At 45.0% G+C, this 44,308-nt stretch carries 42 protein-coding genes and 3 tRNA genes; 26 read left to right on the top strand and 19 right to left on the bottom strand.

Features of this window, described 5'->3' with window-relative positions; translation table 11 throughout:
• Positions 1-93 precede the first annotated feature (93 nt).
• Positions 94-351, bottom strand: coding sequence for a peptidoglycan-binding protein (locus ACH10T_RS05555; RefSeq protein WP_394808325.1), 258 nt, complete (start codon positions 349-351; stop codon positions 94-96).
• 534 nt (positions 352-885) lie between these two features.
• Between ACH10T_RS05555 and ACH10T_RS05550 the strand changes: the two genes are divergently transcribed.
• Positions 886-1,992: a lytic transglycosylase domain-containing protein gene (locus tag ACH10T_RS05550; RefSeq protein WP_394808324.1), complete on the top strand. Its 1,107-nt coding sequence runs from the start codon at positions 886-888 to the stop codon at positions 1,990-1,992.
• 21 nt (positions 1,993-2,013) lie between these two features.
• On the opposite strand, the gene ACH10T_RS05545 is transcribed toward ACH10T_RS05550, so the two are convergent.
• The gene (locus ACH10T_RS05545) at positions 2,014-2,448 is read right to left on the bottom strand and encodes a hypothetical protein (protein WP_394808323.1); all 435 of its coding nucleotides are present in this window, start codon (positions 2,446-2,448) and stop codon (positions 2,014-2,016) included.
• Between the two features lie 290 nt (positions 2,449-2,738).
• On the opposite strand from ACH10T_RS05545, the gene ACH10T_RS05540 reads away from it, so the two are divergent.
• The 13 genes from ACH10T_RS05540 (at position 2,739) to ACH10T_RS05480 (ending at position 12,025) form a co-directional block, all read left to right on the top strand.
• A complete protein-coding gene (locus tag ACH10T_RS05540) occupies positions 2,739-2,960 on the top strand; it encodes a YezD family protein (RefSeq protein ID WP_394808322.1) in 222 nt (73 codons plus the stop codon).
• Positions 2,961-3,104: 144 nt separating this feature from the next.
• Complete coding sequence (locus ACH10T_RS05535) at positions 3,105-4,787, top strand: alginate export family protein (RefSeq protein WP_394808321.1); 1,683 nt, start codon at positions 3,105-3,107, stop codon at positions 4,785-4,787.
• A gap of 31 nt (positions 4,788-4,818) precedes the next feature.
• A complete protein-coding gene (locus ACH10T_RS05530; RefSeq protein ID WP_394808320.1) occupies positions 4,819-5,817 on the top strand; it encodes a sulfate ABC transporter substrate-binding protein in 999 nt (332 codons plus the stop codon).
• 50 nt (positions 5,818-5,867) lie between these two features.
• A complete protein-coding gene (gene cysT / locus ACH10T_RS05525) occupies positions 5,868-6,701 on the top strand; it encodes a sulfate ABC transporter permease subunit CysT (RefSeq protein ID WP_394808319.1) in 834 nt (277 codons plus the stop codon).
• An 8-nt stretch (positions 6,702-6,709) separates the two neighbouring features.
• On the top strand, positions 6,710-7,588 hold the full coding sequence (gene cysW / locus ACH10T_RS05520; protein ID WP_394808318.1) for a sulfate ABC transporter permease subunit CysW: 879 nt from the start codon (positions 6,710-6,712) through the stop codon (positions 7,586-7,588).
• Positions 7,585-8,685: a sulfate/molybdate ABC transporter ATP-binding protein gene (locus tag ACH10T_RS05515; protein WP_394808317.1), complete on the top strand. Its 1,101-nt coding sequence runs from the start codon at positions 7,585-7,587 to the stop codon at positions 8,683-8,685. The genes cysW and ACH10T_RS05515 overlap by 4 nt, the downstream gene beginning before the upstream one ends.
• Before the next feature lie 222 nt (positions 8,686-8,907).
• Entirely contained in the window at positions 8,908-9,162 is a 255-nt protein-coding gene (locus ACH10T_RS05510) for a hypothetical protein (protein WP_394808316.1), read from the top strand.
• A 441-nt stretch (positions 9,163-9,603) separates the two neighbouring features.
• Positions 9,604-9,678, top strand: a tRNA-Gly gene (locus tag ACH10T_RS05505).
• Between the two features lie 113 nt (positions 9,679-9,791).
• A tRNA-Cys gene (locus ACH10T_RS05500) sits at positions 9,792-9,865 on the top strand.
• A gap of 19 nt (positions 9,866-9,884) precedes the next feature.
• A tRNA-Leu gene (locus ACH10T_RS05495) sits at positions 9,885-9,974 on the top strand.
• Positions 9,975-10,168: 194 nt separating this feature from the next.
• On the top strand, positions 10,169-10,762 hold the full coding sequence (locus tag ACH10T_RS05490; RefSeq protein ID WP_394808315.1) for a tyrosine-type recombinase/integrase: 594 nt from the start codon (positions 10,169-10,171) through the stop codon (positions 10,760-10,762).
• Between the two features lie 39 nt (positions 10,763-10,801).
• Entirely contained in the window at positions 10,802-11,389 is a 588-nt protein-coding gene (locus ACH10T_RS05485; protein WP_394808314.1) for a tyrosine-type recombinase/integrase, read from the top strand.
• 99 nt (positions 11,390-11,488) lie between these two features.
• Positions 11,489-12,025: a hypothetical protein gene (locus tag ACH10T_RS05480; protein WP_394808313.1), complete on the top strand. Its 537-nt coding sequence runs from the start codon at positions 11,489-11,491 to the stop codon at positions 12,023-12,025.
• Positions 12,026-12,045: 20 nt separating this feature from the next.
• On the opposite strand, the gene ACH10T_RS05475 is transcribed toward ACH10T_RS05480, so the two are convergent.
• From ACH10T_RS05475 to smbP, 3 genes are all read right to left on the bottom strand, one after another.
• Entirely contained in the window at positions 12,046-12,309 is a 264-nt protein-coding gene (locus tag ACH10T_RS05475; RefSeq protein ID WP_394808312.1) for a hypothetical protein, read from the bottom strand.
• A gap of 91 nt (positions 12,310-12,400) precedes the next feature.
• Positions 12,401-12,856, bottom strand: a complete 456-nt coding sequence (locus tag ACH10T_RS05470; RefSeq protein ID WP_394808311.1) for a hypothetical protein — start codon at positions 12,854-12,856, stop codon at positions 12,401-12,403.
• Positions 12,857-13,195: 339 nt separating this feature from the next.
• Entirely contained in the window at positions 13,196-13,531 is a 336-nt protein-coding gene (gene smbP, locus ACH10T_RS05465) for a small metal-binding protein SmbP (protein ID WP_394808310.1), read from the bottom strand.
• Between the two features lie 742 nt (positions 13,532-14,273).
• Here smbP and ACH10T_RS05460 point away from each other — a divergent pair.
• From ACH10T_RS05460 to ACH10T_RS05450, 3 genes are all read left to right on the top strand, one after another.
• Positions 14,274-14,621, top strand: coding sequence for a hypothetical protein (locus ACH10T_RS05460; RefSeq protein WP_292995345.1), 348 nt, complete (start codon positions 14,274-14,276; stop codon positions 14,619-14,621).
• A gap of 485 nt (positions 14,622-15,106) precedes the next feature.
• Complete coding sequence (locus ACH10T_RS05455) at positions 15,107-15,850, top strand: hypothetical protein (protein ID WP_394808309.1); 744 nt, start codon at positions 15,107-15,109, stop codon at positions 15,848-15,850.
• Positions 15,850-16,005 carry a hypothetical protein gene (locus tag ACH10T_RS05450; RefSeq protein WP_394808308.1) on the top strand — a complete coding sequence of 52 codons (156 nt, stop codon included), beginning with the start codon at positions 15,850-15,852 and terminating at the stop codon, positions 16,003-16,005. The genes ACH10T_RS05455 and ACH10T_RS05450 overlap by 1 nt, the downstream gene beginning before the upstream one ends.
• Before the next feature lie 70 nt (positions 16,006-16,075).
• Here ACH10T_RS05450 and ACH10T_RS05445 read toward each other — a convergent pair whose 3' ends face one another.
• Positions 16,076-17,368 (bottom strand): DUF2130 domain-containing protein, encoded by a 1,293-nt coding sequence (locus ACH10T_RS05445; protein WP_394808307.1) that lies wholly within the window; start codon positions 17,366-17,368, stop codon positions 16,076-16,078.
• A 345-nt stretch (positions 17,369-17,713) separates the two neighbouring features.
• Here ACH10T_RS05445 and ACH10T_RS05440 point away from each other — a divergent pair, with 345 nt between their 5' ends.
• The gene (locus tag ACH10T_RS05440; RefSeq protein WP_394808306.1) at positions 17,714-18,676 is read left to right on the top strand and encodes a methyltransferase domain-containing protein; all 963 of its coding nucleotides are present in this window, start codon (positions 17,714-17,716) and stop codon (positions 18,674-18,676) included.
• A 149-nt stretch (positions 18,677-18,825) separates the two neighbouring features.
• Here ACH10T_RS05440 and ACH10T_RS05435 read toward each other — a convergent pair whose 3' ends face one another.
• Positions 18,826-19,287, bottom strand: a complete 462-nt coding sequence (locus ACH10T_RS05435) for a PEP-CTERM sorting domain-containing protein (RefSeq protein ID WP_394808305.1) — start codon at positions 19,285-19,287, stop codon at positions 18,826-18,828.
• 829 nt (positions 19,288-20,116) lie between these two features.
• On the opposite strand from ACH10T_RS05435, the gene ACH10T_RS05430 reads away from it, so the two are divergent.
• The 8 genes from ACH10T_RS05430 to ACH10T_RS05395 all read left to right on the top strand — a co-directional run bounded on the left by ACH10T_RS05430 (position 20,117) and on the right by ACH10T_RS05395 (position 30,902).
• The gene (locus ACH10T_RS05430; protein ID WP_394808326.1) at positions 20,117-22,186 is read left to right on the top strand and encodes a hypothetical protein; all 2,070 of its coding nucleotides are present in this window, start codon (positions 20,117-20,119) and stop codon (positions 22,184-22,186) included.
• A gap of 273 nt (positions 22,187-22,459) precedes the next feature.
• Positions 22,460-23,719 (top strand): OFA family MFS transporter, encoded by a 1,260-nt coding sequence (locus ACH10T_RS05425; protein ID WP_394808304.1) that lies wholly within the window; start codon positions 22,460-22,462, stop codon positions 23,717-23,719.
• Between the two features lie 132 nt (positions 23,720-23,851).
• Positions 23,852-24,451 (top strand): glutathione S-transferase family protein, encoded by a 600-nt coding sequence (locus ACH10T_RS05420; RefSeq protein ID WP_394808303.1) that lies wholly within the window; start codon positions 23,852-23,854, stop codon positions 24,449-24,451.
• A gap of 175 nt (positions 24,452-24,626) precedes the next feature.
• Complete coding sequence (locus ACH10T_RS05415; protein ID WP_394808302.1) at positions 24,627-26,519, top strand: diguanylate cyclase domain-containing protein; 1,893 nt, start codon at positions 24,627-24,629, stop codon at positions 26,517-26,519.
• 2 nt (positions 26,520-26,521) lie between these two features.
• Positions 26,522-26,935, top strand: a complete 414-nt coding sequence (locus tag ACH10T_RS05410; protein WP_394808301.1) for an EAL domain-containing protein — start codon at positions 26,522-26,524, stop codon at positions 26,933-26,935.
• Between the two features lie 170 nt (positions 26,936-27,105).
• Positions 27,106-27,852 (top strand): hypothetical protein, encoded by a 747-nt coding sequence (locus ACH10T_RS05405; protein WP_394808300.1) that lies wholly within the window; start codon positions 27,106-27,108, stop codon positions 27,850-27,852.
• 671 nt (positions 27,853-28,523) lie between these two features.
• Positions 28,524-28,913 (top strand): hypothetical protein, encoded by a 390-nt coding sequence (locus ACH10T_RS05400; protein ID WP_394808299.1) that lies wholly within the window; start codon positions 28,524-28,526, stop codon positions 28,911-28,913.
• 384 nt (positions 28,914-29,297) lie between these two features.
• Positions 29,298-30,902, top strand: coding sequence for an ABC-F family ATPase (locus ACH10T_RS05395; RefSeq protein ID WP_394808298.1), 1,605 nt, complete (start codon positions 29,298-29,300; stop codon positions 30,900-30,902).
• Positions 30,903-31,052: 150 nt separating this feature from the next.
• Here ACH10T_RS05395 and ACH10T_RS05390 read toward each other — a convergent pair whose 3' ends face one another.
• The 12 genes from ACH10T_RS05390 to ACH10T_RS05335 form a co-directional block, all read right to left on the bottom strand.
• A complete protein-coding gene (locus tag ACH10T_RS05390) occupies positions 31,053-31,706 on the bottom strand; it encodes an RES family NAD+ phosphorylase (RefSeq protein WP_394808297.1) in 654 nt (217 codons plus the stop codon).
• Complete coding sequence (locus ACH10T_RS05385; RefSeq protein WP_394808296.1) at positions 31,700-32,305, bottom strand: hypothetical protein; 606 nt, start codon at positions 32,303-32,305, stop codon at positions 31,700-31,702. Before ACH10T_RS05385 ends, ACH10T_RS05390 begins: the two co-directional genes overlap by 7 nt.
• 155 nt (positions 32,306-32,460) lie before the next feature.
• Positions 32,461-33,813 (bottom strand): type II toxin-antitoxin system HipA family toxin, encoded by a 1,353-nt coding sequence (locus ACH10T_RS05380; RefSeq protein ID WP_394808295.1) that lies wholly within the window; start codon positions 33,811-33,813, stop codon positions 32,461-32,463.
• Positions 33,797-34,162 carry a helix-turn-helix domain-containing protein gene (locus tag ACH10T_RS05375; RefSeq protein ID WP_394808294.1) on the bottom strand — a complete coding sequence of 122 codons (366 nt, stop codon included), beginning with the start codon at positions 34,160-34,162 and terminating at the stop codon, positions 33,797-33,799. The genes ACH10T_RS05380 and ACH10T_RS05375 overlap by 17 nt, the downstream gene beginning before the upstream one ends.
• A gap of 529 nt (positions 34,163-34,691) precedes the next feature.
• On the bottom strand, positions 34,692-36,269 hold the full coding sequence (locus tag ACH10T_RS05370; protein ID WP_394808293.1) for an alkaline phosphatase D family protein: 1,578 nt from the start codon (positions 36,267-36,269) through the stop codon (positions 34,692-34,694).
• Between the two features lie 518 nt (positions 36,270-36,787).
• Positions 36,788-37,108 carry a hypothetical protein gene (locus ACH10T_RS05365; RefSeq protein WP_394808292.1) on the bottom strand — a complete coding sequence of 107 codons (321 nt, stop codon included), beginning with the start codon at positions 37,106-37,108 and terminating at the stop codon, positions 36,788-36,790.
• Between the two features lie 979 nt (positions 37,109-38,087).
• On the bottom strand, positions 38,088-38,612 hold the full coding sequence (locus ACH10T_RS05360; RefSeq protein WP_394808291.1) for a hypothetical protein: 525 nt from the start codon (positions 38,610-38,612) through the stop codon (positions 38,088-38,090).
• A 239-nt stretch (positions 38,613-38,851) separates the two neighbouring features.
• Positions 38,852-41,725: a type I restriction endonuclease subunit R gene (locus ACH10T_RS05355; RefSeq protein WP_394808290.1), complete on the bottom strand. Its 2,874-nt coding sequence runs from the start codon at positions 41,723-41,725 to the stop codon at positions 38,852-38,854.
• A complete protein-coding gene (locus ACH10T_RS05350; protein ID WP_394808289.1) occupies positions 41,725-42,105 on the bottom strand; it encodes a type II toxin-antitoxin system PemK/MazF family toxin in 381 nt (126 codons plus the stop codon). The genes ACH10T_RS05355 and ACH10T_RS05350 overlap by 1 nt, the downstream gene beginning before the upstream one ends.
• 7 nt (positions 42,106-42,112) lie before the next feature.
• The gene (locus ACH10T_RS05345) at positions 42,113-42,367 is read right to left on the bottom strand and encodes an AbrB/MazE/SpoVT family DNA-binding domain-containing protein (RefSeq protein WP_394808288.1); all 255 of its coding nucleotides are present in this window, start codon (positions 42,365-42,367) and stop codon (positions 42,113-42,115) included.
• Between the two features lie 66 nt (positions 42,368-42,433).
• Complete coding sequence (locus ACH10T_RS05340; RefSeq protein ID WP_394808287.1) at positions 42,434-43,690, bottom strand: restriction endonuclease subunit S; 1,257 nt, start codon at positions 43,688-43,690, stop codon at positions 42,434-42,436.
• Positions 43,691-43,692: 2 nt separating this feature from the next.
• Positions 43,693-44,308: N-6 DNA methylase (locus ACH10T_RS05335; RefSeq protein ID WP_394808286.1), on the bottom strand; the 616-nt coding region annotated here is incomplete at its 5' end.

Genomic DNA, 44,308 nt, shown 5'->3' with positions numbered 1-44,308 from the left:
TAAAAACAAAAAATCGGGGCAGCGCCGTTCCGCTGCATGAATAGGGTGCCCTCTTAAATTCAATCTATTATTGTCTTGACTGCGGGGTCCACTTTAGTCTTTATCAAGCAGTTGCTTATGCTTCAGGACCTCATTCAGAGTTTTTGCGGTGTTCTCATCAACGCTATCTGTTGCGGGAATTTGAAAAGACTCCTGAAAACGCCTCAGTGCGTTGGAAGTTGTATCACCAAAAAAAGACGCAATCCGCTCATCATTCGAAATGAGAAAACCTAAGGAAGTGAGTGCCTGCTGCAAATTGGAAACTGCATTGCCTTGATCAAACTGGCGGATGGAAGAAGCAATAGCTTTCATTTTTTATCTCCTCGGTTGATACCACAGGAACCTGATCGATCAGTTTTCATTAACCGCACAAATCATGTTTTCTTGCGAAAACCTCCTCTTTTATCGGTCTGATAAAAGACATCACTACTTGTATGAGCCTATTGAACCAGGCTTTCATTATTACGATAAAATAAAATTGGATACTTTGCGAAGTCTTTTTTTAGATGCCATCAATGTCGTTTAACCGATTATTTCTGTGCTAAAAATAAGGGTCGTACCCAATAATTTGATTGGTATGAGCATATGTGAAATTTGTAGTTGTGTATATATCCCTTATCCTGGTTACTCGCTTTGGGTTGAGATTACTCTAAGCTGTCCTTCCACTTCAGTCCGTGTCACATTATGAGAAAATCTTAGCTTTAGCAGGTATTATCCTAGGAAGCGACGTAGATCGTTTTACACCCAAGAGGGAGGATATCCAGAAAATACTTTGAACTTCGCTACAGATGTTTGTTAATCTGTCACGATTCTATTGACTTATTAAACGTATCGATTCTTATGCCAATGGATAAGACGGCCCAACTCAGCAATCCAGAATCCAATAATATCAGGCCTAAACCTAAGCGCAGGCGTAGCCCAACAGTTCGCGCCGAAAAAGATAAAACGCAGAAACGGTTGAGAAAAAAACAAACCAGTGAATTCAAGTGGAATTTATTGCTGATCAGCTTAGAGATCCTCGGTTTGAGCATTATCGCGGTTTCGGCCATCATCGTGCTTTTAGGCTATTCCGCAAGCCGGTTCTCAGGCACCAGTTTTTTCAGCAGCCTGCTTCCGTTCGCTATCGGTGTATTAGCGCTGGTGTTGGTTGCTTGCGTGTTACTCATCGGCTGGTGGAAGCTGAGAAAATGGCTACAATCCCATTCTGAGTTATTGACCCCGATCCTATCCCTTTCATTTGCTTTGCTAATCGCTTTTTTGGTTACCCATGACCAATTCACTCTGGCATATGGAAATTTCCGCACACTGGTGGGCGGCAAGGAAGAAGCAAGCCGGGTGACAATCTCACATCAAGTCTATGCAGCTTATCGCAGGCACAGTTCAACACAACTGCAAAAAATGATTAGCCGATCACAAGAATATCAACAAGCTATCGAAGATGCTGCCAGATCGTTCGATGTCGATATCAATCTATTACAGGGTATTGCAGCAACAGAATCGTCATTCATACCCAGAGACAGTAGTGACGGCGGACGCGGTTTATTCCAAATCACCCAAGTTCCAAAAACCGTCTTGGTTCAGGCGCATAAGCGGCTAGGCACTGAAAAAATCTCGCTGGAGAATCCCCGGCACAACGCCTTCGTCGGTGCGGCCACATTCAAACACTACCTAGCCGAAATGAAAGGCGATCTCTTTTTAGGCTTATTAGCCTATAACATCGGCCCGGCTAACGGCGGTTTGCGCTTCATCATGCAGCAATACGGTGCCACCAATTTCACTACGATTCAGCCCTATCTACAAACGCTGCCGCGCGACTACCCAATTCGGGTATTATCCTACTCCTTGGCATTCCGTCTCTGGCAAAAAGAAGGGAAATTGCTCGCTTACGAAGAAGGGAACAATGCTATCCATATACAGCGGATCGGTATACCAGGACTGCAAAATGGCTTGTAATTATTCAGCGCAATACGCAATTTATTCTTTTGTTATTAACTTTACTTCATCAACCAGATCATTTTCATCATAACTGACTTGAAAAGCCATCTCATCGCCATTAAACGTTATTTCAGCCGGCGTACCAACAAGCTCCCACAATCCCAACGTAGCAACACTTGCTGCGCCATGAAAGAAAGCCCTGCCTGCCTTGGCGCCTGTACTATACCCTTGCACAAATTTAAAGATTTCAAACCTTTTATCATTTTTATATTCACTGACAACTGGGGCACCAAACTCAGAGATCAGCACTGCTCTTGATACGCCTTCTTTTAATAAGCTGATATCTTTCTTTTCCGGTTGTTTTGCCGCCATGAAAACAGAGCATCCGGAAACTTGCATAGTCAATATCACCAGCAATGCAGCCGATAATATAAACTTTATTAAATTAATCATAATTATCCTAATGTTATTCATCTACATCTCCGTCAATAAGTTTAAGTGAGCATTATTGTTAATCCGAAGACTTCAGAAGTAAATCCTGATCGGGTAGCTGAAAAAATAAAATGATTATGAATATCCTCATAACCTCACGCGTTAATTCTACTGGAATCATTTCATTATTGCGTTGTTCTAGTACATATTCAGAATCCAATTTCTATATAACTTATAGTTATAAACTAATTAATAAATAGTATTTCTATTTATATCGCAAAGTTGTTATCTTACGTTTCCGTTAACCTCCATTACTTCATTAGGAAGTGTAAATGACTATTAACCTCGGTTGGGATCCAGAAATTATGACAACTAAGAATACTGACAAAAAGATACCCGTTGATGTTGCTCAGGAAATTCTACGCGTTGTGGCCAGCATCGAATATGGATCGGTTGAAGTCGTTATACACGAAAATAAAGTTGTGCAAATAGAATGCCGTGAAAAGATCCGCGTGAACCAAAATGGATCTGGACGTAAAACATCGAGATCATAATTGAATAAGTTTTGGGTTTAAAGCATCAAGATCAAACTGATCTGACAAATGACAATAACACCGACCAACAAAATTGGAAGTTAAAGAGCAAAAAAATATCAATAACTCAACCGGATTGCCGGAGGGTTTACTTAGGAGAATAAATTGAAGTTTATTTGGTTTTTTTTACACATTGTGGCGCTGAGCACATTCACGGTCAGCCCAACCAAGGCGTCTTCAGATAGTAAATCATCTGTAGATTCTCAAGCAATGCAACCGAGTGTTGTCCGAGTAGCACAGCAGATCGCTGTTGATACCGGCAAGCCATTAACCGATAAATCATCGGGGCAGGCCAAACCATCTGATCTGGAAAAATCATTACCTGCCATTGTGCCGGCAGCCAAAGTATCGGATGCAAAAAAACCGACCAGTTTTCACCAGCGTTCCAACAGCTATGCAACCAACCCTGAATCTGATCCGCCACGTTATGTGCGTCAATTAAGCGATATTGGTGTTGAGCGGTTTAAAGATATTACCTGGCTGGAAGTCGGCCTTGAGCACCGTACGCGTTATGAATGGCGTAATAACGACATACGCCGTATTGAGGGTGGAGAGGATAATCCCTTCTTTTTACGAAATCGCGCATGGATTGGGATCAAGGATATTTTGGATCCATTCCGTTTCGCAGTCGAGTTTCAGGATTCCCGCGTCTATAACAATAAGCATGCCATCACGGATCAAGAAAGGAATGAGTACGACCTACTCAATGCCTACGGTGAATTACATTTCAAAAAAGCACTTGGAGCCGATGACCGAGGCAATGATCGTCCAATCCGATTCCGTGTGGGCCGCATGGCCTATGAAACAACGGACCGGCGTTTTATCGCACGAAATGAATGGCGCAATACCACTAATACTTTTGAAGGCTTTCGCCTGAATCTGGGACGCGAAGCCAATGATTGGGAGATTGACCTGTTTGGCTTGCAACCCGTTTTGCGTCTGCAAACTCAATTTGATAAGGCCAATGATAATCTATGGTTTTTTGGAGGGATCGGCACTTGGCGCAAGTGGTCTGAAATCGCCACCTTTCAAGCGTATTACATGGGCCAAAAGCAAACAGCTAATCCGAATGGCTTTACAGCGACCAATCAATTAGATCGGCAAATTCATATGCCTGGGTTCCGCATATACGGCAAAGCAGGCAGCATTCTTGATTTCGATGTCAGCTACAACCACCAGTTAGGGTTTTCCGGCCCCAATCGTGTGGATGCGCACGGATATACCATCGAGGTGGGTCGCGGCTTTGAGCATGCTTGGAAACCCCGACTCAGTGCTTTTTACGGCTACGCCAGCGGCGACAAGGATCCCAATGACAATGTTGACAACCGGTTTGATCGCTTTTTTGGATTCGCACGGCCTTGGTCAGCCGATCACTATGTGGTTTATGAGAACTTGAAGGCGCCCAAACTCAGGTTTGAAATTAGTCCGACGCAGAAACTAGGATTTGAGGTGGGTTATGGCGCCTATTGGCTGGCCAGCAAAACCGACCGCATGTTCGATATTCTCGACGGCAACATCAGTAATACCATCAAGGATCCTGGATTCAATCGAGATCGCACTGGACAAAGCGGTAATTTCGGTGGCCATGCATTCGAAGGGCGCATACGCTATCAACCCACACCACGCATTAATACCACCCTCGGCTATACCCATTTTACATCGGGTGAATTCGTACAAAACCGTATCGCAGCACACTCCTGCGCGACTGCCCATTCGCACCCTTGCGTCGACCAGCGCTCAGGCAACACTGATTTCTTGTACTTTGAAGTGTTAATCAGTCTCTTGTAAACAATCTTAAATTTCTATTGGAGAAAAAATCATGACAATTAAAACATGGCTAACAACGAGTCTCTTGACGGCAAGTTTGATAATTAGTAATAACGTATTGGCGGAAAAAACACTGCTCAATGTTTCTTATGATCCAACGCGCGAGCTTTATAAGGAATTTAATACTGCTTTTGCCAAGCATTGGCAGGAGAAAACCAAGGAAACCGTCACAATCAAGCAATCTCACGGTGGTTCTGGAAAGCAAGCGCGATCAGTCATTGACGGCTTGGAAGCAGATGTTGTCACGCTCGCATTGGCCAATGATATCAATGCCATCGCAGAGAAATCCAAATTACTTCCCGAGGATTGGCAAAAACGATTATCACTGAATAGTACGCCATATACCTCGACAATCATTTTCCTGGTGCGCAAAGGCAATCCCAAGGGGATTAAAGATTGGAATGATCTGGCTCGACCTGGCGTAGCTGTGATCACACCCAATCCGAAAACTTCCGGGGGCGCGCAGTGGAATTTCCTGGCGGCATGGGAATTTGGCAGACGGCATTATGGTGAGAACGAAGCGCAAGGATTCGTCAGTAAAATATACAAAAATGTACCTGTTCTCGATTCCGGCGCGCGCGGTTCAACCACGACATTTGTGGAACGCGCCGTTGGTGATGTGCTCATCACTTGGGAGAACGAAGCTTTTCTGGCACTCAAAGAATATGGCACGGATAAATTTGAAATTGTAATACCGTCATTGAGTATTATTGCAGAACCGCCCGTAGCGATAGTCGATAAAGTGGTTGATAAGCGAGGCACACGCCAAGTCGCTAAAGCCTATCTCCAATATCTCTATTCCGAAGCAGGCCAGGAGATAGTTGCCAAGCATTTCTATCGCCCTACTAATCCGAAGGTTGCTGAAAAACATGCCGGTAAGTTTCCAAAGATTGATCTATTCAAAATCGACGATGCCTTTGGCGGCTGGAAGAATGCACACAAAACCCACTTTGCCGATGGCGGAACATTCGATCAGATTTACTTGAAGTAAGAATAGATTGACCCAGATTGACAAACCGTCTGATTCATAAGGATTGATCGATGAGTACTTTTAAACAACACAGCATTCTGCCGGGCTTTAATCTGGCGCTTGGATTTACCCTGCTGTATCTGAGCTTAATCGTACTGATTCCGCTTTCGGCAGCGTTTATCCGTACCGCCGAGCTAACCTGGCCGGAATTTTGGTCCATTGTCACCACACCGCGCGTCGTCGCTTCGTACCAGTTGACATTTGGCGCGTCATTCGCCGCTGCATGCGTCAATGTGGTATTTGGACTGTTAGTGGCATGGGTGTTAGTACGTTATCATTTTCCCGGAAAGAAATTAGTCGATGCATTAGTAGATCTTCCTTTTGCCCTACCAACTGCGGTGGCCGGTATCGCGTTGACCGCGCTGTACGCAGGCAATGGCTGGATCGGTCAGTTTCTTGAACCACTCGGCATCAAGGTGGCTTTCACACCCATCGGAATTTTTGTGGCACTGACTTTTATCGGACTGCCGTTCGTAGTGCGTACCGTGCAACCCGTACTCGAGGATATTGAGTCCGAGCTGGAGGAAGCAGCAGCGACACTCGGCGCCAATCGCTGGCAAACGTTTACCCGGGTGATTTTTCCGGTAATTTTTCCTGCATTGATGACCGGTTTCGCGCTGGCTTTTGCACGTGCGATTGGCGAGTACGGATCGGTGATTTTTATTGCCGGTAACATGCCGATGATCTCTGAAATCACTCCGCTACTGATTGTCACCAAACTGGAACAATATGATTATGCAGGTGCCACGGCATTGTCGGTGGTGATGCTGGTGATTTCTTTTATTCTGTTACTGATTATTAATCTGCTGCAGTGGTGGAGCCGGCGCCGCAGTACTATTACCTGAGAGCAACTATGTCCACGATTACATTCCCCGCATCCGGAAAAACTTTTAGGCAGCGAGCCACACAAGAGCCTGCCTGGGTGCGCCGGTCATTGATTGGATTGGCGCTAGCGTTTCTAACGCTATTTCTTTTCATTCCACTGATTTCGGTTTTTTATGAGGCGTTCAAAAAAGGCGCAGAAGTTTATTTTGCCGCAATCACCGACCCTGATGCTGTTTCCGCCATCAAATTGACGCTGACCGTAGCGGCGATCGCGGTGCCGTTGAATCTGGTGTTCGGTGTTGCCGCAGCCTGGGCGATCGCCAAGTTTGAATTTCGCGGCAAGAACCTGTTGATCACGCTGATCGATCTGCCTTTCTCCGTATCTCCAGTGGTTTCAGGGTTGATTTATGTGCTTGTCTTTGGCCTGCAAGGATGGCTAGGTCCTTGGCTGGCAGAGCATGACATGAAAATTATTTTTGCTGTTCCCGGTATTGTACTGGCAACTGTTTTTGTGACGGTGCCGTTTATCGCGCGTGAGTTGATTCCACTGATGCAAGCGCAAGGCACTGAAGAAGAAGAAGCGGCCGTGGTGCTGGGAGCAAGCGGTTGGCAAACCTTTTATCAAATTACGTTACCCAATATCAAATGGGGATTACTGTACGGCGCGATCTTGTGTAATGCACGAGCGATGGGAGAGTTCGGCGCGGTATCGGTGGTATCAGGGCATATTCGCGGCAGCACCAATACCATGCCGCTACATGTCGAAATTCTCTATAACGAATACAACTTTGCAGCCGCCTTTGCAGTGGCTTCATTGCTGGCACTGCTGGCATTGGTAACGCTGGCATTAAAAACACTGATCGAATTTCGCAACAAACAACATCAAAAATCAAGAGGTCACGAATGAGCATTGAAGTCCTTAATCTCTCAAAACAATTTGGCACTTTCACTGCGCTGCATGATGTCAATTTGCAAGTACATTCCGGTGAATTGCTGGCATTGCTGGGACCTTCCGGTTCGGGAAAAACCACGTTACTGCGCGTGATCGCAGGACTTGAAACAGCCGATAGCGGTCAGGTGCTATTTCACGGCGAGGATGCCACCGATCAACATGTCCGTGAACGTCAAGTTGGTTTCGTATTCCAGCATTATGCATTATTTCGCAACATGACTATCTTCGAAAATGTCGCTTTTGGCTTGCGCGTGCGCCCCAAGAAATTTCGTCCTGCCGAAACGGAAATCCGTGATCGGGTTATGAAGTTATTACATCTCGTACAGCTGGATTGGCTGGCAGATCGCTATCCTCATCAGCTCTCAGGCGGTCAGCGTCAACGTATTGCGTTGGCGCGAGCGCTGGCGGTAGAACCCAAAGTGTTATTGCTGGATGAACCTTTTGGCGCATTGGATGCCAAGGTGCGTAAGGAATTGCGTTCCTGGTTGCGCAGATTGCATGATGACATGCATATTACCAGCGTGTTCGTGACGCATGATCAGGAAGAAGCACTCGAAGTCGCCGATCGGGTGGTTGTCATGAATGAAGGTCGGATTGAACAAATCGGCACCCCGGATGAGGTCTATGAGCAACCCGCCAGCCCCTTCGTCTATGAGTTTCTCGGCAATGTAAATCTGTTTCATAGCCGTCTGCATCGTGGGCGCGCCTGGATTGGTGACATCGAAGTGGATGTACCGGAGCACGCAGAAGCTGACGAACTCACGGCAGTCGCCTACGTTCGCCCCCATGAGATCGAAGTTGAACGCACGCATAATGGTGAAGCGGCACTGGCGGCACGTGTCGTTCACGTTCTTTCCGTGGGCCCGATCGTTCGATTGGAGGTAGTGCGTATCAACGACGCAGACAAAACCCCGATTCAAGTTGAAATCAGTAAGGAGCGTTTTCGTGAGTTACAACTGATAAAAGGCGATGAAGTATTTATCAAACCACGCCGCCTTGATTTGTTTCCCAAACATCAAAATAGCGCCAATGATACGGCACAAGCACAATGAAACGTTTTGGATTATTACCCTAAGTAAATAACTACGCTTAAACAATCAAACTTTGAGAGCTTAGAGAAATTCTACGTTTGCTTCATTTGATAACACGCATAAAACATGGGGGAGAAAATGTCTTTACAACTACTGCCTGTTCCATCTCATTTGCTCACATAAAGGCAGCGTACTTTTTCTAGATGCTGATCGAAGATCATATACTGGGTAATAAGCAGGATCATGGTGCTTATTTTGAGGAAATTATTATCAAATACGGATAGCGTACCTAATACTGAAACCAGCCAACATTCAGACAGTAACTGGCTTTCGACTCTTAGCGCATTAACAGAACTGCAAAACTTAATTGGCGCACAGATAATCTTGCAACAAGTGGAACAAAAAAATCAGGCTAATATTGCAGCTTCTGCACGTTTTAATCTGATCCAAAGCGACTATTACGACAAACTGGTTAGAGATCATCTGAGATGCTTATGATAGAAGCATTTTATCTCTAAGGGTTCAGTTCCCTGCCCCTTGGGGCGAAAGCTGGTTGAAAACCAGCAGATTGAAGCACCCAGAAAATACCCCGCTGCTTGTGGCAGCATGCTTTATTGAAAAATAATCTTACCGCATATTACAACTAAAATTGTAGCATTCCAGTGTTAATCAATTATTCCAGTGCGTTGCATCATTGCAGAAATACCTTTGGATTCTTATTGTAAGATTCAAGCACGCTATATCAAAATGCATCATACGATACCACTGACTTTCCAGTGCTAGAAATACATACACCAATATCCAGACAAATCTATTACCCGCCAAAATTCGATCTAAGCCAAACAATCTCAATCTGCATTTTCTTGACAAAACGTACAGCATCTCTATAATCCACCCTTCGTTTCTGAAGTGATACCAGTCGCACAGCAACTTCATATTGCGGGAATAGCTCAGTGGTAGAGCACAACCTTGCCAAGGTTGGGGTCGCGAGTTCGAGCCTCGTTTCCCGCTCCATTTTTCAAAGAAAATGGCTCTTGTGAAATGTTATTTTATTTTCGGAAATTGGATAGCCGATTACAGGCTTCTTTCCGTAAGACTTACAGCACATTTAGAAGTTATGCAGTAATGGCGGGGTGGCAGAGTGGTCATGCAGCGGCCTGCAAAGCCGTCTACGCCGGTTCGATTCCGACCCCCGCCTCCACCGATCAGATATTTCTATCGCCCGGGTGGTGAAATAGGTAGACACAAGGGACTTAAAATCCCTCGGGCTTAAACCGCCCATGCCGGTTCGATTCCGGCCCCGGGCACCACCAGATAGTTTTATACAGTCCCAGAAAGTCCACCAAACCAGCATAAAAAAATGATTTTCGTGTTTTTTATGTCCGGCAAAATGCAGTAACATCCTTTACAATCCAGCCAAATATGCAGTAACATTTGCAGTAACTCATCCTGTTACTGCTTTTTCTTTTGTGAGTTACTGCTTTTCACTTGGGGAGTTACTGCAATGGCCCGACATAAAATCAAAGCTGATGCGGCAATCAAGGCCGCAAAACCTATGTCGACGATGTACCGCTTGAATGATGGCGACGGTCTGTACCTACTGGTTAAGCCGGATGGCGCCAAATGGTGGAGATTTGATTACTCAATCGGTGGCAAACGTAAAACCCTATCTGTGGGGGTCTACCCTGACACACCCTTGAGTGCAGCGCGTAAAAAAGCCAATGATGCGCGCGAATTGGTAGCGGCTGGAACAGATCCTAGCGATATTCGCAAGACTGCCAAGCAAGTACAGACAAAACGCCTGGAAGCCGAACGGCGTATCAGTGAAGGATTACCTGCTGCCGGTTCTTTTGAAGATATTGCGCGAGAATGGGCATCTGTCCCAACAGACAGGCGATCCGACAAACAAACGGAAAAAATTATCGGCTGGATGGAAAAGGATATTTTTCCTTGGCTTGGGAAACGGCCCATAAATGAAATCACTACGCCTGAAATAGATGCAACCATCCAGCGCATTGTAGATAGGGGCGCACTGGATATTGCCCGGCGCATCCTTTGGAACTGTGGCCGTATATTTGGATATGCCGCCAAAAAATGATATTCGCAAGGCGATCCTACAGCACGTTTATGCGAATACATGCCAAGCAAGAAAGTTGAACACCACGCCGCCATCACCGACCCCAAAGCCGCTGCCGAGCTACTACGCGCCATAGATGGCTATCAAGGCTACTTTGTTACCAAATGTGCCCTGCGCCTTTCTCCGTTGTTTTTTGTGCGTCCCGGCGAACTGCGCAAGGCGGAATGGACTGAAATTGATCTGGATAATGCAGAATGGAACATACCCGCCGAGCGGATGAAGATGCGTAAACCGCACCTTGTTCCTCTATCCACACAAGCGGTGGAACTTCTACGCGAACTCCACGCGATGACGGGCGGCGGGCGCTATGTGTTTCCGGGGGCACGCACCAATGACAGGCCGATGAGTGATAACGCTGTGCTGGCCGCCTTGCGGCGCATGGGATATGCCAAGGATGAGATGAGCGGTCATGGCTTCCGAGCAATGGCACGAACGATCCTTGATGAAGTGTTGGGGGGTACGCCCGGATTTCATCGAACACCAGCTTGCCCATGCTGTGCGCGATCCGAATGGACGCGCATACAATCGCACCGCGCACCTCGCGGAACGTCGAAAAATGATGCAACAATGGGCGGATTATTTGGATAAATTGAAGGCAGGTGCGGAAGTAGTACCGCTGCACAGCCAATTGGCCTGACGTTTTCCGTCCCCGTTTTTGCTCTACTGGCGGTAAATATTGAGGAAAAAATGACTGAAGCACCCATTAGTACTCCACCGCAAGAATACATGGGCATTATCAGTCCTTTGATTGACAAAGCCCGGGGGTTTCTGGAGGCCGGAGAAAAGCTTCAGGCAATGGCGTTCGTTGGCAATCTGACCACCAAGGAATTCATCCCGGTGATAATTCAATCGGGAAGCATCGAGGGCAAAGACAAGTCTGCGCAGATAATCCAGTCAGTAGCATTGGCATTGGAGGCTGATTTTGTGTTCGTGATAATGGAAGCATGGGCGCTTCGGCCAGACAAAATGCACCAAATGAATGCGATCCTCGACAAGTACGGAAGCATAAGTAAATCGCCCTATGCGATAGATACGTGTTCGCTTATGTTGGAAACAAGGCATGGAGTGTGGTCCGCACAACCGCAGATCAAGACAAAGGGGATTTCCAAGAAGAAACGAACAATTGGGGTAGTAGAGTTCCGCTATTTCACAGAAGTTAAGGGCAGATTTGCACACCTGCTACCCCAAAAAGAAGGCGATGAGCCAACGAAGATTTTGCATTAATGGATAAAAATAGATTCGCTCTACCTCAGCCTTTCAATGGCGCCTCTAACTTGCAACTGATAATTTACAGTTTCTTCTGCAGACTTTTGTAAACTACCAGAACTCATTTCTTCATCAAACTCTTTGAGTCTTTGTTTAAGGTCTCTAATTTGTTTGTCATTATTTATAATTTTATCCCTAAAGAAATTAAGGCTGTTGGATTCACCAAATTCCCTGGTAGCATCAAGTGCATGAGCGAGATCTTTTTTAAGTTTGTCGGAATCAAGTATCTTTTGCTGAAGCAATTTTCTATTTGAATCTTGTTGAGATTCTTGACCATTAATATAAATATTTATTGCTTATTTACTTTCAAGGAATACATTTATTTGTTTAATATTATCTAATAAGGGCATCTATTTCCTCTAACTTCATCATACCTATATAAAATACTTTTTTGCCCATATCCGCATAAACACTAGCAAAAGAACTATTAGTAGAAACCTCAACGTTATTTATGTAATTGTAATAAAAATCTTTTTTATTACCACTCAGTTCATAATTCCCATCGCGCTCCACCACATTTCTGATTATTAACAATTCATTTTCCGCTTTATTTAATTCTTCCATATTGATACGAATGCTCGTATTAAGATCTGATAATCTAGAAATGACATCATGTGAAGAGGAGATTCTTCTTTGTTGTTCAATGTCTTGTGCAGCAATCTTGGGAGATTCGTATATAAAGTAATCAGCGCCAATTATTACAGTACTCACAGCGCCAGCTAACGCGAGAAATGCAAGGGATTTCTGAATCCAAGCTCGATATCTTAGACGCTTTATAAAATCTTCCATAGTTGATCACTTCGTAAAAAGATATAAAACAGTATACAACTTACAACTGCATCACAAAAACCGTTTGGCAAAAATGGGCAGTTAGGATAAAGATAATTCGTGTTAGGGCTCGGGTGCATGCCCCTTCTAGGTTATACCCTTCGCACCGGTCGACGTCGCAATCCTGAGGAGTTCAGCTTTTCGATGAAATTGTCAGAACGTTTGTATGAAAAAGTAGTACGTATGCACACAGACTACGATATATAAAAGGGATAAATCAGGAATAAAAGAGAACTGAAAGCACTATTAAAATCGGTGAATCTTTTTCACACCGTTTTATAATACTGAAGCTATTAAAAATTAATTTGTAGCCTGAGTAAAATGTTTTAAAGCATCATTCGCGGCTTTCCTGGCGGCTTCAGCATTACCATCCATACCTTCTTTAATAGCATCATCTAAGCATTTAATGCCATCATCCATCTGTTTATTATCGTATTTGTTATGTTTATCAGTTTTCGCAGCATTCGCATGATTTTTCGCCACCTCTGCATGTTTGGTGACATCCATGCCATCTACCGCGGTGGCGGCCCTTTGTGTATGCTGAATTGCATCAATTAATCGATTATCTCCTGCCATTACGCATAAAGAAAAAATAACCATAAATAATATACTTGAAAATAAAGTAATAGTTTTCATACTGATTAATTCCACTAAAAATCAATCTAAGGAATGATCACAAGAAATTTCGACTTTTCCGAATCATTCTTTATTAGTATATCCGAGAGAATGGAAATTAATCTGTACGATACCGAACGTAGTTAGAGTTTGGGCAGCATCCTCATACAATGCTTTGGATATGAGTTTGTTTAAAGTTTCTTAGGAAAACAAACTCACCCGTAACATATTGCAGCGCCCTTTCGTAGTTTTTGTGGTCAATTTCTATAGGTTAAAAAAATTAAGTTACAATTCGATAGTCTGACAAACAAAATCATTTGGCCGCAGAATTCGGGCAGGTGCTGAACACGCCACAGCAAGCAAACAAGCGCGCACTCGATGAAATTATGCGCACCGCACGCAGGGAGGCACATAGCCAACCAGCACGGCAGAAAACTAATCTCCCTATGTTAATCAAACCAAAAAAAGGAAGCCATCATGTAAACCCATACCGGAATAAATATTGCACACATCAAATGAGTAACTGTCCGGACTCTTCCCGGGCAGCTTAAATGAAAGTATTGCAGGAGATGGTAAATTGATTAATAAAATATTTTATGGTTTAGCAGTCTTGTTAATGGTTCTTGTAATTGCATGGGGTGGGTCGTGGTTATATCAAGTCATATTTAAACAATTAACTAAAATTATCTCATGATGAAACAATGGGGTAATTATGAATTTTGGCGTCTGGGTAAGTGTTTAAAAGTTCTAATGAAGGATAAAAATGGCTGAATGGAAAGAATGGAACGGATCCAGAGAACAGTTGGATGAAATGCGCACTGCTAAAGAAGGTTTTATCTTGCGCGGTATTGAACATGCTTATGAAAAAGAAATTACATTTCATAATATAAGCGGTCTTTCTTGTGTGGATATGTCGAATGTAACGCATTACTTAATCTGTCAACCTGTTCCTCAATTCGATATGAGAGTACGGCAAGCGCAGACAGGTCAGCCGGTTTGGTGGAGAGCAAAAGATAATCATGGTGAGTGTGATTGTGGTTGCATAAATATACCTTGGGATTATTTGGGTTTTGATTTCTCTTTCACTCCATTCAATGAGGTTAAATCATGAGCGAGAAGACAAAAGTTTTTTTGTATACACTCCTTTTAATTGCGATATTAATAACATCGTTTATTTATTCTAATAACGAAAAAGAGTCTTGTGAATCCATCGGTGGCGCTTATTCTAGGCAGTCCATGACCTGGTCGTATGAATGCATAATACCCAGCCCTACTCAGGTAAAACCATGAGCAACTGGCAAGAATTGCCGAAAGATCCAGAATAATAAAATCCTTGATAATAAGCATTTTTCTAGACACATCTGATGTTGTAAATCGCATGAGTTAGTGTTCAACATCATCGTGAGATTAATCCAAGTTCATCAATAAGAATCTCTATCGAATGTAGTAAAAATTCTTTACTTTTCCGGTATCGCCAATTCTCATGTAATCTCCCCATTAGGGGCGTAGAATCAAGTGTGCAATAATCGAACTTTGCAAGAAATATCATCCATTATGAACAACTTGTAAAAAATTGTTTTCTTAAGGGAGAAAATCATGCCTCATGTCAGCGTACATTACAAAGTTATTATTCCCGCAGGCCATCATCGTCAACCGCGCAACGCCAATGGAGAGCTCGAGCCTTATCCATCCAGTGAAGTTGATGTCGATGAACCGGGAAATATTTCACCACTATACGTCCCTGAAATACAATACACATACAATGGCGCTATCGGTATGGCTCATATGTTATTCTGGAGCGTAACCGATGGAACGCAAGGGCAAACCTACCCGGCAGGAACATTAACTCAATCAGTCGGCAGCAATCCTTTAACGATTACCGCGTGGTATTACCCCACAGGCGGAGGTGGACCCGGACCCACCGTCATTATTGACGATGCATTCTCGGCCATCAAAGGGGATTTCATCGATGATACTTTTGTCACGGTAACCAGTGATCCGAGCCTCACCAGTCAGGCCAATGTGGTCGGTGTCGTGCTAACCACCAAAGCACAAACCTTGCAAGCCTCAGCGTCGGTTAATTCCACCACTGAGCCATTTTCCAAATGGATCTCCTACGGTGCCGGAACAGCAAACAACAGTGTGATCAATGTGCCAGCCGGTGCAACTGGAATAGCCATTGCGGTTTATGAAAACTCCAATGTCAATATTCCAAAAATAGATCCGGATGCATTCGGTGCTATTTATGGAACCATCATCGGCGGTGTAGCAGTTGATGGCGGCGGAGCAATCATCATCAACGGCAAACCTCATCCCGTTGTGATCCATGGGGTCCGCTAATGATCAGTCTTGCTAACGCATCTCTGGCATCAGCAGCAGCCAAACATTTGGGTCGATCAACGCAAGCGGAGATGCAAAAAATTGCCGCCCAATCCGTACTTGATGCAATCAAAGTAACGGTACCCAAGATAGAAAAGAAAATCATTAGCAAATAATAATCCGTCCACAAAACAATTGATTCTTCCTTCCGGGAGAATCAATTGTTCCAAGAAAATCCATCACTACTTATTCATCCATTTTCTCGCGCCCCATATCTTCTAAGGCAGAAAATTCAAGTCCATCAATCTCCTGCAACGATTTCCCTGCAATCCCCTGCAAATCCCCATACATCCCAACGGTCGCTCCCATCACCCGCTCAATCTGCTCTTCGCGCTTTGCCCATTGTTTCATAATAGCTTTGCGCTCCTTATCAAGATCCTCCTGCATAGTGGAAAATGCTTCAACGATGGCTTCCACGCGTTGGCGGAAACGTGGACCGGTTAGGTATTGGTAGACCATTTCCGTTTTAGTTTGCTGGCCCTCTGAAGATTGACGTGCCAACGCGATTTCCAGAAGTGATTGGCGCAGAATCATCGCTACCGGCAAGGTAGCGCGCGGGTGTGTGACCCAGATGCCTTCGATCATTTCGAAAGTTTCGACGCCTTTCGGCAACACTTGACTGACGATCACAGCGACTTCTGCTTTCGCCGTGCGCTGGTCATCGCGAAGTTTTACCAGCCAGGAATCGCTCCAATTCTTAGTACGTTTGAATTCCCATAAAATAGTGCCGCCAGCCTGACCGCTTGCACCGATCACTCGGTGCAGTACATCCCCGCCAAACTCACCTTTGGGCACCGGTTCGATGATATCGAAAGGAAATTTGCTACGCAGTAAGTTCTCCAGTTCAAGTTCCTGGACTTCGCCTTGCAATTGTTGAGAACCCTGCTCGGCCCTGCGCTTGAGGTCTTCGATCTGTTTCTGCATTGCGGCGATGGTCTGTTCTTTTTCCATCACCTTGAGTTTCTGTTCGTCCTCGGCTTCTTTTTTGGCGAGTGTACGCACTTCGGTCAATCCATCCTGCACCCGCTTTGCTACGGTGAGCTCCAGTTCCCGCTTGGCATCGTCGAGTTCGCGCTGTTTCTTGATAAGTTCAGCTTGCGCCTTTTGTGCCTCAGCCAATTTCTCGTCGCGGGATTTGAGCACCTCTTGCAATTCAACCAATTCACGCGCCTTGTTCTCCAGCTCGGCAGCGCTAGCCAGTTTGGCTTTCCTGGATTCCTCCGCAATCAGGCGGGAACGCTCTATTTTCAACTGTTCAGCCACTTGACTGGCTACCTGATCGTCAAGCTTGCGCTTGTCTTCCGAAAGCTGCTTTTCCTTGTCGCGCATGGCTTGTTCGCGTTGGATGATTTCAGTATCTTTTTGCGCTAGCCGTTGCTCAAACTGCTTGCGTGTGGATTCAATCAGCGGTGCCGCCAATGATTCGGTGAGCTTGATTTCCGTTTTACAGTTCGGGCAGACAATCGTTGGTTCTGTCATAACAATATTTTTCCTGTCTATACCGGCGATAAGTTAGCGAAGAAACGAGTTTTATGTTTTGAAATATTACGCTGTATTTCTGATCAGTGCTTATAGGTTATTGAAGTGACCAGTGCTATTGCAGCATTGTTGGAATCTCGATTTTTGTATGCCGAGCTACAGGCACGAATCCAATTATTTTTTCGGCAATCTTTGCCGGTCTTGCCGTCTATCCACTATAAAAAATCAAGTAAAAAAGAGCCAACGCAGTCAGCGTATGCTCTGCCGCAGACTGGCATGATCATTGCTGTCAACATTTACAGCAACTCATTATAAATTCTTAGCGCTAAATATTTAGGAATCCCTATGAAAAATAAATTCGAGAGCTTGGAGCTCGGCCAATTCATCCCTCTACATTACCATCACAATATGTTGAATGACACTATCCGAATGGCAGGCTTTAAAGAGGCGATTAATTTGGTGGTCAAACCCGGCGCTAAGGTGCTGGAGTTGGGTGGTGGTACTGGCGTGCAATCCTTTTTTGCCGCACAAAAAGCACAGAAGGTTTATTGTGTTGAGCGCAACCCGGAACTGGTGGGTGCTGCACGTAGCTTTCTTGCACAAAACACCAACGGAAACAAGGTCGAAGTGATTCAGGCAGATGCGCTACATTACTTGCCACCGGAACCCGTCGACGTGGTGATCTGTGAAATGCTGCATACGGGTTTGTTACGTGAAAAACAAATGCCCGTTATCGATTCCTTTAAAAAACGTTACTGGGAAAAATTTGGCGGCCCCCTGCCTATCTTTGTGCCAGAAGCCAGTATTCAGGCCATTCAGCCGATAGAACAGAACTTCCATTTTGAAGGTTTTTACGCACCAACAATTTTATTTCAAGATCCCTGTTCAATTCAACAGAGAAGTAAAAACCTCGGAAATCTTGAAGTATTTCAGCTGCTGTCTTATGCGGAGCCATTTAGCCAAACCTGCCATTGGGATGGAGAAATCATCATTGCCGAGAGCGGTCAACTCAATGCACTACGACTCATCACCAAAAATATTCTAGCCATTAATATGTTGACACACAGCACTGTCGATTGGCATACCCAATACATTATCGTTCCACTATCCACGCCAATCCAGGTTTCCAAAGGCGACCATATTTCAATACGTTTCAGTTACCAAGGCGGCGCTCCCCTTAACGCACTGTCAGATTCATTGGAAGTTCGCCTTGTCAGTAAGCGGGTTCCGGTCTTGGAATTAGCACTCGAGGCGTTAAATTATCCATCGAAGTTTCAATCAAATACCACCCAAATGCACCATCACTGATTCACGTATCGCAGGCAACCCCTAATCGTGGTTGGATATTTTTTCAGGAAAAACTTTGCTAGACTGAAAAATAGCAGACAAAAAAACCCGCCTGATCAGGCGGGTTTTTATTTATTCGACCGAATAAATTTAATAAAAGTGATTTACTTTTAAGCTTTCCTGTTACTCAATGTGAAACCTATTAATCCCAATCCTACTAACAACAGCGCATAGGTTTCTGGTTTTGGCACCGGATACGGCCGCATATTGGGTGTCGCATAGAGATCATAACCAATGCTTGCTGTCGGGAAGACCAGCGTTGGGCCATACGCATAGAGCCCGGCATTATCATCGACTGAAATCATTGGATTTACCGTTAGCGTGGTTGGCAGCACATTGTTGTAGCGGTATCCGTCGCCCGCTGAGGTATGGGCGGCCAACACATACTGAGTACCTGCAGTTTCAGCAGTGAATTTAAAACCCACGGTAACCGGACTATCGGAGCCGAAAACATCCGAATCCGTAACGGGATACGCCGAGGTATCGAGCGCAAGTGCTGGAGAAGCGCTGCATAGCATTACCAAAGCGAGTACTACCCTCTCTTTTGAACCAGCAATAAAAGAATATTTCATAATCATTTTCTTTATATTATTCAAATTTTGTTTATGGATATATCAGTGTCACATTAAAATTCAATCAACTACAAACCATGGTCATCGTCTAAAATTTTTATCTGCTTATCTGTAGTTAGATTGCCCTTCTACAGATAAAAATCTTTCAGAGGACAATATTTTTGTACAAACTTGACCGTCTAGAAGCATATGACCTGATATCTGAGATAAATCAACTAAATACCTCACTCAAATTTGATCACAATATCGATCCAGTCGATATAGTTGCCATGTCATTTTCAGCCAGTACATCTGTACTATAATGGTCATACTTGGGAAAATCCCATGCTTTAATCAGCATTTGCACAAATCAGGTGCAGAATAGAAAAACAAAGAATACTGATGCAATCAGTCACTTTTACTGCATTGCTTTCAATTAGATGCCTCGCTGCAAGCAGCGGAGTACTTTATTGCTTTTCCCATTGTCGCGGGACTGGTGTTTCTTGGAATGTTGATCGCTGCAATTGGATTAAACCCTGTAAAAACCTATCAAGAGCGTTAAAATGCATCGCCCTAACAAAGGCGCGAACAAATTCTCGGCAGCCAGGCAACACCTGACAATGAATAATCGGAAAAGTCTAACAATATCGGCGTTTTCAGTGCCGACCAACAGCCAGCATTAATTACTCAACTTGGGGGATTGTTCCATCATGAGAAATATTAGAATACTAACCATGAACATTCAAGCACAAGCTTGGCCAGCAGGTCCTCACAGCGATGCCGAATGGCGTGCAAAAGCTGCGGTTAAAGCGCTGGATCCGGTAATTTTTCTTTTGATGAGCATCCCGATATCGTGGTCTTCAATGAGGCGGATAATGAAGATGCGAAAGAGATTTTAGAAATCGGCCTCAAGGACATGTATCCCCATTTCATCGTGTTGTTCAACGGCAGCAGTGGTGACTTGAACGATGGCGGACTCGCCATATTCAGCAAATTTGAGTTCCGGGAATTACCGCCCTCGGCGCATAATTTTTCCAATAATAGAAGCCGTTTTTATCCTTATCGAAGTATGGGAATACCCGGTATGTTTTTCCCCATGAGCGCAAGTGATGACGGTTTGGCGGAAAAAGGCGTGGCGATCGTGCAAATCAGCACCGGGCTACACTTTGAAATCGTTACCATCGCCTTGACGCATTTACAAGCATTCTACGAAGAAGTCGGCGAACATCACACCATCCGCTTGCGGCAACTGAAAGTAATCGAAGCGACGCTGATCGATCTCATCGGCGCGCCGGAAGATAACGGCAACTGGGATAAAGTCATCGTGCTGGGCGATTTGAACATCCGCGGCGACACACCGCCCTATTCCACCGATGGCCATGGCGAATGGACCAATGTCTTCATCAACAACGGTGGTCCGTACAACAACGCCTCGCAAGGCATTACCACGCAGCAAAACAAGCTGATTTTCACCGAACAATTGATCGACGGCTGGCGCACGTTGATGGTGCCGCCGGGCGCCTTCATGGAAGCAGACCCGGGCTTGACCAACACCAATCTGAAAGAAGGCAAGCATTTGCCGGCGGGATTGAAAGAGCGGCTGGATTACATCTGCTTCCCAAAACAGCGAACAGATGGCATGGGAGAAGCGCCCCGCCGCTTCGTTGCCCAGCACATGCGGATTCTGCCATCCAATTTCTCTGCTCTGGATATGGCATTTGAACGAATCCAAAGCGACCACAAAGGTATTTTGGCGCAAGTGCACTGGCAGTTTCCGTACAACACCCCCCATCAAGCCAAACTGCAAGGCGACTTTGTGCATTTTCAGGCACCGGATTCATTGGTCAAAGTCAATATCGCCAATGACTTGAAGATCGCCTCCCCCGGCGTATTCCAGTGGATTTATATCCATGCGCCGGGTACCTATACCTTCACTTACTCGCCCAATCTGGAAGCCGCGTTCTATTACGAACACAATATATCCACTCAAGTCGCCCCGTTCAATCAAGTCAAATGGGTCGAATTGGGACTCGACAGCAACTGGTTAAACAGTCTGCAACACGAATTCGGGCTTTCCGAGGCGGGTGATCAGGTCGACGTGCACCGGCCGATGTTCATCCGCCTGAAAGCCACCGAAAGAGAAGCACCATTCACCGGCAATATCGCTTTTTCCTTTATCAAACACACCGGTGAAAACCGTTTCCTCGCTATCGGCTTATTGGCTAATGACATCCCCAAAGATCCGCGATTGCCGATTGGCCAGAAAAATGGCGCAAAGGATGAATGCTGGTTCAGAGCACCACTTGCGGAACAATTATTGAGTGGCAATCCCTATCCGGTACAGCTTTATATCAAAAATGATTTTAGTCGAAAAATCCGGCTAAGTCTTTTCGAAGGCATTTCCGCTCTGGCGCCTTCTGAGCAAGTAACCAATGAAGATCGGCTTATATTGATCGACTATGATCGTTCCGCCGATATCAAGGATGTTTATATTTTGCTGGAGCGCAGCCAAACAACGGATTATGAATTCCTGGCGGGTTATCGATACGGTATTTCCTACCTGAATCACTTGGAAATTTACAGTATCGATGACCAAAGTGGTCTGGGTGCTGACGAAATCCATCTCACCATGACTGCTGATGATATGGCGGCTAATTTCTTGGATTTCACGGATGAAGATTTTGACGATGACGAACGGCGAATGCTCAATTCTTATTTCCCTAAAAATGTCGCTTTTGCAAGCCGGCTAAATGTCACTGTTTTTGAATTAGATAGCGGTGAAGACGATGATGGACCTTTCAATGGCACTATCCCTGCCTTGGCAAAAGGGGAAGACAAACGGGAATCGTCTATCATTATTGAAGCGGATGGCGCAGAGTATGAAATAATTTATAGGTTAAGTAGGCATCCCAATCACTGAGTTTGGTTTTCAGCGAGCATAGCCGGTGACAGGCCAAAAAGAAATTCACGTTTTAGCGCAGAATGACTCTAATTCTCGTTAGCTGTATACACTATGTCGCGGGTGGTAATCATCGTTTTTTTCGGTCTCTTGGCTCCTAACGGCTTCCAAAACAACGTAGCGGCAAAGCAGATGACCGCTATGTCGTTGCCTGGTATAAATACCTTTAATCATTGGCAGTAATTTGCAAGCGTAAGTTCTGTTTGGAAAACAAGAGAATAAAGAAAAACTGAAATGACCAAGCAAAATTTGAAACTATTCGGTATGGAAGCGGAAAAAGGCAGATGGATACTGGTTGTGACTGGATTATTAATCAATGTTTGCCTTGGATCCATTTATGCATTCAGTATTTTCAGAAAACCTTTGGAGGCATTGTGGGGACTTACTTCCAGCCAAAGCGGTTATCCATTTATGGTATTCCTGGCGGTATTCGCGATTGCGATGCCACTAGCAGGAAATTTAGTGGCGCGATGGGGTCCCAAAAAGACCACTATGCTTGGGGGCTTGTTGGTAGGTGCAGGTTGGATTATTGCAAGTTTCTCTCCGAATATTACATTTCTTACCATTTTATACGGCGTAATAGGCGGAGCTGGGGTCGGCATCGTTTACGGCTGCCCGATTGCAGTTGTCGCGAAATGGTTCCCGCAAAAAAGTGGTTTGGCAATTGGCTTAACGGTCATGGGTTTTGGCATATCGGCATTGGTAATCGCGCCACTCATGAAAGCGATGATCGATAATCCGGATATTGGAATACTCAATACGTTTCTTTACTTAGGGATCGCCTTTTTAGTTGTCATAACACTCTTAGCCCAGCTATTGAGTTTCCCGCCAACTGAGTGGGCACCTGCGGGAGTAAAAACAGCTTCAGCTACAACCGCAACAACGCCAACTATAAACCTTAGCAGACAAGAAATGCTGAGAACACGCAGTTTCTATGCGCTGTGGGCTACGTACACAATCGGGTGTTTGACTGGATTAATGGCGATAGGAATAGCATCACCTGTTGGAACAGAAATAGCCAAGCTGGATACGACGACCGCAGCGCTCGCTGTTTCATTGTTTGCGGTATTTAACGGCTTGGGACGACCACTATTCGGAGCCATTACCGACAAACTGGGCCCGAAGCACACAGCCATGATTTCGTTTGCCATGATACTGGGTGTATCTTTGCTGATATCCTTTTTAGGACAAGGAAACGCACTGCTTTATTTCTTTGTATTCTGCGTGTTATGGATGTGCCTAGGTGGATGGCTTGCCATCGCGCCAACCACAACCGGAATATTCTTTGGAAAGAAACATTATGCACAGAATTATGGTCTGGTGTTTACGGCTTATGGTGCCGGCGCCATCCTGGGAACACTGCTATCCGGAAATATTAAGGATATCACCGGAAGCTATTTGGGTGCATTCCCAATTGTTGCAGGACTGGCAATTCTTGGAATGATCATCGCCGCTATCGGATTAAATCCAGTCAAGAACCAACAAACCGGTTAAAATGTGGCGATTAAAAATGGCGACCGAAACTAAGATTACCTAACTCCAATCACCTTATTGATTAATATGGATTTTTTAATATAAGAGTAGCGGGCACTGTGCGTAACAGTTTATTTTATTTTGGAGAAAAAAATGATCACCCTGTACGGAATTGAATGGTCACGGGCAAACTATGTATTGTTTATGTTGATTGAGCTTGGTCTTGATTTTCAACATGTTAAGATAAATCCTTTCGAGGAAGAGAAAAACGCTCCCGAATATTTAAAGCTGAACCCATTGGCCCAGGTACCCACCCTAGTTGATGGAGATCTTGTGCTGACCGAGGCAATGGCTATTAATTTTTATCTGTCGAGAAAATATGGCGCTGAAAAACTGTGGGCTAACCGGCTGGAAGATGAAGCGCAGATCTATAAATGGACTTTTTTTGCAGTAACCCAAATGGAAACATCGTGTGTCGATCTTATTCTTCACAGAAAGGTACTGGATGAGAAAGATAGAAGTTCTGACATCATCCAGTCGGCTGAAAAGAGGCTGATGAAACCACTCGAGGTATTGAATATCTATTTCAATGGTAAAGATTTTCTGGTGGCTAACAAATTTACCGTTGCCGATATTAATATGGCGAGCGTTTTGTCCTATGCACTGGGTGGTGAGTTTGATTTTTCTCCCTATCAAAATGTAGCACGATATTTGGATGCTATCTTATCGAGACCTACACGCAACAAAGCATAAACCGGTTGATAACAATGTCGAGAATTGATTCGTATTACCTTGATGAAGTAATGATCGACACAAAATCAGGCCAACCATTTTTCAACACTTAGATCGTGACCGCGTGATAATTCCCGGGTATCAATGAGTAGTTACTATTCCATAAAACAACACGTTCTATCCTATTGAGATGACTGTGAGTTATACCAATCGATCCAAGTCTCAGCTACTTGAAGAAATACAACGGCTACATATCGAGCTTGTCGCCGTAAATCTGATGACAGAAAAACGTACAACCGCACTTTATATCAATGAAGAGCGGTTTTCTCTGGCGATGCGTGGCGCTAATGATGGGCTCTGGGATTGGAATTTTGAGACTGATGAAGTCTATTACTCACCGCGCTGGAAAAGTATGTTGGGTTATGGAGAGAATGAACTTGAAAATGACTTAAACACCTGGGCAAGCCTAGTTCACCCCGATGATAGGGACATCGTGTTAGAAAAAGTTCAGAATTACATGGCTGGTCGAGCAGATTCATTTGAAGTTGAAATGCGTATGCGTCATAAGGACGGTCACGAAGTTTATGTTCTATCTCGAGCATTTCTTGTAACTCGCGAATCTGATGGTAAACCAGTTCGTCTAGTTGGAACACATATTGATATCACAGAGCGTAAAACAGCCGAAGTATTTGATAACAAGAATGCCGAAATTCTTGAGATGATTGCAATAGGGCGCCCTGCGTCAGACATCTATGATGCAATTGCTTTGATGTATGAAGCCCGACATCCTGGAATGCGATGTTCAATGCTCGAATTAGAAAATAATAAACTTCTACACGGTGGAGCACCAAGCCTACCGAAGGAATATTGTGACGCGGTAAACGGTCTGGAAAACGGACCCAGCGTTGGTTCGTGTGGCACATCTACTTATACAGGGCAGCGTGTTCTCGTTGAGAATATTGAGACAGATCCTAAATGGGAAAAAATAAAACAATACGCCCTACCCCATGGCATGCGTTGTTGCTGGTCTGAACCCATCAAAGATTCCAGAGGAAAGGTTTTAGGTGCATTCGGCATGTACTACAATCACCCTGCGCTTCCTAATGAAGCAGAATTACACGACCTTATCTCTGCAGCCCGGCTTGCGGGAATAGTCATGGAGCGGGATCAAGCTCAGAAACGCATCCAAATACTCGCCTATACCGATGAACTAACCGGACTTGCCAGTCGCGCCGCTTTTTCTCAGCACCTTGCAGAAATCACAAAAACATCGGCACGGCATAATCGTCGTTTTGGATTGTTATATATTGACCTAGACAACTTCAAGGCTGTTAACGACAGTCTTGGGCATGCCGCCGGTGACTTGCTTCTCAAGACCATCGCAAAACGTTTGGTCAATACATGCCGTGAAATTGATTTCATCGCACGCCTTGGTGGCGATGAATTCTGTATTCTTATTGAAGAAGTAGACGATGATTACGCGGCCAATGTTGCGAGACGTTGTCTTGATGCGATAGCGCAACCGATTGAGATGTATTCCAGAAAACTCACGCCGGCTTGTAGTATTGGAATCGCATATTACCCTGATGATGGAAAAGATCTGTCAGCATTATTAAAAGCAGGAGATACCTCGCTTTACACAGCAAAGGAAAATGGAAAAAATCAGTATGCTTTCTATAAAGCGGAACTTACCCAACAGGCTGAAAATCGTTTTCATGTCGAGCAAAACTTAAGGGAAGCAATCGAAAAGCAACAATTGTCACTTGTTTATCAACCGCAAATTGCAGTCAATACCGGAGAAATCTTTGGTTTCGAGGCATTGTCACGATGGTATCATCCGGAATTAGGCCAAGTCCCGCCAATTGATTTTATCGCCACAGCTGAAAAAATCGGCATGATTAGGCCGCTTACCGAATGGGTGTTAAGAACAGCCTGCAGCCAATTAGTCGCCTGGAAGAAAGAAGGTTTTCACACGCTTCGTATGGCAGTAAATATTTCTCCAAGCCTTTTTCTCGATAAAGAGTTCGCATCACTGATTAAACGTATTATTGAAGAAGTAGGAATAGAGCCCCAGCTGAGCTGGAATTAGAAGTGACAGAAAGCATTGTGCAGACCGACCCACGTAATCTTTCCATTTTTCAAGACTTGAAGAACCTGGGTGTTTTACTGGCAATTGATGATTTCGGAACAGGTTATTCATCTTTTGCTTCCCTTAAACACCTTAAGGTTGATTGCCTGAAAATAGACAAATATTTTGTTAACGATATGCTTGTCGATAATCAAGCACTCACCCTAATTAGTTCGATGATAGAAATGGGACACAAACTGGGATACGGAATAATCGCTGAAGGTGTTGAGAAACCAGAACAACTTGATATTCTTAGAAGCCTTGGTTGTGAGAAAGTGCAGGGCTATCTGTTCAGTAAACCAGTCAACGTCGATACAATTTCAAAATTACTTGTTACCCGGCAGCGCAAATTGAACAAAATGGCGTCAGCCGCATAACCAAGAATTCTTATTCTTTCGAAGCATTGGGTGGTGAATTTGATTTTTCATCCTATCACAATGTAGCGCGATATTTGGATACGATCTTATCGAGACATGCATATAAACCACTTGATGCAAATGCTGAGAATTGACTCGTATTGCATGAGAGAACTATAGCCGATCCGCACATGTCCATCCCCTTCGAGTATTGGTTGCATCATGCAATTTTCTACGCATTATTATTTTTAATTCATTATGCGTGCGGATTATTAGTCATTCATCAATATTTCAAAGTTAACTACACGCGCAAAATAAATCATTTCGCATTTTTCTTTCTGCCGACTTTACTGTCATCCGTCATTGAGTATCCCTATAGCGCAACAACATTTTTCATCGATGTAGTCTGCGCATTTATTTTTCTGACATTTTTTATAGCGCCCTTGCGCAATAAGGTCAGGGTGCTTTCCGTGATGTTCTGCTCGTTTGATAGGCCGGAAGATAGACCATTTACATTGACTTGGCTTTACACACAGTTTATCGCCAGCTACTTGGTCCTCATCCCCTTGCTGGCTTACTTCGAAAGCCGCGACATGCTACCGCTCATCATGATCATCATCATTGCCAATGGTGTCGGTGACGGTCTTGCAGAACCCGTCGGGATAAGATTCGGCAAAAGAAAATATACGACTTATGCGCTTTTTACCAAGCAAAGATACGTTCGTAGTTATATTGGCAGCGCATGCGTATTCATAACAACTGTGATTGCGATATTGGCATTTCACCAATATTTCAATTCCACTCAGCTAGTTGCCGCGCTACTTCTAATGCCGATCCTGATTACCTTAGCCGAAGCTTTTTCTCCACATACCTGGGACAGCCCGCTCATCTATGCAACCGGAGGCGCTTCATTGATCGGTATTTTCCATTATTTGTAATTCGATGATCAATCGAGACACGTGGAATAATAGCTGTCTCTAAAAGCGACATGATGCAAACCCGGAGCCACCGGAGGCAATTTTCTGCATGCTGCCGAACTGGGATCTGATCAAGTGATGTTGGTATTCCTAACGTCATCCCAACCAACTGTGCTTAATGATCGTTAAAGCTCTGTAACTCCTGGTCGATATGCTTCAAGAAATCGAATTTACTGACATTTAAGCGGATACCGGTTGAATGTCCACACATTTACTTCTTTTATTTACTAGGAAAAAAGATGATGAGAAACCTCAACAAATGCAACTCACACCCGGTATCGGCACAGATGATACTTACAAGCCTGATTTTCTTCGCTACGCTCATGCTTAGCAGTTTGGCCAAGGCGAGTGAACTCCCCGTGGCGCCCACCAATTTAAAAGCCCATGTCGACTCAACAACTAGCGTAACCCTGACTTGGAAAGCGTCCTCCAATGGGACGATCTATCACAAATACATGGTCTATCGAAATAACAGCTTGATAGCTTCGTTGGGCCCGGTTCTTTCCTATAGTGACACCGAATTAACTGCTGAAACAATCTATTCTTATACTGTAAGTGCGTGCGATATATGGAACGATTGTTCGGAGAAGAGCGCCTCCGCAACCGTACAGACCCCTAACCCGAACAGCTCAATGTCTGTGTCGGCCAGCACGTCTGGCCCTATCACAGCACAAACCATCATGGGGATGCTGACTGTCGACAGCAATGACATGAGCAAGCTAGGCAGTGTGTTCGTCGCTGCCATTATGCCCAGCAATCGGGGTGGCGGAGCCTATTTTCTGAATAGCAGCCTGGCCTGGGTGCCATTCACGGGTTGCGATAAGGCGCCCGCATACCTCACCACGACGCTCTCAACCCACGATAAGATATCGATCATCGCCACCCCGACAGACTTGAGTGAAAGTGTGGGCATTAAAATTTTTATCGGTTACGGCCTAGGCAGCGTCCTTTCCCCGGCCGGATCTGCTTGCACCAATATGCTCAACAATGGCACTTACAATTTGGCGCATACCATCGAGTAAATTAAAACACCGCATCCTGACTCAGGTGTAATCCCTTCTATACTTGCTTTCAGCACAGTATAGGAGGCGCATCAAGCAGCATGAAATAGAGTTAACAAAAATAATTGCCAGGCCTGTCACTAACAGTTTCTGCATTTACAAAGCATAAGCCCAATTGCCGTTTTCAATCTTTGTGCGTGCCATAATCACATAAGAATGCTTTGCAATTGATCGCTTTCGCTGCTTGAGTACATTAAATCCACCTTCTGCTTTCTCGATTCTTTTCTACATTTCAGCCACAAAAGCTTCATTTCCTATCGAAAGAGATTAACACTCACCGTAACCCTAAAAAAACCTTTAGAATGTCGGCCCTTCTCTTGAAACAATAACCCTTAGGTACAGACTTTGATTACAACCGCCAATATCACCATGCAATTCGGCGCCAAGCCGCTATTTGAAAATGTTTCCGTAAAATTTGGCGGGGGTAATCGCTACGGTTTGATTGGCGCGAATGGTTGCGGCAAGTCAACGTTCATGAAGATTCTCGGCCGGGACCTTGAACCCACTGCGGGCAATGTCACGGTCGACAGCGGTGAACGGGTGGGCAAGCTGCGTCAGGATCAATTCGCTTTTGAAGATTGTTTAGTCATTGATACGGTACTGATGGGACACGCGGAGTTATGGCACGTCAAACAGGAGCGAGACGCCATTTATGCCAATCCGGATGCCACGGAAGCAGAATATATGCATGCCGCCGAACTGGAGTCTCAATTTGCCGAACTGGATGGGTATTCTGCCGAAGCGCGCGCCGGAGAACTGCTGCTTGGGGTAGGCATTCCTTCTACCCAGCATCATGGATTGATGAGCGCGATTGCGCCAGGATTCAAGTTACGCGTGTTATTGGCACAGGCCTTATTTTCCGATCCGGAAATCTTATTACTGGATGAACCGACCAACAATCTCGATATTAATACCATCCGCTGGCTGGAAGACATCATCAACGCCAGCAAAAATACCATTATTATCATCTCCCATGACCGGCATTTTTTGAACAGCGTTTGTACGCATATGGCTGATCTGGATTACGGTGAACTACGCATCTATCCCGGCAACTATGATGACTATATGATCGCCTCGACCCAGGTGCGCGAGCGTATGTTGACCAATAATGCCAAGAAGAAAACGCAGATTGCCGATTTGCAATCTTTTGTCAGCCGTTTTTCTGCGAATGCGTCGAAAGCCAGACAGGCAACCAGCCGTGCGCGACAGATTGAGAAAATAAAACTGGAAGATGTCAAACCATCCAGCCGCCAATATCCTTATATCCAATTTGAAGTGGATGACCGGGATAAGCTGCATCGTCTCGCGGTTTCCATCAAAGAAATCAGCAAGCGTTTCGCTGGAATGGACAAACCTTTATTTGATCATTTGAACTTGGATATAGAAGCCGGCGAAAAAATCGCCATCATTGGCCCTAACGGAATCGGAAAAACCACGCTGCTGCGTTGCCTTGTAGGCGAGCTAATACCGGATTCCGGTACGATAAAATGGCCCGATAAGGCACGTCCCGGCTACTATCCGCAAGACCATGCGGCTGATTTTGAAGAAACCCTGTCATTGACCGAATGGATGGACCAGTGGCGGCAAGGCAATGATGACGATCAAACGATCCGCGGCACATTAGGCCGATTGCTGTTCTCCGGCGATGACGTCAAGAAATCCACCCGCGTGATTTCTGGCGGAGAACAAGGCCGCATGCTCTTTGGCAAGTTGATTCTGCAGAAACCGAATGTTTTGCTGATGGATGAACCGACCAATCATCTGGATATGGAATCTATCGAATCACTGAATAGCGCACTGGAGAAATATACCGGCACGTTGATTTTTATTTCCCACGATCGGGAATTCGTTTCCTCACTGGCCACACGAATTCTTGAAATGAAACCGGAGGGTATTAATGATTTCAAGGGTAATTATGAGGATTATTTGAGATCGCAAGGGATTGAATAAGCTGAACCAATGAACAGAGTGATGTTGGGATTCCTATCGTTATCCCAACCTACCATGCTTGACATAATCTATAGTACACACTCATTTTTCCTGATTAGCAACCTGACTCTTTCTGTAGTCAAAGCAGACAAGATAATTGACGCGAGACATTTACCCATCGTCCATATCGTCCCCATATTCTTGATAGATAGTTGGCTTCCCGTCTTCGTCGAGATAAACATCTAACTTAATATGATTGTACTTGATTGTTGTTGTGGAGTAGAGGCTGACACTATCGGGAACGTAAGTCAGTCTAAAGGCTTCGGCTAGAGAATCAGTAAGCAGATCGGATTGAACAAACAGCACCACATTCGTGCCCTTTTCCCGCTGAGCCGAAGCAAATAGAATTCCATCGAACGGCTTATCGTGTACATGCGCCAGATACTCCGACATTGTTTGCGTGATTAAGTAATCGAACTCCCGCCCTGGCACTATGGGCTGAGATATGAGTCTGTGTATATGTCTTAGGAAGGCTCGCTTCTCAACTTGCTCTGTAAAATCAGGCTGAAAGTAGCTAAGTGCTTTCCCACCTCGAGCGCGTTCTAGCCGTGAGAAATCGAGAAGGCGTAGCGGCTCAGTTGTCTCTAGAGTGATAAGCGCTATATCATTTCCTAGGGCTGGACGCATCTCGGCTAGACAAGTGTCTTCCTCCATCGCGCCATAAAATACAACCACACCTTCCGAATTCATCCTACCCGATCGAGCATAATCTTTTGGTGGCGGGCCAACGTACTTGAACGGGTCTGTGAAGATGTCACTCAGCATTGATTGAGAAATGCAGATGCGTGCCCTAAATAGCTTCGTATTAGTAGGCAAAAGTTAATAACCACAGGCTGGTCATCTTCCCATGATTTAAGATCATCTACATCATCAAAGAGTTTTTCGAAGAGGGTACGGGCTGATGGGCTGAAAAAACGTCTTTTGTGTTTCAATTCGTCTAGCGTGTACTGCCATTCTGCAAAATAATGCCCAAGCTTAATACGGCTTTCGATGTAAGAACTTGTATTGTCCCAGAAGCACTCATCGCCATCTTGTGGCCAACAATTCTCAGCCTCGATCACAGCGTCAACGATTTCATCCTCAAATTCGAAATACTGTCCGAGTACTTCTTGAACTGCCCACGATATTGGCTCACCCTCTGGCTCCCACCATTCCTCGTCATTGTCTCCGAACTTTTTGACTTCCGGTCCATGGCAAAAATGTTTGCGCATGATGGGTTCCATCAATTTTCCAAGCTCATTAACGGTGAATGCATTGTTTCTTTCTTCGCCACAAACTGAACATCTGCGAGGTTCACCCCTATCTTCAATGATTTTTTTAAGGTAGAAGTCTTCAACACATTCAAAGCACACCGCCGTATCCATTATTGGATCAATTGTATTTAAGTGACTGGAGCCATATGACCTCCGCCGTTATGTTCCATTTACTCGTTAATGCACAGTTGGGAACAGGCCCAGAATCAAGAATCCAACTATATTTTCAATTCGTAACTTACCTTGTGCTCTGCCCTTGCCGGATTTCAGAAAAACGGTTCCAGCCGTAAGACATTTTGGATCTTGCCACGATGATCCTGGCTTACGCCCGCCGCATCGGCATAATCTCGCCAGCGGGATACCACTAGCTGCACGTCGTTCAGGATTACCTTGGCTTGCCCGCGTTTCAAACCGGCCACTTTTTCAACCGCGATAAAATCAGCCAAATCGAATCCATCCCGCTTGCCATTCAGCGTCATTTGGTGCGTAGAAGTCCAACGCCCGGCGGATTGATAACTGTAGGTGACATCAAATGCGGGCGCCAATGACCAGGTACCCTGCTTATCCATCAGGAATGCGATGTTTTTGACATGATCGTCCTGGTTGCGTGCGACCACATTGAACACCATGCGCCGGAATTGTTGCTCCACGTCGCGCATTGGTAGCTGCAGCCGTTTAATGACTTGCACCGTTTGTTCGTAACTGTAGGCGCCCGCCAGATTGAAATCGTAATGCGCCAGCGCGCCCAGGGATTGCATGTGCAATTTGCCGCCGCTATCGGGATAATCGAGGCGATCGAAACGTTTGGTCATGAAGTGCTGGCGACCTTTTTCTTCCAGCAGGCGGCATTCGTTCATGTGGATTCCGGCATCGCGCGCCATCAGATAATAGGCATACTCAATCGCGCCATAGCCATTGGGATCTTCTAGTTCTTTGTCCTTATTGCCGCTGACGCCGTCAAACTTCAGCAGCCAATAACCGAACCCTTCCGGCGCTTTCACCTGGCCGGAGCGCACCTCATTCGTAACAGGATTCCAGGCAATCACCGCCTTGGCACGCGCGCCACCGGCTGAGGTGCCTACTTGCAAGATCTGCTTGAGCGCATGAGCTTTCTGTACATCGTCACCAAACGTTTCTGCCAGTTGTTGACGATGCGTGAGCACTTCCGACGCCAGCTTGATCAACTGTTCAAGCTGGATTTTCTGCGACGTGCGCGCCTTCGGGCCTTTTACCGGTGAAAATTCTAGCGCTCCCATGCCACGGCTGCCGGTATAGCACAGCCGCTCCACTACATTGAAGGAATCCGTCTGACGGCCTTGCGTGGCGAGCCAAGCGTCGATCAAAGCATTGCCGAACTTATCCGGTAGCGAATCGGCCAATAGGCCGGGCAAGCCATGGAAGGTATCCTGCCCCAGTGCCGGAAAGCGATATACCGTACTGGCCAACGGCATCGTCAGCGGCGCAATCTCGATGCCGCTACGGGCAAACTGACTGTCGTATTCAAAGCTCGCCACAGTACCACCGTCTGCCAATGCCACAGCACCGATGGTACGCCCCCACAATCTCACTTCCGCAACTGTGCTCATGATGTTGGACAGCTTTTTATGATGACGAATCACCCCAAGTCCAGGGTTTTTCGCCAGATTTCATGACCGGTACAGTACGTTGACCACTCGCCCGCTGCCGCCCCTTGCCTGCATTCTTTTCCTTTAATAACGCCATCGGACTTGGACCTGTTTCCGGCAACCATTGATCCAATCCATCCATCAAATCCAATACACGACACAGACGCACCAATGTAAGCAACTGCACCGATTCGCCGGCCTCAACCCGCTCCACTGTGCGCTTAGCCACCCCGGCTTCCGCCGCCAGTGCCGCCTGAGATAACTGGCGCGCGATACGCCGCTGAGCCAGACGCCCACCCAGCTCAGTCAGTATAATTTCATCAGACAATTCGTTACTTACCATCATATTCGCCATTTATGTCGACTTATTAGCGATAATATACATTATATCGTCAAATATGGCGAATTGATTAATTCAATTATTAACGGAATAGCGTTTTACACCAAAACAAAATATCTTTTAGCTCATTATTTTTATTCAGATTCTCAATCCATTTTTCTCCGCCACCCACAGTCATATCAGCCAGATTCCGCTAAATCGATGCGCTGGAAAAACGTGTAAAGCGGAGAGAGATCGGATCGATACGCGTACGTAAAATGACTCATTGCGGATCACTCTTCGCGTCAAGTTTAAGTTCGCCGGACCATCAAAAAACTTAACTTCCTGACGGTCCGCTTAAATGAATTATCGGGTAGCTTTGGGTACGTCCAGGAGCCTGTCGGACTTAAGCAATCGTAGCGAGCCGAGTGGGGGAGTGAGTGCAGATTTTCTCAATTTTTAAGCGCATAGCGAGACTATGCAATGAAAAATTGAGGAAATATGAACCGCTATCCCATTGGCGCAGTAGATTGACCTTAAGCCCGACAGGCTCCTAGGCTAATGTTACTTTTGTTTTGCCGCCCAGAGCCTTGCCGTTTCTATCGTAGTTCTGCACAACAATCTCTTTGCCGACGATATCGATACGTGTGAAATTATCATCCTGCTCAAAACCGTAGGCTTTGTAACTCATGATGACATCATCATTGACGTCGAAGTCGTCGCCTTCCAGCTTGGAATCGTGCACGAAGGACAGAGGGTCACCATCCGCAAAGGCCCAGGGCCAATAGAACGCGGAGGAAGTGATGCTGAACGCTCGCAGCGGAAGCTGGCCGATGGCTTTGTGGGTGAAGGTAATCTTTGCGAGATTGGAACAATGCACGTCGCCACTCAGGAAGACGACATTCTGGATATTTCCGCTAACAATAGTTTGAAGCAATTGGCGCCGTGTCTCAGGAAATGCTGCCCACGAATCGTCTTCGCATTTCTTGCGACGACTGCGCTCGTCGGTACCGGCTGTTTCGACTCCGTTTGGAACGAAAATACTCGGAGATACGATGAACTTCGGGCGATCGCCCATCTTCTTCTGCTGCGACAGGAGCCAAGCACATAGAATGTCGATCTGGCCCTGATAATTTGGCGCGCTCGGCTTGGTAGGGTAACCTAGGAGATGATTGTCTTCGAGAACATAATCTTTGTCATCACGGACACGTTGGGTGCGGCTATCCATAACAAAAAATGGGTAACCATTGCACTCGAATGAGTAGAACAGCTTATCGCCATCGGCGTCTTGAACCTCGCCCCGAGGGCCGTAATTTCTTGGGCAGTGCAGCCATTGGTAGCTCATGTAAGCAGAAATCGCGGTCTGGAACAGGAGTCGTTTGTCCGCGTCTCTGTTCATTCGGCCTTTGACCCAGTTATCCTCGATTTCGTGATCGTCGAGAATCATATAGGTGGGCACTGAACGAAGCAGGGCACGCATATTCGGCGAACTTAATGCCGTCACGTAGCGTTCGTGAAATTCTGACGGGGTGTCGGCTCGCTCGAGTGGAATCTGACGATGTATTTTATCCGCGTAAATCTGGTCGCCGACCATCAGAAGGAACTGCGGTGCATTCTTGGATTGGAACTTCTCGTAAATGGATCCAAAGATGCGGTCCGCTTTCTTTGCAGCCCAGAGGAGTCCAGGGTAACGACAGGAACCGAAAATGAAGGATAGGCCTTTCTCGTCGCTGTCCTGGTAAGTGGTGAACTTGGCTTCGCTTTCCCCGGGAAGCAATTTCAGGTCGCCACATAAAGCTTCCGCTTCGGGGAGCTTCTTCAGCAATTCTTCATCTTCGACGTTCGCCATATCATCGGTGCTGTCGATTGTGAGTGAGCCGACTCTGACGCTATAGGTCGTATTGGGCTTGAGCTTGGTGAAATCCACGACACCTGTGCGATCATATTCCCGGTGAAGGCGCAGATAACAGGCTGACTTGGTGACGTAGGTGCCCTTGGCATCATACAGGGCAGAAACGCCGACAGTACGTCCAGGTGCCTCATCAGACCCACGCATCCAGATACGGGTGGAAGTGCTTGTCGTGTGACCTACGATGGGGCCTACGCTGGGGCTTCGTAGCATATTACTCATGATCAAATCTCCTGTGATTTATCCGGTCAAGGTTAGTTGAAGGTGCCTGAGGACAGGCAGGCGCACCTCACTCATGGCGTTATTCCCGACAATGCAGTCAATGTGCCCGGAGGCGTATAAGAAAAATAAACGTACTCTTCATGGCAGATGAAAGTACTGAAAGTCAGATGAAATGTCAAACACACTGACAACCGATCAGAAATCCAATGGATAATTAATATTGTATTTATACAATACAATACAATCAATGAATTAATTGATATAATGCCTTATGCTTTATATGCCAGGGTTACACTGGGGTTACATTACGAGAAGTATGAGGCGATAAAAACCCCTCACAAATACGGGTTAGCGATTAGCAAAATAGCATATTATTTAATTTTAAATAGCACGTTGTTTGTTCACAATAGGGAATTGAATTATTTTGCACTTTGCGATGGATTCGCCAAGCAATCTGCGAATTTCTTTCAGCCCATTTACCGGATCACCAAATGGTTTTGTGTGGCGAACAACATGCCTTACTGATTCTGTAAGTGTCTCAATAAATTCATGTAGCTCTCTAACCCTCGCGCACGCAATCTGCGCTCTATTTCGTATCGCGATAATGGATAAATGGTTGGGGTTTTCGGTTCTCTACGTGAACGTGCTTTAGATGTTGCAGTCGCTGCTTTGGCTGGCGTTGTCATGATAACCTCGTGTAAGTGATTGAGGTCTGCCACTTCGTTCCTAAGTGAGGTGGCAGGCCAAAAACAGGTTAGGAACCGCCACGAGTAACGGCCACCCGAAGATTCCCATAATCGACCCGCCATAAAAAACAGGCGAAAAAATAGCGCTGACATTCTGAGCGCTATCCTCTCGTGTTTCGGGTTCCTACGCCCGATCACTACTTTTGCAGTGACAGCTAAAGAATAATCCCATGGGATTCCAGTATCAATTTTATTTGCTGATTATCAGGAGTACCGTAGTATCAACGCCGCCAACAACCAAACAAGATCAAAAATGTAACCAGGTTATAGATACAACTTCAGAAAATTAATCTGACTTCAAAAGGCTTTTTGCCGCAGCTTTCAGATCTGCCGCTAAAGCTGCTCGGTTTTCTTTATTGTCGGGAGTGTCGTAGATATAGAAATAGAATCCACTCTCGTCGTGAGTGAACTCAATAGTGTAGCGGACAGGCTGTTTTTTTAACCTGAATTGCGAAAGATTTATAATATTATTGTTCAAAGTTGCGCGCTATATATGAATAATATTGAGCAGTTTAAAAATATTCAGCATATTTAATCTACCAGATTCTTGTAGAAGTTATAAACAATCGTCAGGTAGAAGTGCATGAATAGGAGCAAAGTAATAAAAACCCAGCCTTCTTTGTCTGAGGAAGAAGGCTGGGAGGCCAAGCTTGCTGGTAGAGTCAGTTGACCTGCTGTAATAATGGTATTTTTTAATTATTAGTTCTGTGCGGTTGCTAACATAAGAAAAATGACAGACCCGCCATTAAAACGGGGCAGGTTAGTGCGTTCTGTTACGGTCGGGCAGTCAATGTACGGTTTCCGGGCAAGTCAAGTATTTCGAAAAAGCTCAGTGAGCAACCAAGGCTTTGGCTTTTTGTTCGGCTTCAACTTCAGTTTTGTGCGTACTAATAAGCTTGCCTTTCATGCCAAGCACGCAAGATTCACGCAATTTCAGTATGAATCCATTTTGGTAAATTCTTTTTCATTTTATTCCTTTGTTAATTGGTCATTAGGTGGTTGTTTTCTGCGGTTCTAAGTAGTTTTGAAGATAAGCACCCCTTATATGTTTAAAATAATCGTCTGTAGTTGATTATGCGGCGTTATCTTCGTTCAAAATCCGATTCAATGACGCGATCAATGAGGGGTAAATTTCGTCTCCTGGTTTCGCCATTAAACTTGCTGGAATTGTGTAACGTCCCTCCGATTTAAGAAGATCATCAGCCGTACCCATGTAAATCAAAAACAGTATGCTTTGGGCACCAATCAATTGCTCAGGGGTGACTTTTACGCCTTGCTCTCTCAAAGCCGTACCTAACCAGCCGATTTGTAAAAACCACAAGTCTGGGACAATCTTCCTTAAAGCTTTTGTAACGCCAGAAACTTCTTCAGCGCTGTAAACTTCATTCGATGCAATTGCAGTTTTGTTAATCTGTGCTGATTGATATGGTTTTCCGCTGTTCCCACCAATCCTTGTAGATTTAGTTCGGAAAGGTTCTAAATTAGATTTGCGCCATGCAATAGCTTGGTCCAGGTCTCTCGGCATTCCTTGTTTAATCAATCTGTTAGTCATTTGTGTCGATATATCTAAGGCTGCGGCCAGATCAATTGTTTTCATTTAAATGTTGCCTTATTAAAGGTTGTTTAGAAACCTGAAACCTGAAACCAAATTTAATTGCTGGTTCGCTAGAATTTAATTGAGGTGTTCATTACCCGCATATTCAAAACCACAGGAAGGCCCCGTTGATTTCTAACAAGATCAAATACATGATATTTTTTGTCTGCCAAATTTCAAAAACTCACGGATTAAAACCGACATAACCGACATAACCGATAAACAAGCGAATATTCACACTCTTAAACACTCCCGCCCATCCCTTCAACAAACGTATCAATAAACGATTTAATCTTATCAGCCACCCGCTCAATGATTGGTTTACGCTCCAATATCTTGGGTTTAAAGTTGAGTGTGTCGACAATTTCCTGATCGCGCGGCAAACGATTGGCGAAGGTGTAGTGGTTCAGTATTTTTTCCAGTTCTTGCGGTGATAGGTTTTCTTCTGCGCATAGTTTCATGAGCGCTTCTTTTTTGCTGGCTGTCCAATATTTCTCAAATGCCTGAATCACGTTTTCATTCGGTTTGAGTTTAGGCAGGTTTTCTTCAATGAATGCTTCAATCAGTGCGCGTTTGCTGCGCAGTTGAATTTCACCGGCTACCAGATCAATAATTTCCTTTTGGCGTTTCTTCGCTTCCTCAGGATTAAGTTTATTCAGGCTTACTAACAAATTGAGGATATAAGCGACATTGATTTCATCCCGATGAATCAGGCTTAGTTCAAAATCCACATCTTCCAGGATAGAAACTTTCTCGGGATCAGTCTGTTTTTTAACCTTATCGTGTATATCCAGGTATTTGCTTTTGTAGTCTTCAAACTGCTGCGGTTCCAGGTTTAAGTTTGCATCATCAAAATCGGCAAAGGTGGTGAGGATGTTCTTAATGCGCAGCAATTCTCTAAACTTGGTGACAAAAGCCAGTTCTGCTTTTTCATCGGGCAGAACATCCACACTGGCAACTGTCGGGGCTATGGCTAGCAGTTCTTCAGTGGCCTTATTAAATTTCTCCACATAATCTTCATACGGTTCCAGCAATACCGTCTCTCTCGCATCCTTGTTGGAAAATAAGGCAATGGCTTCATCGGTGGCGGCTTTCAGGTTTCTGAAACAAACGATATTACCTTGTGATTTCTTTTCATTCAGGATGCGGTTAGTGCGTGAGAATGCCTGCACCAATCCATGAAACTTGAGATTCTTATCCACATACAAGGTATTTAAGCGCGGGCTGTCAAAGCCAGTCAGAAACATATTCACTACCAACAGGATATCAATCTCACCGCTGCGCACCCGCTTGGCAATATCCTGATAATAGTTATAGAACGATTGATTATCATTGGTGCTGTATTTGGTGCCGAACATCGCATTGTAATCGTCAATAAACTCATCCAGTTTATCCCGGCTGCTTTGGTTCACCCGTGCATCACTGGGCACATCGGGCGCTTCTTCCGGGATCATGCCATTGGCCAAGGGACTTGGTTCATTCGCGGCGTAGCTGAATATCGTGGCGATTTTAAGCGGTCGTGCTATTCCAGCCTGTTTTTGTTTGAATAGCGCGTAATACTGGATCAGGTTGTCGATACTGCTGACGCAAAACATGGCGGTAAAGCTGGGCGCTTTGGTTTTCTGCGCGTGATGAGCCAGAATATACTCGGTGATCTTTTCCAATCGCAACGGGCTGTCGAGTAATTCTTGTTTGTTGATGGCCTCGACTTCAATATCCAGTTGATTGGCGCTGTCCTTGTATTGGTATTTACCGACATATTCCACCGCGAAGCGCAGCACGTTTTCATCCTTGATGGCATCGACAATCACATATTTATGCAGACACTCACCAAACAAATCCTTGGTGGTCTTGATTTGTCCGAATCCATTATTGGCGTTATCCGCAAAAATCGGGGTGCCGGTAAAGCCGAACATTTGTGCATTGCTGAAAAAGCGCTTGATGTTCTGGTGCGTTTCGCCAAACTGGCTGCGGTGGCATTCATCAAAAATAAACACAAACTTGTGATCTTGCAGGTGTGCAATCTTTTCGAAGTAATAGGGTTTGATCAGTGCGTTATTGAGTTTCTGGATGGTCGTGACAATCAGCTTGGTGCTGTCATCGGTGAGTTGCTTCACCAGATTGTGCGTGTCGGTGGTGGCATCCACACTGCCTTTGGCAAACGCATTAAATTCACGTGTGGTTTGATAATCCAGATCTTTACGGTCGACCACAAACAGCACCTTATGCACTTTGGGCAGTCGCATGATGATCTGGCTGGCTTTAAATGAAGTCAGCGTCTTGCCTGATCCGGTGGTGTGCCAGATATACGCATTGTCGTTGCTGTTCTTGACCCGATCCACCAGCGCTTCCGTGGCATAAAACTGATACGGGCGTAATATTTTTAATACGCCTTCCTCAGTAATCACGGTGTAATGCGTGATCATCTTGGCAATATGGCAAGGCTTTAAAAACTCTTTAGCAAATTCACACAAATCGGATAAGCGATTGTTCTCTTTATCTGTCCAGAAAAAGGTTTGCAGAACCGATTGCGTTTTGTTGTTGGAAAAATACTTGGTATTCACGCCATTACTGATGATGAATAACTGCACATACTGAAACAATCCCGCCCCGGCATCATACGATTCATGCTGATAGCGGTTAACTTGGTTAAACGCCACTTTCAGCTCAGCACCCCGGCGCTTGAGTTCGATCTGCACCAAGGGCAGCCCATTGATCAGGATGGTCACGTCATAGCGGTTTTTGCGCTTATTTTCCATGCTGACTTGATTCGTGACCTGAAACTCATTCATGCACCAGTCATCACAATTCAGGAAACTGATATAAAGCGTTTCAGCCGGTTGCCCGTTGGCGGCTTCACGTTTGAGCGCAAACTTGTCACGCAATATCCGGGCACGTTCCACAATGGTGCCGGTGTTGAGATGATTCAGCACCCGGTCAAATTTGGGCTGGGTAAGTTGGATATTGTCGTTGTGGATTTCCAGTTGGCGTTTGAGGTTCGCCAGCATCGCAGCTTCATGATCAATGCGCACCCGCGCATATTCCATGCGTTGAAGCTGTTCGATCAAGCCTTGTTCCAGGGCGTATTCGGATTGTGTAGTGGATTGGATCGTCATTAAAGTTGGATGATTTGATTGAGTCGTTCACAAACCTGCACAAACAGGCTATCGCCAAGCTTTTCCAATGGGTGAGGTTTGGCACCCCGTACCCGCCAGTCAAATGACTTGGGCTGATGGCACAGCACGTAACTGGTTTGTTCAATCTTGCGTTTGGTTGTTTTGCCGATGGCAACAGCAAAAGGATTGTCTGCATTATAGTCTGCGGTGGTCATCGGTAAACCGATCACCAGAGAAGTCCTGTCATTAAAGATACGCGGAGACAGCACCAGGAAAGGGTGAATATCCCGCATTTCCTGTCCGGCCTGCGGGTTACAGTCAATCCAGATAATGTCCTGGCGCTCGGGTATCCACACACCGGCGCTGGCTGCTTTGGGCATTATGCGATTACCATTTTTCTGCACCTACGCTTTGTGCTGATGGCATCGCTTCACCGCCATGCCGGGCAGGATCAAATTGTGCTAGTCGTTGCTCCAGCGTCAATGGTTTATCTTGTACCGGTGTGATGATAATCTGGCCATTGGATACCGTCAGTTTCACCTGTTGATCAGCATGTACATGGGCTTCCCGTGCAATGGCAGCGGGTAAACGTACCCCAAGATTATTGCCCCATTGTTTGATATCCAGAATTACTTCGGCCATCATGGTACTCCAACATTGATATGTATATACGCAAGTATAAACATAACTGAAGCAGCAATCAAATGATCAAACAAATAATTGCTGTAGTAAGCCTTTCTTGTATTGTTTGACAGCATCAAGCTGGGTTTTGGTGTGGGCAATCTTGTCGTCGATGGCGGTGAGGAAGTTGGCGATTTTGGTTTGTTCTAGCAATACTGGGAAGTTAAAGCTAAATTTGTTTATCTTTTCAAGAGTAATTCTACTTATAGCTTGCCCAGCCATGGCATTGTTAATCTCATTAACACCCCATTGACTTTGAAGAACCTGTAACAAGAAAATATTATTAACTAAATCTGCTTTACCGTCTAAAACTGCAACGCTAGATAAAAGACTAAATTCTTCCTGTAAGCTATTGATACAGCAATTTCCCGTATTTGCGCCATCTTTGGTTAATAAAATATCGCCAATCTTCACAGGACATTTCATAAAAATCTCTTGATGCTCTTCATCTGAAATGTAATTGCAGTTTGAAAGGTCAATACCAGAATTTCGGATATTTTTTGATGTTAAATATCTCTTTGAACCATTTTTTGATTTTGGCGAGAAATGTGTTCCATCCATTATTCTTCTACAAACCTCTTGCAGGCTTTTAAATTTCCATCTCGGAAACTCCCGCCCATCCTCATCTTTAAACCGCAGCTTCTGGCTAAAAATCTGCTGCATGACGCCTTTTTTGTATTGTTTTAATAAGTCGTATTTTTGCGTGAGTTGGGTGATTCTTTCATCAATCGCCGTGAGGAAATTGGCGATTTTTGTTTGTTCTGAAAGGGTTGGTAATGCTAACGATAATTTTCTTTGGGTAGTTATCGGTACCTGATTTCTTGTTGATTGAGACATTATGCTGCTGTACTGGGAAACAAAAAAATCAGACTGAAAAAAATATAACAAAAATATGTTGTTAATTTTATTCAAATCACATCTGTAGTATGTTGCTGTCGTGCTGAGTATTACATAATTAAAACTCGTTCGTAAAATAGCGCAAGGCCCCACTGTTGCATTATGCGCAAACAAAACATCACCATTTCTTGCAATCCCTTTTTTAAATAGTTTTGCTTTTGCCTCTGGAAGGTATTTGCATCTATTAAAATCAATTCTTCCAGTTATAAAATCATTCGCTGTAATATAGGGAATTCCAGCTTTAGCAAATTCATTACTTTTTGGATATAAAGCACCATGATTTCCATCCAAATGACTAATTATTGATTTATTATCAATGAAGTATTGAATTGTATTTTTAATCCAGTTTTCTGAGAACCCATCAAACCGCAGCTTAGGCACATTCATGCTTACTTCTCAGCCACTGCAAACGGCGGCACAATCCCCAATTCATGGCAGAATGCCTCCATGGTCGCATCCGTCTGTTGGCTTTGTTGATCCAGTGCTTTGAGTTGTTCTGCAATCGCATCGAGATCAATCGCATCCTCAGCTTCAAACGTATCGACATACCTTGGAATATTCAGGTTGTAGTCGTTGGCTTTGATTGCTTCCAAGCTTGCTACAGCACTATATTTATCTTCATGGGTGCGTGCCAGATACGCATCAACAATCTTCTGGATATGTAACGGGCGAATGATGTTTTGCGTTTTGACTTTATCAAAGTGCTGGCTGGCGTCGATGAATAAAATATCGTTGGGATTGCGGCGGCATTTTTTGAACACCAACACGCAAGTGGGAATGCTGGTGCCATAAAAGATATTGGCAGGCAAACCAATCACCGCATCCAGGCAATTCATTTGCTCAATCAGATACTGGCGGATATGGCCTTCCGCTGCACCACGAAACAGCATGCCGTGCGGTAATAATACTGCCATCGTCCCATCATCAGCCAGTTGATAAACCATGTGCTGCACAAACGCCATATCTGCTTTGCTGCTGGGTGCCAGTTTGCCGTACACGCTGAAA

The sequence above is a fragment of the Nitrosomonas sp. genome, from assembly GCF_043753625.1.
GTDB lineage: Bacteria > Pseudomonadota > Gammaproteobacteria > Burkholderiales > Nitrosomonadaceae > Nitrosomonas.
The sequence above is the reverse complement of the archived record's forward strand: the minus strand, read 5'-3'. Positions and strand labels throughout refer to the sequence as shown.

Excerpts from the sequence above, each read along its gene's own strand:
- ACH10T_RS05365 (WP_394808292.1), bottom strand. The coding sequence starts at position 37,108 with ATGTCAGCGCTATTTTTTCGCCTGTTTTTTATGGCGGGTCGATTATGG.
- ACH10T_RS05490 (WP_394808315.1), top strand. The coding sequence starts at position 10,169 with ATGGCCCGACATAAAATCAAAGCTGATGCGGCAATCAAGGCCGCAAAA.
- ACH10T_RS05370 (WP_394808293.1), bottom strand. The coding sequence starts at position 36,269 with ATGAGTAATATGCTACGAAGCCCCAGCGTAGGCCCCATCGTAGGTCAC.
- ACH10T_RS05515 (WP_394808317.1), top strand. The coding sequence starts at position 7,585 with ATGAGCATTGAAGTCCTTAATCTCTCAAAACAATTTGGCACTTTCACT.
- ACH10T_RS05485 (WP_394808314.1), top strand. The coding sequence starts at position 10,802 with ATGCCAAGCAAGAAAGTTGAACACCACGCCGCCATCACCGACCCCAAA.
- ACH10T_RS05435 (WP_394808305.1), bottom strand. The coding sequence starts at position 19,287 with ATGAAATATTCTTTTATTGCTGGTTCAAAAGAGAGGGTAGTACTCGCT.
- smbP (WP_394808310.1), bottom strand. The coding sequence starts at position 13,531 with ATGAAAACTATTACTTTATTTTCAAGTATATTATTTATGGTTATTTTT.
- ACH10T_RS05450 (WP_394808308.1), top strand. The coding sequence starts at position 15,850 with ATGATCAGTCTTGCTAACGCATCTCTGGCATCAGCAGCAGCCAAACAT.
- ACH10T_RS05440 (WP_394808306.1), top strand. The coding sequence starts at position 17,714 with ATGAAAAATAAATTCGAGAGCTTGGAGCTCGGCCAATTCATCCCTCTA.
- ACH10T_RS05360 (WP_394808291.1), bottom strand. The coding sequence starts at position 38,612 with ATGAAAACAATTGATCTGGCCGCAGCCTTAGATATATCGACACAAATG.
- ACH10T_RS05375 (WP_394808294.1), bottom strand. The coding sequence starts at position 34,162 with ATGGTAAGTAACGAATTGTCTGATGAAATTATACTGACTGAGCTGGGT.
- ACH10T_RS05390 (WP_394808297.1), bottom strand. The coding sequence starts at position 31,706 with ATGCTGAGTGACATCTTCACAGACCCGTTCAAGTACGTTGGCCCGCCA.
- ACH10T_RS05425 (WP_394808304.1), top strand. The coding sequence starts at position 22,460 with ATGACCAAGCAAAATTTGAAACTATTCGGTATGGAAGCGGAAAAAGGC.
- ACH10T_RS05460 (WP_292995345.1), top strand. The coding sequence starts at position 14,274 with ATGGCTGAATGGAAAGAATGGAACGGATCCAGAGAACAGTTGGATGAA.
- ACH10T_RS05540 (WP_394808322.1), top strand. The coding sequence starts at position 2,739 with ATGACTATTAACCTCGGTTGGGATCCAGAAATTATGACAACTAAGAAT.
- ACH10T_RS05355 (WP_394808290.1), bottom strand. The coding sequence starts at position 41,725 with ATGACGATCCAATCCACTACACAATCCGAATACGCCCTGGAACAAGGC.
- ACH10T_RS05510 (WP_394808316.1), top strand. The coding sequence starts at position 8,908 with ATGGTGCTTATTTTGAGGAAATTATTATCAAATACGGATAGCGTACCT.
- ACH10T_RS05470 (WP_394808311.1), bottom strand. The coding sequence starts at position 12,856 with ATGGAAGATTTTATAAAGCGTCTAAGATATCGAGCTTGGATTCAGAAA.
- ACH10T_RS05480 (WP_394808313.1), top strand. The coding sequence starts at position 11,489 with ATGACTGAAGCACCCATTAGTACTCCACCGCAAGAATACATGGGCATT.
- ACH10T_RS05545 (WP_394808323.1), bottom strand. The coding sequence starts at position 2,448 with ATGAATAACATTAGGATAATTATGATTAATTTAATAAAGTTTATATTA.
- ACH10T_RS05405 (WP_394808300.1), top strand. The coding sequence starts at position 27,106 with ATGTCCATCCCCTTCGAGTATTGGTTGCATCATGCAATTTTCTACGCA.
- ACH10T_RS05400 (WP_394808299.1), top strand. The coding sequence starts at position 28,524 with ATGTCTGTGTCGGCCAGCACGTCTGGCCCTATCACAGCACAAACCATC.
- cysT (WP_394808319.1), top strand. The coding sequence starts at position 5,868 with ATGAGTACTTTTAAACAACACAGCATTCTGCCGGGCTTTAATCTGGCG.
- ACH10T_RS05555 (WP_394808325.1), bottom strand. The coding sequence starts at position 351 with ATGAAAGCTATTGCTTCTTCCATCCGCCAGTTTGATCAAGGCAATGCA.
- ACH10T_RS05385 (WP_394808296.1), bottom strand. The coding sequence starts at position 32,305 with ATGGATACGGCGGTGTGCTTTGAATGTGTTGAAGACTTCTACCTTAAA.
- ACH10T_RS05340 (WP_394808287.1), bottom strand. The coding sequence starts at position 43,690 with ATGAATGTGCCTAAGCTGCGGTTTGATGGGTTCTCAGAAAACTGGATT.
- ACH10T_RS05420 (WP_394808303.1), top strand. The coding sequence starts at position 23,852 with ATGATCACCCTGTACGGAATTGAATGGTCACGGGCAAACTATGTATTG.
- ACH10T_RS05345 (WP_394808288.1), bottom strand. The coding sequence starts at position 42,367 with ATGGCCGAAGTAATTCTGGATATCAAACAATGGGGCAATAATCTTGGG.
- ACH10T_RS05350 (WP_394808289.1), bottom strand. The coding sequence starts at position 42,105 with ATGCCCAAAGCAGCCAGCGCCGGTGTGTGGATACCCGAGCGCCAGGAC.
- ACH10T_RS05530 (WP_394808320.1), top strand. The coding sequence starts at position 4,819 with ATGACAATTAAAACATGGCTAACAACGAGTCTCTTGACGGCAAGTTTG.
- ACH10T_RS05445 (WP_394808307.1), bottom strand. The coding sequence starts at position 17,368 with ATGACAGAACCAACGATTGTCTGCCCGAACTGTAAAACGGAAATCAAG.
- cysW (WP_394808318.1), top strand. The coding sequence starts at position 6,710 with ATGTCCACGATTACATTCCCCGCATCCGGAAAAACTTTTAGGCAGCGA.
- ACH10T_RS05455 (WP_394808309.1), top strand. The coding sequence starts at position 15,107 with ATGCCTCATGTCAGCGTACATTACAAAGTTATTATTCCCGCAGGCCAT.
- ACH10T_RS05550 (WP_394808324.1), top strand. The coding sequence starts at position 886 with ATGGATAAGACGGCCCAACTCAGCAATCCAGAATCCAATAATATCAGG.